52 protein-coding genes, 1 pseudogene and 1 riboswitch (2 of these 54 running past the window's edge) are annotated in these 57,671 nt (G+C 38.5%); of the genes and pseudogenes, 17 read left to right on the plus strand and 36 right to left on the minus strand.

Going from position 1 to position 57,671, the window contains the following annotated elements; translation table 11 throughout:
* The 6 genes in view from AABM38_RS22315 to AABM38_RS22340 are tightly spaced (at most 36 nt apart) and all read right to left on the minus strand, a layout consistent with a single transcriptional unit that may run on beyond the window.
* Nucleotides 1-287, minus strand: partial view of a TRAP transporter permease gene (locus tag AABM38_RS22315; protein ID WP_423408348.1) — the beginning only. 1,699 nt of this gene lie to the left of the window's left edge; only the first 287 of its 1,986 coding nucleotides appear in the window; the start codon lies at nt 285-287; the stop codon falls past the left edge of the window.
* Nucleotides 288-323: 36 nt separating this feature from the next.
* Nucleotides 324-1,325, minus strand: a complete 1,002-nt coding sequence (locus AABM38_RS22320; protein ID WP_423408349.1) for a TAXI family TRAP transporter solute-binding subunit — start codon at nt 1,323-1,325, stop codon at nt 324-326.
* A 10-nt stretch (nt 1,326-1,335) separates the two neighbouring features.
* Nucleotides 1,336-1,992: a 3-oxoacid CoA-transferase subunit B gene (locus AABM38_RS22325; RefSeq protein ID WP_423408350.1), complete on the minus strand. Its 657-nt coding sequence runs from the start codon at nt 1,990-1,992 to the stop codon at nt 1,336-1,338.
* Nucleotides 1,979-2,665, minus strand: a complete 687-nt coding sequence (locus AABM38_RS22330) for a CoA transferase subunit A (protein WP_423408351.1) — start codon at nt 2,663-2,665, stop codon at nt 1,979-1,981. The genes AABM38_RS22325 and AABM38_RS22330 overlap by 14 nt, the downstream gene beginning before the upstream one ends.
* On the minus strand, nt 2,640-4,058 hold the full coding sequence (locus tag AABM38_RS22335) for a CoA-binding protein (protein ID WP_423408352.1): 1,419 nt from the start codon (nt 4,056-4,058) through the stop codon (nt 2,640-2,642). Before AABM38_RS22335 ends, AABM38_RS22330 begins: the two co-directional genes overlap by 26 nt.
* Nucleotides 4,059-4,060: 2 nt before the next feature.
* Nucleotides 4,061-6,103, minus strand: coding sequence for a sigma 54-interacting transcriptional regulator (locus tag AABM38_RS22340; protein WP_423408353.1), 2,043 nt, complete (start codon nt 6,101-6,103; stop codon nt 4,061-4,063).
* 725 nt (nt 6,104-6,828) lie between these two features.
* On the opposite strand from AABM38_RS22340, the gene AABM38_RS22345 reads away from it, so the two are divergent.
* The 5 genes from AABM38_RS22345 to AABM38_RS22365 all read left to right on the plus strand — a co-directional run bounded on the left by AABM38_RS22345 (nt 6,829) and on the right by AABM38_RS22365 (nt 10,870).
* The gene (locus AABM38_RS22345; RefSeq protein ID WP_423408354.1) at nt 6,829-6,975 is read left to right on the plus strand and encodes a hypothetical protein; all 147 of its coding nucleotides are present in this window, start codon (nt 6,829-6,831) and stop codon (nt 6,973-6,975) included.
* A 168-nt stretch (nt 6,976-7,143) separates the two neighbouring features.
* Entirely contained in the window at nt 7,144-7,617 is a 474-nt protein-coding gene (locus AABM38_RS22350; RefSeq protein WP_423408355.1) for a hypothetical protein, read from the plus strand.
* Between the two features lie 238 nt (nt 7,618-7,855).
* Nucleotides 7,856-10,261 (plus strand): hypothetical protein, encoded by a 2,406-nt coding sequence (locus AABM38_RS22355; RefSeq protein WP_423408356.1) that lies wholly within the window; start codon nt 7,856-7,858, stop codon nt 10,259-10,261.
* Nucleotides 10,233-10,535, plus strand: a complete 303-nt coding sequence (locus tag AABM38_RS22360) for a hypothetical protein (RefSeq protein WP_423408357.1) — start codon at nt 10,233-10,235, stop codon at nt 10,533-10,535. Before AABM38_RS22355 ends, AABM38_RS22360 begins: the two co-directional genes overlap by 29 nt.
* A 17-nt stretch (nt 10,536-10,552) precedes the next feature.
* Nucleotides 10,553-10,870: a hypothetical protein gene (locus tag AABM38_RS22365; protein WP_423408358.1), complete on the plus strand. Its 318-nt coding sequence runs from the start codon at nt 10,553-10,555 to the stop codon at nt 10,868-10,870.
* A gap of 49 nt (nt 10,871-10,919) precedes the next feature.
* Here the strand turns inward: AABM38_RS22365 and argH are convergent, their stop codons facing one another.
* The 5 genes from argH to AABM38_RS22390 form a co-directional block, all read right to left on the minus strand.
* Nucleotides 10,920-12,410, minus strand: a complete 1,491-nt coding sequence (argH, locus tag AABM38_RS22370) for an argininosuccinate lyase (RefSeq protein WP_423408359.1) — start codon at nt 12,408-12,410, stop codon at nt 10,920-10,922.
* 82 nt (nt 12,411-12,492) lie between these two features.
* On the minus strand, nt 12,493-14,184 hold the full coding sequence (locus tag AABM38_RS22375) for an ABC transporter permease (RefSeq protein WP_423408360.1): 1,692 nt from the start codon (nt 14,182-14,184) through the stop codon (nt 12,493-12,495).
* Nucleotides 14,181-15,275 (minus strand): ABC transporter ATP-binding protein, encoded by a 1,095-nt coding sequence (locus AABM38_RS22380; RefSeq protein WP_423408361.1) that lies wholly within the window; start codon nt 15,273-15,275, stop codon nt 14,181-14,183. The genes AABM38_RS22375 and AABM38_RS22380 overlap by 4 nt, the downstream gene beginning before the upstream one ends.
* 12 nt (nt 15,276-15,287) lie before the next feature.
* Nucleotides 15,288-16,379 carry an extracellular solute-binding protein gene (locus AABM38_RS22385; protein WP_423408362.1) on the minus strand — a complete coding sequence of 364 codons (1,092 nt, stop codon included), beginning with the start codon at nt 16,377-16,379 and terminating at the stop codon, nt 15,288-15,290.
* 15 nt (nt 16,380-16,394) lie between these two features.
* Nucleotides 16,395-17,585, minus strand: coding sequence for an ROK family transcriptional regulator (locus AABM38_RS22390; RefSeq protein ID WP_423408363.1), 1,191 nt, complete (start codon nt 17,583-17,585; stop codon nt 16,395-16,397).
* Between the two features lie 417 nt (nt 17,586-18,002).
* Here AABM38_RS22390 and AABM38_RS22395 point away from each other — a divergent pair, with 417 nt between their 5' ends.
* Nucleotides 18,003-20,519, plus strand: coding sequence for an NEW3 domain-containing protein (locus AABM38_RS22395; RefSeq protein ID WP_423408364.1), 2,517 nt, complete (start codon nt 18,003-18,005; stop codon nt 20,517-20,519).
* A gap of 146 nt (nt 20,520-20,665) precedes the next feature.
* Here AABM38_RS22395 and AABM38_RS22400 read toward each other — a convergent pair whose 3' ends face one another.
* The 6 genes from AABM38_RS22400 to AABM38_RS22425 all read right to left on the minus strand — a co-directional run bounded on the left by AABM38_RS22400 (nt 20,666) and on the right by AABM38_RS22425 (nt 24,644).
* Nucleotides 20,666-21,727, minus strand: coding sequence for a hypothetical protein (locus AABM38_RS22400; RefSeq protein WP_335376636.1), 1,062 nt, complete (start codon nt 21,725-21,727; stop codon nt 20,666-20,668).
* 418 nt (nt 21,728-22,145) lie between these two features.
* Nucleotides 22,146-22,445 (minus strand): hypothetical protein, encoded by a 300-nt coding sequence (locus tag AABM38_RS22405; protein WP_423408365.1) that lies wholly within the window; start codon nt 22,443-22,445, stop codon nt 22,146-22,148.
* Between the two features lie 14 nt (nt 22,446-22,459).
* Nucleotides 22,460-22,855, minus strand: coding sequence for a hypothetical protein (locus tag AABM38_RS22410; RefSeq protein ID WP_423408366.1), 396 nt, complete (start codon nt 22,853-22,855; stop codon nt 22,460-22,462).
* A gap of 31 nt (nt 22,856-22,886) precedes the next feature.
* On the minus strand, nt 22,887-23,750 hold the full coding sequence (locus AABM38_RS22415) for a hypothetical protein (protein WP_423408367.1): 864 nt from the start codon (nt 23,748-23,750) through the stop codon (nt 22,887-22,889).
* A 38-nt stretch (nt 23,751-23,788) separates the two neighbouring features.
* Nucleotides 23,789-23,929 (minus strand): HNH endonuclease, encoded by a 141-nt coding sequence (locus AABM38_RS22420; RefSeq protein WP_423408368.1) that lies wholly within the window; start codon nt 23,927-23,929, stop codon nt 23,789-23,791.
* Entirely contained in the window at nt 23,862-24,644 is a 783-nt protein-coding gene (locus tag AABM38_RS22425) for an HNH endonuclease (RefSeq protein WP_423408369.1), read from the minus strand. The genes AABM38_RS22420 and AABM38_RS22425 overlap by 68 nt, the downstream gene beginning before the upstream one ends.
* A 66-nt stretch (nt 24,645-24,710) precedes the next feature.
* Nucleotides 24,711-24,801, minus strand: a riboswitch (cyclic di-GMP riboswitch).
* A gap of 478 nt (nt 24,802-25,279) precedes the next feature.
* Between AABM38_RS22425 and AABM38_RS22430 the strand changes: the two genes are divergently transcribed.
* From AABM38_RS22430 to AABM38_RS22470, 9 genes and pseudogenes are all read left to right on the plus strand, one after another.
* The gene (locus tag AABM38_RS22430) at nt 25,280-26,044 is read left to right on the plus strand and encodes a GntR family transcriptional regulator (RefSeq protein ID WP_423408370.1); all 765 of its coding nucleotides are present in this window, start codon (nt 25,280-25,282) and stop codon (nt 26,042-26,044) included.
* Nucleotides 26,044-26,475, plus strand: coding sequence for a PTS sugar transporter subunit IIA (locus AABM38_RS22435; RefSeq protein ID WP_423408371.1), 432 nt, complete (start codon nt 26,044-26,046; stop codon nt 26,473-26,475). Before AABM38_RS22430 ends, AABM38_RS22435 begins: the two co-directional genes overlap by 1 nt.
* Before the next feature lie 12 nt (nt 26,476-26,487).
* A complete protein-coding gene (locus AABM38_RS22440; RefSeq protein WP_423408372.1) occupies nt 26,488-26,775 on the plus strand; it encodes a PTS sugar transporter subunit IIB in 288 nt (95 codons plus the stop codon).
* Nucleotides 26,776-28,044, plus strand: a complete 1,269-nt coding sequence (locus AABM38_RS22445) for a PTS ascorbate transporter subunit IIC (RefSeq protein ID WP_423408373.1) — start codon at nt 26,776-26,778, stop codon at nt 28,042-28,044.
* 72 nt (nt 28,045-28,116) lie between these two features.
* Nucleotides 28,117-29,034: a phosphotriesterase family protein gene (locus tag AABM38_RS22450; protein WP_423410819.1), complete on the plus strand. Its 918-nt coding sequence runs from the start codon at nt 28,117-28,119 to the stop codon at nt 29,032-29,034.
* Between the two features lie 9 nt (nt 29,035-29,043).
* A complete protein-coding gene (locus AABM38_RS22455) occupies nt 29,044-29,667 on the plus strand; it encodes a bifunctional 4-hydroxy-2-oxoglutarate aldolase/2-dehydro-3-deoxy-phosphogluconate aldolase (protein ID WP_423408374.1) in 624 nt (207 codons plus the stop codon).
* Nucleotides 29,668-29,671: 4 nt separating this feature from the next.
* The gene (locus AABM38_RS22460) at nt 29,672-30,421 is read left to right on the plus strand and encodes a creatininase family protein (protein WP_423408375.1); all 750 of its coding nucleotides are present in this window, start codon (nt 29,672-29,674) and stop codon (nt 30,419-30,421) included.
* Nucleotides 30,422-30,906: 485 nt separating this feature from the next.
* On the plus strand, nt 30,907-31,791 hold the full coding sequence (locus AABM38_RS22465) for a LytR family transcriptional regulator (protein WP_423410820.1): 885 nt from the start codon (nt 30,907-30,909) through the stop codon (nt 31,789-31,791).
* A 239-nt stretch (nt 31,792-32,030) separates the two neighbouring features.
* Nucleotides 32,031-32,218, plus strand: a pseudogene (locus AABM38_RS22470) (transposase); the annotation flags it as partial.
* A gap of 211 nt (nt 32,219-32,429) precedes the next feature.
* On the opposite strand, the gene AABM38_RS22475 reads toward AABM38_RS22470, so the two are convergent.
* From AABM38_RS22475 to AABM38_RS22555, 17 genes are all read right to left on the minus strand, one after another.
* Nucleotides 32,430-33,557 (minus strand): acyltransferase family protein, encoded by a 1,128-nt coding sequence (locus tag AABM38_RS22475; RefSeq protein ID WP_423408376.1) that lies wholly within the window; start codon nt 33,555-33,557, stop codon nt 32,430-32,432.
* A 546-nt stretch (nt 33,558-34,103) separates the two neighbouring features.
* Nucleotides 34,104-35,093: a UDP-glucose 4-epimerase GalE gene (gene galE / locus AABM38_RS22480; RefSeq protein WP_423408377.1), complete on the minus strand. Its 990-nt coding sequence runs from the start codon at nt 35,091-35,093 to the stop codon at nt 34,104-34,106.
* 162 nt (nt 35,094-35,255) lie between these two features.
* Nucleotides 35,256-36,662 (minus strand): oligosaccharide flippase family protein, encoded by a 1,407-nt coding sequence (locus tag AABM38_RS22485; protein WP_423408378.1) that lies wholly within the window; start codon nt 36,660-36,662, stop codon nt 35,256-35,258.
* Nucleotides 36,663-36,686: 24 nt separating this feature from the next.
* Entirely contained in the window at nt 36,687-37,301 is a 615-nt protein-coding gene (locus AABM38_RS22490) for a CatB-related O-acetyltransferase (RefSeq protein ID WP_423408379.1), read from the minus strand.
* 1,135 nt (nt 37,302-38,436) lie between these two features.
* A complete protein-coding gene (locus tag AABM38_RS22495) occupies nt 38,437-39,336 on the minus strand; it encodes a glycosyltransferase family 2 protein (RefSeq protein WP_423408380.1) in 900 nt (299 codons plus the stop codon).
* Nucleotides 39,337-39,484: 148 nt separating this feature from the next.
* Nucleotides 39,485-40,951, minus strand: coding sequence for an O-antigen polysaccharide polymerase Wzy (gene wzy, locus AABM38_RS22500; RefSeq protein WP_423408381.1), 1,467 nt, complete (start codon nt 40,949-40,951; stop codon nt 39,485-39,487).
* Nucleotides 40,938-42,116, minus strand: a complete 1,179-nt coding sequence (locus tag AABM38_RS22505; RefSeq protein ID WP_423408382.1) for a glycosyltransferase family 1 protein — start codon at nt 42,114-42,116, stop codon at nt 40,938-40,940. Before AABM38_RS22505 ends, wzy begins: the two co-directional genes overlap by 14 nt.
* A gap of 80 nt (nt 42,117-42,196) precedes the next feature.
* Entirely contained in the window at nt 42,197-43,087 is an 891-nt protein-coding gene (locus AABM38_RS22510) for a glycosyltransferase family 2 protein (RefSeq protein ID WP_423408383.1), read from the minus strand.
* Between the two features lie 131 nt (nt 43,088-43,218).
* Nucleotides 43,219-44,343, minus strand: a complete 1,125-nt coding sequence (locus tag AABM38_RS22515; protein WP_423408384.1) for a glycosyltransferase family 4 protein — start codon at nt 44,341-44,343, stop codon at nt 43,219-43,221.
* Between the two features lie 72 nt (nt 44,344-44,415).
* Nucleotides 44,416-45,552 (minus strand): glycosyltransferase family 4 protein, encoded by a 1,137-nt coding sequence (locus AABM38_RS22520; protein ID WP_423408385.1) that lies wholly within the window; start codon nt 45,550-45,552, stop codon nt 44,416-44,418.
* The gene (locus tag AABM38_RS22525) at nt 45,553-46,404 is read right to left on the minus strand and encodes an NAD-dependent epimerase/dehydratase family protein (protein ID WP_423408386.1); all 852 of its coding nucleotides are present in this window, start codon (nt 46,402-46,404) and stop codon (nt 45,553-45,555) included.
* Nucleotides 46,401-47,036, minus strand: coding sequence for a sugar transferase (locus AABM38_RS22530; protein WP_423408387.1), 636 nt, complete (start codon nt 47,034-47,036; stop codon nt 46,401-46,403). The genes AABM38_RS22525 and AABM38_RS22530 overlap by 4 nt, the downstream gene beginning before the upstream one ends.
* 592 nt (nt 47,037-47,628) lie before the next feature.
* Nucleotides 47,629-48,516: a UTP--glucose-1-phosphate uridylyltransferase GalU gene (galU, locus tag AABM38_RS22535; protein ID WP_423408388.1), complete on the minus strand. Its 888-nt coding sequence runs from the start codon at nt 48,514-48,516 to the stop codon at nt 47,629-47,631.
* Nucleotides 48,517-48,802: 286 nt separating this feature from the next.
* Nucleotides 48,803-50,623 (minus strand): polysaccharide biosynthesis protein, encoded by a 1,821-nt coding sequence (locus AABM38_RS22540; protein ID WP_423408389.1) that lies wholly within the window; start codon nt 50,621-50,623, stop codon nt 48,803-48,805.
* A gap of 294 nt (nt 50,624-50,917) precedes the next feature.
* Entirely contained in the window at nt 50,918-51,682 is a 765-nt protein-coding gene (locus AABM38_RS22545; protein ID WP_423408390.1) for a tyrosine-protein phosphatase, read from the minus strand.
* 109 nt (nt 51,683-51,791) lie between these two features.
* Nucleotides 51,792-52,463, minus strand: a complete 672-nt coding sequence (locus AABM38_RS22550; protein WP_423410821.1) for a CpsD/CapB family tyrosine-protein kinase — start codon at nt 52,461-52,463, stop codon at nt 51,792-51,794.
* A gap of 22 nt (nt 52,464-52,485) precedes the next feature.
* A complete protein-coding gene (locus AABM38_RS22555) occupies nt 52,486-53,235 on the minus strand; it encodes a YveK family protein (RefSeq protein WP_423408391.1) in 750 nt (249 codons plus the stop codon).
* Nucleotides 53,236-53,463: 228 nt separating this feature from the next.
* Here AABM38_RS22555 and AABM38_RS22560 point away from each other — a divergent pair, with 228 nt between their 5' ends.
* Nucleotides 53,464-54,264: an SGNH/GDSL hydrolase family protein gene (locus tag AABM38_RS22560; RefSeq protein ID WP_423408392.1), complete on the plus strand. Its 801-nt coding sequence runs from the start codon at nt 53,464-53,466 to the stop codon at nt 54,262-54,264.
* 90 nt (nt 54,265-54,354) lie between these two features.
* Here the strand turns inward: AABM38_RS22560 and AABM38_RS22565 are convergent, their stop codons facing one another.
* Nucleotides 54,355-56,433, minus strand: coding sequence for an S-layer homology domain-containing protein (locus AABM38_RS22565; RefSeq protein ID WP_423408393.1), 2,079 nt, complete (start codon nt 56,431-56,433; stop codon nt 54,355-54,357).
* Between the two features lie 223 nt (nt 56,434-56,656).
* Between AABM38_RS22565 and AABM38_RS22570 the strand changes: the two genes are divergently transcribed.
* A complete protein-coding gene (locus tag AABM38_RS22570) occupies nt 56,657-57,511 on the plus strand; it encodes a hypothetical protein (protein WP_423408394.1) in 855 nt (284 codons plus the stop codon).
* A gap of 69 nt (nt 57,512-57,580) precedes the next feature.
* Here AABM38_RS22570 and AABM38_RS22575 read toward each other — a convergent pair whose 3' ends face one another.
* On the minus strand, nt 57,581-57,671 hold the end of the coding sequence (locus AABM38_RS22575; RefSeq protein WP_423408395.1) for a hypothetical protein. Its footprint extends 275 nt past the window's final position; only the last 91 of its 366 coding nucleotides appear in the window; its start codon lies beyond the right edge, outside the window; it ends in the stop codon at nt 57,581-57,583.

Here is a 57,671-nt window from a genome sequence, read left to right on the forward strand (position 1 = left end):
TACCAAGGGATGCTTTCACTTTTCACTGCTTTTTTGGATGGCTTATATATAGCAAAGGTTAAAACAAGCGCAAAAGCCAGATGAGCAGACCGCTGTAATATCGACTCAAAGACTCCAAAGAAAGCCGTATATAAATGGAACAGTGACATTAATACAGCAACAATCGAGATGATTTTTGCAGCTGCGCCCTTTAAAAAGCGCAGCTTGCTATTAAGATTTCCATCTTCATCGTATTCACTTACAATTTTTGAGGCTTCCAGGTCTATCAAATCTTTCTTAGTCATCATTTCACCTTCTCTTTTATGGGATATTGTGAGTCGAACTTATTTAAGCGCTCCAACTTCCTTGTAATATTTCTCAGCTCCTGGATGAAGCTTCCCTACGTTATTTTTCACTGAATATTCTGCATTAAAGTCTTTCATAATTGGAGATAAGGTTGTCCAGGTGTCTTTTTCTTCAACCATCATCTTTGTAAGCTTATAAACTGTTTCTTCGTCCATTAAATCGTCGTTAACCAGTAGAACAGTGTAACCGGCAACAGTATTTACATCCTCTTTTACATTTGAATAAGTTCCGCCTTCAATCGTATATTCAAGGTAGCCTTCGTTTTTCTCATGAAGCCCTTTAATTGTGTCATCATCTAAGGGAATCAAACGGATACCAAGTGTTGTATCAAGTTCCTGGAATGTGGAAACCGGTGCTGACACCATTCCCACTATTGCGTCGATATGACCGTCACGAAGGAGATCTGCACCATCAGCTGTACCGATATACTCTATTCCTCCAAGGTCATCATAAGTCATGCCGTTCAAATCCAAAATATCAATGAAAGCAAGCTCACCGCTGTAACCTTTAATTCCCGGGCTCACTTTCTTGCCTTTTAAATCTTTAACAGACTTGATATCAGAATCCTCGCGTACAACAATTTGGAACACATTTGGATATAGTGTTGCAATCGTGCTGACATTATTAACTTTTTCTTTGAACGAATTTGTTCCGTTCAATGCCTCTGGTACCGTTTGTCCATTACTGAACCCAAGCGCGAAAGTGCCCTGGCTTAGACCTAAAAGATTGGAAACAGACCCACCCTCTACTACTGTCACTGATGAATCAGGAAATACTTCCTTCATTTTTTCGCCCATGGCTCCGGACAGTGTATACCAGAATCCGCCAACTGTGGCTGATCCAAACGCCATATCTTTAGGAGCTCCGTTTGCTTCCGGCTTTGTTTTTTCACTCTCTCTGCTTCCTGCTTCATCCGAAGAACAAGCTGCTAAAACCACCAACATAAATGCCATCAAAACTGCCAAGAACTTCTTCATCATTAAATCCCCCTTAATTTGCTTTTATTTTTGTTTTTTCTAACAAGGAAAAGTGAGCATCCGTCATTTCTCTCAATTCCTCAACAGAGACATCGGAGAGAATTTCGACAAGATACATTTTCCCTTCAATAAACCTGAATACAGCATGCTCGGTTACAATCATGTCAGCCTTTCTTACTCCGCTGCTGGGAAATGAAAGTTTTTTAACAATTTTCGGGCTCCCGTCTTTTGATAAATGCATGGAAGCAATGATCATGCGCTTAGCTCCTGCAACTAAATCCATGGCTCCGCCTACTCCAAGAATCGTTTCACCGGGTACCGCCCAGTTGGCAACTTCCCCGGTTTCATCCACCTGCAAAGCTCCGAGGACAGCAGTATCAATATGCCCGCCGCGTATCATCAAGAAGGAATCCGAGCTGTCAAAGAGGGAAGCACCGATGTCCATGGAAATGGGTTTTTTACTCGCGCTGATCAAATCCATATCAATGTCTTCATCAGCTGGTGTCGGCCCCATTCCCAAAAGGCCATTTTCAGATTGAAGGTAAACTTTTTTATCACCAAGATAATCTGGAATTATAGTCGGAATGCCGACTCCCAAATTGACAGCTTCATCCTCTTTTAATTCCTGCGCTACCCTCTTGGCGATTGTTATTCTGTCAGACTGACTCAACGTATCTCCCTCCTTTTTTCACATAACGGTTTATGACTATGAAATTGACGTATAGATGCGGCGTAACCACTTCTTCAGGAGCAAAAGCTCCTGCTTCTACAATTTCGTCCACCTCAGCAATCACAATTTTTGCTGCCGTTGCCATAACAGGGTTGAAATTCCTTGCCGTCTTGTCATAAATTAAGTTCCCAAGGGTATCAGTCTTAAGCGCCTTGATAATCGCCACATCCCCTTTGATGGCTTTTTCAAAGATGTAAGTCTCGCCATCAATTACCTTTTCTTCTTTGCCTTCAGCAAGTTTGGTTCCCACACCAGTTTTTGTATAGAATCCGCCGATGCCTGCGCCGCCGCAGCGAATGGCTTCTGCTAATGTGCCCTGAGGGATTAATTCAATTTCCAACTCCCCCTTGGACCAAGCCTTAACAGCATCGCGATTCGTCGTGAAATAAGATCCTTTTGCTTTTTTTAATTTCCCCTCCAGCAAGAGCTTTCCTAATCCCTTGCCCTCTTCGCCTAGGTTATTGCTAATGACTGTAAGGTCCCGTTTATCTGAAACAGACAATTCATCAATGAGAGTCAACGGTGTGCCCGAAAGCCCGAATCCTCCAACCAGCAAAGTGTCGCCACTGTTAATATGCTTGAGAGCATCAGCTGGATTTAATAATTTTTTCATTTAAACCCTCCTTTTGTTTTTGACAAGCAGAATACTTCAAATAGGCAGAAAGTGACTTAATTGCCGTACTTTCATGGAAAAAATATGGTTTTTTTGTTTCTTTTAATATGTCAATGGCTAGTTCGTTCTGATATCCTTGAGACATAAATATAGGGATAAATCGACAATTGCTTTCATTCATTAATTTTTTAATTTGTCCTGAGAGAATTTCATTTTGATAGTCTACTTGAAAAGGGAAAGGGACAATAATATTATCAAAATCTCCTGATTCATATAGAACTTCCAAACAAGAAGTCAATTTGGATAGGTCATCATAGACAATCGTGGTCAAATCTAACGGATTCATAAATGACTTGTTAATACCTGTAATGTCGATGATTTGCTGCTGAAGTTCTATTGACAAAGGGTGCAGCGGAATTCCGTATTTATCGCATAAATCAGCCAAGTAAATGGATGTCGCTCCTGCCCATGAAAAAATAACAGTGCGTTCTCCTTTTGCTTTTTTGTATGCATCGAACAGCCAGGAAATTGCTACGACTTCGTCGATGCTTTCAGCTTTTAATAACCCTGGATGGTTAACCATATCCCATGGAATTGCATAGCCATTATTTCTTCCGAGATGATGCTTTATTGCTATCCTGGAAATCTCTGAATGTCCGATCGGAAGCAGAATAACTGGCTTCTGCTTGATATAGGCTTGATGCAGAAGACGGAAAAAACGTTCCTCTTCTGAAATGGATTCAATGATTAATAGAATGGTTTCTGTTGAAGTATCATCTATCAAGAACTCAAAGCAATCATTCATATTGATGTCCATCTCGTTGCCAGGAGAAAGCCAATAAGAAAACCCAAGTCCTTTTTCATTTGCATCAAGTACAGCTCTGCCTATACTGCCTCCGTGACTAATCAGCCCAACAGATCCTTTCCGGAAATATTTGGGCTCGAAACGTGGTGAAAAAGAGATTCCCCAATTTCCGATAAAGTGATAGAAACCCGGTGAGTTTGGACCATAAACTGTTATATTAGTCCCTCTTATAATTTCTTTTAACTCTTCTTCTCTGGTAATTCCATCCGGACCGCTTTCAGAAAAACCTGAGCTAATAATAATTACACTTTTCACTTGTTTTTTTACGCACTCTTTTAATATTTTCGGGGTATGTAAGTAGGGAACGATTACACATACCAGGTCAATCTCTTCTTCAATTTCCAACACACTCGGATAACATGGAATTCCTGATATACTTTTATAGTTGGGATTAACCAGGAAGATCTCTCCGGAAAAGTTTGATTTTTGAAGATTAACCATTACACGCCCGGCATTTTGATGGAATCTCTCTGAAGCACCTACGATGGCTATATTTTGAGGGGATACAATTGGCTGCAATGTTCTCATGATTAAGCTTCCCCCTTCATTTTTTTTACCTTCCTAACAATGGTAGAAGGATTTACTTCAAGCACTCTTGCAATGCCCCGGTATGATTTTTCTGTTAGAGATGCCTTGTGGATAAGCTCCCTTTCAAGTTCTTCAACCGCATCTTTAAGAGGCAAAACTGTATTTACAACAATAGCTTTATGGTCAGTCGCTTTTTGCTCATTAGGTTTGCTGAACAAAGAAAGCACATCCTGCTCATCAACTTCCTTGCTTACTGATGTTACATAGATTCTCTCAATTATGTTTACCAGTTCCCGAACGTTTCCAGGCCATTGATAATTGGTGAGAACTTGTATCGCTTTTTTGCTAAACTGGAGGCTCTTTCCATATTTTGCAGCAAACATGTTTGCATACGTATCAATAAGCAGCGGAATATCCTCGGCTCTCCTCCTTAGAGGAGGAATTGAAATTGGAATAACATTTAGTCTATAAAATAAATCCTCCCGAAAGTTTCCTTCACTAACTAATTCCAGCAAATCTCTGTTAGTAGCCGCAATAACCCGGACATCGATCTTTGTTGGTGTTGTGGAACCAACCCGGGTTATTTCCATTTCCTGCAGCACTCGCAAAAGCTTAACTTGGAGGTGACTCGGTATTTCCCCAATCTCGTCCAAGAAGAGAGTTCCTGTATTTGCTTGTTCAAACAAACCGGCCTTTCCCTTCCTTAAAGCTCCAGTAAAAGCGCCTCCTTCATAACCAAATAGTTCTGATTCCATTAGTGTTTCCGGTATGGCACCACAGTTTACCTTTATAAACGGCTTTTTTGACCTTGGACTGGATTGTTGAATCAGCCTGGAAATTTCTTCTTTCCCTACTCCGGACTCTCCTGTTAAAAGCACAGTTACATCTACTTTAGCCACCTGTTCAATAGTTTTTAACAGCCTCTTCATCTCTGAAGATTGAGCTATGAAAGAATCAGATTTACCTAGAGGATTCAAATTTGCCAAAATAGATTTCGTTTTTTCGAGTTCATTTCTTAGTGAATCAAGTTCGGTCATATCTTTAACATTGATGACTATTCTTTCAATCTGATTTTTGCTATTTTTAATAGGATTTGCGGTAATAAATAAAGAGTTATTATTGTCCTTGCTTTTTCCCATCACGTTATGCGGCTTGCCTTTCACTTCTGCCTGATGAATTACATCTTTGATCTCTTCAGGAGCATCACAATTTGCTTTTTGATCAAGATTAAACAGCTGACGGAAACTTTGATTGCTTTTAAGAATGGTACCTCTTCCATCCGTAATGCAAATACCGTCTGTTGTCTTATCCAAAATGGTTTCCTGTTCTTTTACAAGCTGCTTTACCGATTCCAATTCATCGGACACGAATTCAATTTCTGAAATATCCTGAAATACTCCTACCGCACCTACAAGTTTCTTGCCATCATAAAGAGGCGTCCGATGAGTTAAGTACTTTCTTTTCCCCACTTGATATTTTTCTGTGTGCCCTTTGCCCGTACGGATCACATTCAATAATCCACTTGGTGTTACAACATCGGTCAAAAACTTCCCAATCGCCTTCTCTTTCTTTGTCATAGCCATTTTTTCTGCCGGAGGATTCATCGAAGTAATTCTCCCCTCCAGGTCAATGGAAAGGATGCCATTATGAGCAGAATTAAAAATTGCATCAAGGCGGCTAAGTTTAACAAGTGAAGCTTTGGCACAGGCGTCCAGATACTCTTCTTTTGTCAGGAATCCAGTAACCTGTCCATTCTTGTTGAGGACCGGGTATATCTCCTGATCTTCAACTACTATATTTTGTAATTCATCAGATTCATTAAGAAAGCATAAGGTTGTCTGACAAATATCAGACAGGACTTTTCTGTCTTCCAATAAACCGGTTAAGAGGTCGCGCTCTGAAAAATAACCTGCCAATTCATCTCTTATGTTATATACCAGCCCACCTTTCATTTGGTTTTCAATCAACCCTTGAGCAACACGTGTGATGTAATCGTTTTCAAAATACTTAATAGAAGTACGAGTCATCGCTTCTTTTACTAACAATTCTCCCGCTCCCTCTGAGTGATTCACTCATAAATTTATAATGCAAGAAGTGTGCCAATTTTAAAAATTGTAATAAAATGCTGATATTTCAAACATTTTGTAATATTTAAACTATATATTCAATAGAAACTTGTTGCAATACCGCAACAAGTGTTGCTTTTATGCAATTTAGTAGATAGTTTTCCTATTTGGAGAATTTTTTTCAAAAAAAATACGACAATTTCCTGATAGAGGTTTAAATAGCGTTGCTCTACTGCAACATCATGTGGGATTGTAAAAGGAAATTTGGAAAATTAAAAGAGGAGAAGCACAGGGATGCGCGCCCTGTGCTTCTAGCTTATCAGTCAATATTTCTTCTAAAGGTAATTTCACCGCTTCCTCCAACGCTTCATCCGCTGTATGCATGTATTACCCTTGAAATCATTCAAGTAATTAAGCTGACATAACAATATGATTGGTTGAACAGGGCAGCCTTTCTGTTCAAAGATATACTGTCTTTCAATTATGACTCTACTTTTTTGGTGGCTTGAACACCGTCCACATTTCCATAACATAAGTTCACAAATTAGCCACAAACTCTCCCTGACTACCCTGTCCTTTTTGCCCTTTCCTACTTATATAGACAGTGAAAGGGTGGTGCATGTTAAATGTCGATTAAATCGGGTGGCATTGATAATTTTGAGGAGTATTCACAGTTTGCTTCATTGGGGTAATTCAACAATCATATGGAAATGTGGATGGCGGATAAGAAGCATTATTTCACGAAGGGTGAGCTGATCGGTTTGAAGCGGCTGGCTCGTTTTGCTGCGAAGATTTCTGGAGTCGCCAATGCGAAAATTGGAACCGTGCTCAAGGCAATCTATGAGGAATAGGGTGAAATCGGCATGATTTCCCGTTCTACTTTTAAAAGAATGATTATCAAAACAAGCAAGATTGGGATTTTCTCAGTCTATGAAACTGAGCGTAAAAACGGCTCCCAGTCCAGCAACTTATATGTATTCAATCGCTTTCCCATGAACGAACTATAGTACGAGGAAAAATTGACCCACCATAATAAAACTATCATTCCTTCTAAAACTAACATTAAAAAGAACAATAAACGTGAAACATTGCCTGTTCAAAGTGAACCTCTTGAAAATGATGCTATTTCAGTAACAACAACTCAGAAATCTGTCAGCATGAAAACCGCTGCACCTAATAAAGCACCCGAAGACCATCTATTTGTAAGCGACCGCATACCAAAGCCTTTCACGGAACTAGTAAAATACTTCTTCCCAACAGCGAAGGCAATCGAAGAATTCTGGAGAATGGCGATGATCTCTGCATATCGACATAACTACGAAAACGAAGTTGAAATTCTATTATCGGTGTCGCTCGATTCATTCAAGCAGCTCGTTCGTAATCTGAAGGCTTCTGCCACGGTAAAAAATCCATTTGCCTACTATACTGGGATTTTGAACAAGAAATTTCAGGAGGTTTATTTCGGTGAGCTATTTGAAATGGAATCTGAGTGAAACTGATTTTATTGCTGAAAATGAAGCACTATAAAAAAGCAGAGAAGACTGAAATTTCCCTCTCTACTCAATAAGGAATTATGGGCAACGCTGCGTTGTCATATATCCTTTAACTCATATAATCTTAATTTTTAAAAATGGAACACGAGAACCGTCCCCATGTTCTTCCTTTAAATTCCTTTTTGTTTGCCGATATTTAGATTGAGTGTCTATTTTACTATCTAGAGGTGTTGTCTTAATGGTGGAGAGTGCGGTTGTTAGGTTGCTTAATCACGGGGAGTCTGTTATTCGTACTGGTTGGGTTTTTGAGATTCCGAATAAGTCTATTGTTGGTTCACATTCCCTTCATTTTACGAATAAGGGGAGGGTCTTTGCTTATGATTCGGGCGGTATGTTCGGGTCTGAGAAAGTGGTGCAATATGATGCGTCCCACCCGTATCAAAAGTTGGAGGTGAATCTGGATGGCTCGCAGGCAGTAATAAAGCCAGGCAGCGGAACCACTCTATCTTTTAACGAGTATTTGGCATTTGGGGAGTTTCTTGAGTTCTATGAAAAGTTCGATCACAAAACTTCTTTTACATATTCAGGCAATAAAAATTGCATTGTAAAACATAAAGATAGGTTTTTATCAGGTATATGCGCATTTGAACAAAGTGAACTTAAATTAAATGACAATTTACTGATCTCTTTTTCAAATGTGAAAGCCTTTGAACTTGATGAATCAAAGGGAATCGTATTATTGAAAGGCTTGTTCTTTTTTGAAGGTGAGACAGTTGATGAACTCGAAGTATTTTTTACAGAGAGGAGTCACTACATTGTTCTTACATCTAACCTTGAAAAAACGGACAGTATCTTTAGCTCCCTACCAGTTAACTCAAAGCTGGCATCAGTCCATGTAACAGAACAGGATGCGGAAGGATTCTCTATCAGCTCCCCCGCTATCCTTGCATACAATAATGGCGAATATATGCTCTCAAATGAAATTTCTGGTAATACCAAGACTTTCAATCCAAACGAGGATTTATTTTTCTTTGACTGCAAATATAATAAACTACTGGTTATTTCTGAAAAAGCCCATTTGATTTCTTTTAGACTGAGCGCGTTGGTCTCTGCCGACGGTACCGATACGATTCTTGGAACTGACCAAGTCAAGCATGACAGCGGAGTGCTTCATAATTCAATCGGTACAATCAATGGTCTGTTTTCTGGTGAAGAGTTTACCAATGAGACGATTAGCCTTTTTTATAATGATAATAACTTTCATTTTTTCAGCGAACACTCTTTGGCGGTTACAGAAGGCATCCCACTTGGCGGAGCGGATACGTTTTCCCTTGAGGATCAGTATTTTATTGTATTCAAGGATTCCATCATGGTCCTGAATGAATTGGCGGAAGCAACCATTTTACATGATTTGTTTGCAGACAGCTTTGAAAAAGAATTCACGTACCAAAATATCGGTTTCTTTGATGATAGGACTCCTTTTATCCTGAAGAATGATGAATCAGGGGTTTATTTTTTCCAGGATGGTGAAGTTCAAATTAAAATTCCTTCAGACCAAATCACGAATGTTGCAGTGATTGAACAATCTGATGAGACCATTTTTTCAAAGGTTTTGTTCCTATTTAAAGAGGAACAGAAGGATGTTGAACTTGAAGTTCTCCTCCCGGCGATACATGTAAAAGAAATCCTTTATCATTCTTTTATGAAAAAGAAGTTGCCTCAGCTTGCGGACATCCTGCCAAAGCAATTGTTTACCAGCTGGGGCCGCCAGGTGAATGACTTGATTCTTTATCATTATTTAGGACAATTATTTGCGATTAAATCAGGAATCGACCAAATACAAAAAGAGGAAACCGAAAAAGAAGTGAAGAATGTAAAACTAATCAACCTTCTTTACTATGGATTGCAGTCGCAAAAGCAAATGATGGACAAGGCCTCTATTTATCTTCCGGCCATGCTGGAAAGAGAGCAGGATGCACTTTTTCAAAAGATTGACGGTTTCCATGACCCATCGCCTTTTAAATTCATGCAACGCCAGCTCGTTGGATCGAGTTCGCATATGTCACGCCATATTGCCGAAGTACAGAGCGCTTTAAATGCGGTCTCATTCGCTATCATCCCTAAAAAAGAAATGGAGAATTTTGCGAGGAATCGGGCATTGAGAAACGGCGGGCTGGCCTTCGCAGCCGCAGCAATTGTGTCGCTGCCATTGGGGATTTTCATGGGTGCGAATGCTATTTTTTCTTTCTTCGATTCTAAGAAACAAGAGCAAATCCGAAAGGAAAATGAAAATCTAAAGCTGGATTTTTATGTTGATAAAGCATTGGATGCATTCGATCACTTCATGGAGACGATGATGCCCTACTATCTTTCTGAGGTAAATGAGCAGTTGTTCGCGTCCTTTAAGCAGGTCGCTGCAGCATATGAGCCGTACCTAGAAAACAGGATTGTCAACGAAGCTCTTTTATCCCGGTTGGCGGAAATCCATGCCTTTAAGCAAATGCCAATAGATGAAACGGTTGTAACAAAAAAGAGCGAGTTGGTCGAGGAAGTTCATCAGAACCTATTGATGGCCAACCTGCCAATTCAACAATTCCAAAATGAGGTGAGTATCAATGTTCAAAAACCCCTTCAAATCAAATGATCCATTGTTGGATGACTTGAAAGCTGGTGCCTCTGCAACTGAAGGAAACGAAGCGGAAGAAAACCTATTCGACAAGGATGTTGTTACAAGTGATCCTGGCCTGCATTTTGTTAATCCGCATCATGTGCAAGGCTACACCCGTTCTGATGGAACAGTCGTCGATGATTACTGGCGAGATGGAGACGGGGACACTTCAGATGACCTTACTGTTGATGAAGGCGGCGGTTACGACCAAACGAACCCAGATGGAGATTTAACGAATAACCTTGGATAAAGGAGACAGATGCACCTATGTTTAATAATCCATTTCGTCCAGCAGGCTGGAAGCAAACCGATCCATTCATAGACATGGACCATGATCACATTCCGGATTCCCTTGATTTCCATGTAGATTTAGACGGGAACAACATAGCAGATCAGCGAGATTCCTTCTTTGATATCAATCACAATCACGTGCCTGATCGGTATGAACATACACTGGATCTGGACCAAAACAACATCCCTGACAGCAATGATCCTTTTTTTGACATGGACCACGACAACATTCCCGACACAACAGATCCACACGTCGACCTCGATGGAAATGGCATTAATGATGGAATAGCATGACCATGTTCCTTCAGCACTTTAAAGCGGTGGGGGTCTGACCCCCACCGCTTTAAAGTGTGAAACTGATTAGCTTTTCTCTCTTCTCGTCCAATGTCTGAACAACACTTGTATACGCCTCTAAATCCCACTCCAACTGTTCTTTCCGCACTCCTATCATCCGCGCAACTTCTTTAGGGCTCGGTCCTCCCTGCAAACTGCGGATCTCGATAAAGTACTCCGGCGAGATAATCTTCTGCCACTCGGCCTCCGATAACCGCACTTCCACAAATCCTTGAATGACCGTATTAATGGCTTCAACATCCCACTCATACAATTCCTTGCTTTCCTTCACCGTCTGCTTGGAAATGTAACTAGCAATAGAATGGGCCTTCCTGAATGGAACTCCATAATCACGCGCCAATGTATCTGCCAGCTCAGTAATCGTGATACTGGATTTCTTCGCCATTTCCTTTGTATGCTCACCATTCACCTTCAAAGTAGCAATAACCGCATACATCAGCTTCCAAACCCTATTGGCATTATTAAACGCACGATACAAATGCGGCTGCAGGTCATCTTCAGTATCAACAATATCCCCAAATGGTGTATTGTGCACCATATTGAAAGCGGCCAACGCATCTCCGTAGGCACTGCTAGCAATGGAACGAGAATGCTCGATAGAAACCGGGTTTCGCTTCTGCGGCATGATACTGCTGCATTGCACGTATGGATCGGCAACATAAAACGAACCAAATTCGCGTGTAACATGTAACAAAAAGTCTTGGATCCATCTGCCTGTATTAACCATACTTGTCATCAATGCAGAAGCAGTCTCCAGCAGGTAATCAGCGCCACCAATTGAATCATAGGAATTCTCTACAACCCGATCAAATCCCAGCAGCTCGCAAGTACGATCCCGACTGATCGGAAAGCCTGTTGTCGTCAATGCAGCAGCCCCCAACGAGGACTGGTTGACCGTCCGGTAAGCCGACCACAACCTGCCGATATCCCGGCTCAACACATCACAAATTGCCAGTAAATAATGCCCCAAGGTCGTCGGCTGGGCTGGCTGTGTGTGGGTGTATCCTGTAATAATCGTGTCCTTATGCTGTTCTGCTTGGTCAAGCAGCACCTCACTCAATTGATAGGCACTGCCTAACAGATTGACAAGATGCTCTCTCAAAACTAATCGATACATGGCCACACCCATGTCATTCCGGCTTCGGCCGATATGGATTTTACCAGCCAACTCGGCACCAATTTCCTCGCCAATCTTGGCTTCCATCATGAAAAACAAATCCTCAAATTGCGGCTGGTAGCTCAAAATGCCAATATCAGTCGACGCGACCTTATTGATTCCTTCAAGCATCACTTTCGCTTCAGCTTTTTCAATGATTCCCTGCTCTGCCAGCATGATCACATGCGCCCGGTGGATATCAAACATGACATGGAACAAGTAGTCCCGCTGGTCGTTGAATACAGGCTTCAGCAGCTCTTCGACATAGGTCTTCCCCGGGAATGCCGCCCCTTCATTCTTGATAAACTCTTCTAGCTTGTTCATAGTTTCATCTCCGATTTCTGGCAATGACCATGCCGGTTTTCTTCTATATAATATTGGCAGCTCTGCCTCATCATCTTCTGCCTTAAGACAGCGAATTCTCCGCCTTCACCCCAAAGAACTTATTCGAAATCAGCAGCACAACGGCAATCAAGGTAATCTGAATCATCCCATAAGCAGCCGCCTGCCCCATATTGAACATCCTTAGCTGGTTCATGATCTCAATGGAGATTGGCCGGTTCGACAAAGTATACAAAAGAACGGAGGTAGGGAATTCCCCAACCGATTCCACGAATGCCAGCAAGGTTCCCGACAGGACACCTGGCATGATAATCGGTAAAATAACCTTCCTGAATGTATAGAACCACTTCGCTCCCAGGCTCCTAGAAGCTTCCTCAATCGAATCATCCAGCTGCTCCAAAACCGCATTCGTTGAACGTACCACCAACGGAATATGCCGGATAAAATAAGCCAGAGGAAGAATCCAGAACGTCCCGACCAAAATATTCCCGAAGGAGAAAATATTCGGTTCATTAAAAGCAAAGATCAAGTTCATCCCGATAACGGTCGCTGGCAGTGCCCATGGAATCATCACGAGAATGTCGACAAAACTTTTACCAACAAACTTTCTCTTTACCAGTACATAGGAAGCCAGCACACCAAACACTAGGTTCCCGGCCGTCGCAATGACCGACAAAATCAAACTGTTCTTCAACGGTTTAAAAATATCCGGATCCTGTAAAAGCAATCGATAATTTTCAAAGTTAAACACCGAAGGATACGTCTGCCATGTCCACGTACCATCAGGGACCAAAGACAGCAGCAGGATCGTAAAATGAGGCAGCAGCAAAATGATTACGCCAACGATTCCAACCACAACCATCGTCCATTTCAACACCGGATTGTTCACCTCACTGCGATGGGCCCCAATCCCTTTCGTGGCCATCCGGTAATCCTTCCGGTTCTGGTACCAGCGCATGAATAACAAGAACGCGATGGAAACGATCGATAGAATGACAGATTGAGTCGCGGCAACCTCCATATCTCCATTAATTTTGGAAAAATAGATTTGCAGACTCAGTACGCGGTATCCACCCGCCAACAAGAACGGTGCACTGAACGAGGCCATCGAAATCATGAATACCAATAACGATGCCGCCACAATCGCAGGCGTCAATAGCGGAAATGTCACCTTAAAGAACACCTGGAACCGGCTAGCACCCAGATTATAGGCTGACTCCTCAAGCGAAGGGTCGATTTTATTGATTGCAGACGATACCGTCATGTAAAAATACACATACATCGTATAGGCGTGGACAATCAGGATGCCTGAAATCCCGCCAATTTTAAAAGGAACTTCCTTAAGCCCTAACAAATCCTTGATCGCATTTGGGACAAGGCCTGTTTCCCCGTACAAAAACATGAAGGCCATAACCCCTACCAGCGAAGGAAGAACAATCGGCATGATCGCAGCTGTCGAGAAAAAGCTTCTTCCCGGGAAGTCATATCGGTTAAAAATAAACGCAAGCGGTATCCCGATCGCTGCACTGGCAAGCACACTCAGCACCGAAATATAAACCGAATTCCACAATGCTTGTAAATTCGTCTTCGATTCCTGAGTGAAAAAGTCCTGATAGTTTCCGAGACCAATTCCTCCATCCAGCCGCAAGCTCTCCAGAATCGTTCGCAGCGAAGGATACAGGACATAAGCAATCAGCACGAGCAAGACAGGAATCAGCAGATAAAATGTCAGCCGGTTATCACGATTCTTCATCATGACGCATCACCGCTCAGCACCGGGATGAGCCTGATTTGATCGGCAGGCAGCTCGACCCACACATCCGCTCCAGGCTTCAGGTTGGCAGACACATGGTTCAGCACATTCACCTCAAGCAGCAATCCGTTCACGCGAACCCGCACATTGATGATCGTCCCGAAAAACTGGACGTCCTCGACCTTTCCAGCAAACACATTGTGTCGGTCTGCCTTCTCAGCCAAAATCTTCACGGATTCTGGACGAATTGAAAGCGCCAGCTCCCCATCTCCATGCTCCCTGTTAAAATTGAATGGCGTATTATGTACAACAAATTGATCCTCACCAGCCGAAACGTTCACACGCTCCTCGTCCAATCCATCCACTTTTACAGGCAAAAGATTTATCTCTCCTATAAAACTAGCAACAAAGTCATTCGCTGGTTCATTATAAATCTCAGAAGGTGTTCCGACCTGGTGGCAGACGCCAAAATTGAACACAGCGATACGGTCGCTCATCGACAATGCTTCTGCCTGATCATGGGTAACGTAAATCGTCGTAATCTTGTATTCCTTCTGCAGCCGGAGAATTTCGGCGCGCATTTCATCCCGAAGCTTCGCATCCAGGTTGCTCAACGGTTCATCGAGCAAAAGGATTTCCGGTTCGATCACCAATGCCCTTGCCAGTGCCACGCGCTGCTGCTGACCTCCACTCAACTGACTCACCTGACGATCCGCGTATTGTTCGAGCCTGACTTTGCGAAGCACATCCTGGACCCGCGCTTTCAACTCACCAGAGGCGATTTTTCGCACTCTCAATCCAAAGGCTACATTTTCGAATACCGTCATATGAGGAAAAAGGGCATAGTTTTGGAAAACCATGCCCGTATTTCTTTTTTCAGGAGGTACACGCGTCATATCTTTATCGCCAAATCGCACTACACCCTTGGTCGGATAATAGAATCCCGCGATCATCCTCAGGGTCGTTGTCTTGCCGCATCCGCTTGGACCGAGGAAGGTGAAGAACTCGCCATCCTTGATTTCCAGGTTCAGATGATCCACTGCAATGACTTTTCCGAAGGCTTTTTGGACATTTTCTATGTTAATCGACGCCATACCGCACACTTCCTATTCTTTGATTTCTTTGTCTCCGCTCTTAATGTTTTCATCCCAATGCTTCATCCATGCATCGCTGTTATCCTGGAACACTTTCCAGTCGATATCCATTGCTTTGATTTCTGTGTCGGTGATCCACTTAGGCAGATCCTTCACATCATCGCGAGTCGGGATACGGTAGTATTTTTCAGCTAAAAGCTTTGCCGCTTCCGGTGTGTTAACGAACTCATAGAATGCTTCCGCAGCTTTCGGGTGCTTGCCATCCTTGACTAAAGCGATCCCTTCCGTCAATACTGGCGTTCCGCTTTCTGGAACGATGAATTCAAATGGATAGTTCTTGTTTTCCTTCAGCATAACAACATCTGGCATCGCCCAGACAGATACAGAGCCTTCGCCCTTGGCAACCTTGTTGTACATCATTTCCGGGTTCGCAGAGTATTCCTTCGTATTCGCATCTAATTTTTCCAGCCATTCGTAACCTTTAGCTGTATCCTGGGAATCTTTAAAATCACGGTAAATCATCGCTGAGAAAATCGTTCTCATTGTTCCGGAAGCGAGTGGATAACGGATAATGATTTCATCCTTCCACTTCGGATCAAGCAGTTCATCCCAATCCTTCGGTGCTTCTTCCTTAGAAAGCTCCTTGCTGTTGTACATGATAACTTCTGGTGTCTGGCTTGTTCCTGACCAGTTCCAGTCTTTTTCATGGAAGCCGTCAGCCAGGGCACTGGAATACGAAGGCTCATAAGGCTTCAAAAGGCCTTCATCCTTCGCCTGGTCAAACATCACAGAAGGAGCGCCCCACCAAACGTCAGCCTGAGGATTGTTCTTTTCGGAACGGACGCGGTCAAGGACTTCCTGGGAACCCATATCCAGCCACTCAACATCGACATCATATTTCTCTTCAAACTGCTTCTCGAATTCTGATAAAATATCTTTTCCATGCGGAGAATAAATGACCACTTTTTCTTCTAGCTTCTCTTTGGATCCTTTGTCTCCGGACGCTGGCTTGCTTGTGCCTTCATCAGAGCTGCACGCAGCGAGCATGAGCGATGCAGACAAAGTCAATGCCGTAATAATCGAAACCTTTTTCTTGTGTTTCACAAAAATTCCCCCTCATTAATGGTATTTAATCAAACTTTCGTGCTCCCTCATGAACAGTGACACTGCACCTAAGACCCCTGCATTGTCACCCAGTTGGGACGTCTTCAGCTGGACTGAACTAGGAAGGTATTGGTTTACGATTTCCTGCAGCTTCGGCAGGATGAATTCCGATGATTTTAAAACACCACCTCCTAAAATGACAACCTCTGGATTTAGCAAACTAGCAGCATTCACGATGCCATAGGCCAAATGCTCGATTGCTTCTTCTAACACCTTAAGCGCAAGCGGATCGCCGGTCTTCGCCAGCTTAAAGGCCATTTCCCCCGGCAGTTCTGATGCAAGTGCCTGCTTATGCAGAGGATGGTCCGGCTCCTGCTGGATGCATTTCGTCAGCCGGTCTCCGATCGATTTCCCTCCAGCAACGCTTTCAAGATAGCCATATCGATGAAAAATCGGCCGGAATTCATTTTTCATATCATTTTTGTCTGTCACCATATAGCCCATTTCACCGGCAGCGCTTGATGCTCCGCGATATAATTGATTGTTGATGATAATCCCGCTTCCAATTCCCGTTCCGACGGCGATGAACAGGACGTTTTGCTTGTCTTTCGCATTTCCGAGCCATTGCTCTCCAAGTGCCGCGACATTGACATCATTGTCGACATGGACCGGGAATGGAATGTAACGCTGTGCTTCGGTCAGGAAAGGGTAGCGGACCCAGTTCAAGCTTGGAGCTTCCATGACCATTCCGCTCTTCGTTTCTGTGATCCCTGGCACCCCTGCGCCCATGCCTAAAATCTTTCCGGAATCGAGGCCTTCCTTTTTGATCATGCATTCAATCTCTTTCGCAATCTGCTTCAGCAAACCTGTCTCAAGATGTTGGCAGGTGCTGAAACTGCTGCTCGCCACGATGTTTCCATTCAAATCGCAGATCACCGTCTTTACCTTTGTTCCGCCTATGTCCGTTCCAATGATGTACGCTGCTTTTTCATTGAAGCACAGCTGGATCGGCCTTCTCCCGCCCTGTGAAGTCGACTCGCCAATCCCTTTTTCAAAAATCCATTTTTCCTGGATCAATTCATCTACCAACAAAGAGACTGTCGGCTTGCTAATATTCATTTTCACCGCTATTTCTGCTCTCGAGATCGGTGAATTTTCCTGAATGCATTGAAGCACTCGCTTCTTGTTGAGCGTTTTTACTTGCATGGTCGTTCCACTTACATTCATAACATCACGGCCTTAATCTTTTTGGTTAGTAAGTTTTACTAATTAACTAAAAATATATAATAATTTGTAATCGTTTACAACTACTAAGTTCAGAAAATTTAAAAACTAATTATAATTAGGTATATTGGCTGTTTTTGGTATTTATGCAGGTGTAGATATTAAATTAGTAAGTAAAATATCCAATTAGTGCCATTTTACCACATGTAATAGTATAAAAATACCATTTTTAATTTTCTGACAACTTATTAATTTACAATATTATCTAACTGTGATTATCTTTAACTAGGGGTTATGTCTGTCGTTAGTTAGACAGATTAACTAACCAAACAAATACATAAAGAGGAAGGAGTGCGGGATATTTTTTACCGAAAACCAAAAATGAAAGGGGTTACAAACATGCGCAAGTATTTGATTGGTTTGCTTTCTTTCCTGCTGATCGTGTCGATGGTGCCTTTAAGCGGATCAGCTGTGGAGACGCAGAAACACGATGTTGAACTTTGGAATGCCGTTAAGCCTCTTGAAACGACTGTTACCTTTTTGAATACCGGTGCCCATCCGGATGATGAACGAAGCGACTTTTTAGCTTACCTTTCCAGAGGGCTTGGCGTTACGACAGCCAGCTTGATCGCGAACCGCGGTGAAGGCGGACAGAACGAAATTGGCAATGAGCTCGGCAACGCGCTTGGGATCATCCGCTCACGTGAAATGATCGAAGCCGCAAAAATCACCGGCGTTACTGCCTATCACTTAAGCGAAACGACCTCCGACGAAATTTATGATTTCGGATTCTCCAAAAGCCCTGAAGAAACATTGTCTAAATGGGGAGAAGACGAGACATATGAACGCTTGATCCGTTTTATCCGTACGTACCAGCCGGATATCGTCATGCCTTCTTTCAAGAATGACCCATCACAGCACGGCCACCACCGCACCATGGCCATCCTCACTGAACGCGCCTTTGAAGATGCAGCAGATCCGACTATCTATCCTGAACAGTTAAAAGAAGGATTATCTGTCTGGAAAATGAAGAAGTTCTACTTCCCTGCTACATCAAAAGATACAGCAACCACATCGATTGAAATCGGCATGTACGATCCGATTTATGAAATGAGCTACCCTCAGCTTGGCGAACAATCCCGCTATATGCACAAAAGCCAGGGAATGGGAAGTGATATCCCAGTTGCCCCTCGCCAGGCGAATCTTGAATTAGCGCACACTACCGTAGACACACATGGCAGCGATGACCTATTTGCAGGCGTACCATATGACCTTGCAGAATGGGCACAGGTACTGCCGAAGAAAGCCAATGACCTTAAGGGCCAATACACAAAACTGCAGGGAAAATTAGATTCTATTGTCGCTGCCTATCCTGACCGCAATGCGGTTTTCACACAAACACAAAAGGCATTAAAGGATGTCCGCAATCTACAAAAGAAAACTGAAACCGCTAAGCTGGATAAGGAGCTAAAATTAGACCTGCTTCATAAGCTGGGACTGAAGGAACAGCAGTTGCAGACAGCAAGCTTTGTTTCTTCGAGCCTTGATGTAAAAGCAGAAGCTGCATCGAACATCCTGACAAAAGGCCAGGAGACAACTGTTACCGTAACTCTTAAGAACAATGGCAGCCAGGAATTGGAGCATACCCAGGTTTCTTTGACCGCTCCAAAAGGCTGGAAGATTACTGCGAACAAAAAGGAAAAAGCCCTCTCACCAGGGGAGACTGCCCAGCTTACTTTTAATGTAAAAGTTCCTGAAAATGCCGAATTCTATCACGCGTACAAGGAACCGGCTTTGCAGGCAGTCGTTTCTTATAAGAATAAAGGAACGGCAACTGTCCAAACTCAGAAACTGGAAGGAACCATCGCTGTCCTACCAGATGCAGCGGTCAAGCTGAATCCTGAGGATATCATCGTGAATACCGCCAATGTGCAAAAAGAAATTCCGGTAATGGCTAAAGTCAAAAACTATTACAATGGCAAAACGAAGGCGTCCGTTTCCTTAAAAGTGCCTGCAGGCTGGAAAGTCGAGCCGAAATCAGCAGCTGTTGATTTTGCAAGCCAGCTCGAGGAAAAAGAAGTCACTTTCACCCTTTCACCGCCTGCGGATATTAAGTCAGGAGATTTCAATATTGATTCAGAAGTATCCGTGAACGGGAAAACGTTCAGTTCAACAATCCAGGAAATCAGCTATGACCATATCGGCACCTTCTATTATCAATATCCAGCACAGGTCCATGGCGTCGCCTTCGAACTATTGAAGAACGACAACTTAAAAGTCGGCTATATCGACAGCGGCTTTGATATGGTAGCAGATTACCTATCAAATGCAGGCTTGAACATCACCAAGCTGACAGACAATGATATCGCGACGGGCGACTTGAGCCAGTACGACACGATCGTCGTCGGCATTCGCGCCTACCTATCACGAGCCGATTTGCTGCAAAACAATGCACGCCTGCTAAAATACGTGGAAGATGGCGGGCACCTAGTCGTTCAGTACCACAAGCCAAGCGGCGACAACTGGAACAAAGACACATCAGCACCATACCCATTAACGATCGGCAACGTCTCCATCAAATGGCGCGTAACCGATGAAAACGCAAAAGTTAACGTCCTAAAACCAGAGTCCCCTCTCTTCAACTATCCGAACAAAATCACAGACAGCGACTGGGATAACTGGGTACAAGAAAGAGGACTATACTACCCAATGGCTTGGGCACCAGAGTATGAAACCTTCGTCAGCATGGCGGACCCGAACGAAGCCCCATTCGACGGTGGCATCTTGATGGCTAAGTACGGCAAGGGAACGTATCTTTATACGAACCTTGTATTTTATCGACAGATTCAGAGTCAGGTACCTGGTGGGTATAGGATCTTCACCAATCTAATCAGCTACGGTTCAGAAAACGAATAAATAAAAAAGTGCCTGGTTTCCACTGCATTAAGCAATGGAAGCAAGGCACTTTTTTTGAAGAAACACGGGGACCGTCACTGTTCCTCAAAGTAATAATCCTACGAAGCGTGACACCATAAACCTCCACGCTTCCCACTTATATATTTTTATCCCTGTTTTAATACATAGTCTTTATAATGATATATCTTACTGTATTTAAACAATTCATTTTCAATTTGTATATTATTTTCTGGAATATCAAAAAACCTCTTTAAAAAAGCAAATAAGTGTTCTTCTTTAATAGGTAATTTTTCTTCTAATTCAAATAATGAAAATGAGTAATTATTCAAAAGAAAATATTGTAAGTTTTCATGAAAAAGTTGCAATAATTCCTTTGCCCATACTGTATTCTTAACAATCAAGGGAGATTCACCTTCATTTAATACTAGAGCTTCTAAAACAGCCATTTTTGAATAAATTGAAGGCATAATATCTATTGAAGTGTTGTAACTTGGATCTTCTATAAAAAACTCTATAGGAGCCATAGAATCGTTGTTGAAGAATACATTGATTCCTAAGCCATTGAATCTACTATTCTTTACTTGTCTATCAGGACTTCTATATGTATGATTAATACTTGATTTTACTTCTGCTAGACCTATGACATTTAAGAATTTATCAATTATGATAAAGTCAGGAGACGGTGCCCTATTAGATGTCCCAACTTTTAAGATTCCATGTTCTTGTACATTATCAATCTGAGCCAACAATAACCTTACTAAACCTTCTCCATATCCCCCTGATATTTTCCCTTTTTTTTCTGGTAAAATTCTGCTAACCAATCTTTTGTTTGTAAAGAGTACTCCATTTTCCACAACTAGGGGATGCTGATTTAGTATATTTATATAGGGATGAACTTCTCCAGTAGCCATAATTTCATTAAGCAACCCAAAGTAATCACTTAATAGAAAAACTAAGTTATTATGTATCTCTAGATATCTACTTCTATCATAACTCGTAGCCCTTAACCTAAAGTACGTCCTGTTTGCAAGTTTATATGCATCATTAAGATAACTATTAATATCAAGATGTGTTAAGTTAGAATTTAATGAACTAAGATTCTTCTTAACCATTTGATGTAATTTGCTACCCGCTGTAAATGTTTGATGTGATATTGCTGATGCAATAGTAAAATCCATAGTTTTTGCAGGGCTGCTCAGACTAGACATATAAATCTTCTCACCTCATCTTAATTATTTCGAAAGGACGCGAAACTCGGAGACGGTTCTTCTGCTTGACAAAATAACATAGTAATATTCAATATTTTTTTGGTATCCTCCTATTCTACTTTAGTTTAGCAGTCACATATGTATTGAAAAAAATTGAAAAGAGCTCAGTTTCTAGTTCACTTTATTTCGAGTACAGAATGGGACATTAGAACCGTCTGTTTCGGATCTTTTTCTCTCTTCAAGTTTGCCAATTCCACCAGAGTTATTTAATAACTAAATGTAATAAGCCTTAAGAAAAAAAAGCTTAATGACGAATTCCCGCAAAACTTCTCGTCTTTTATTTCGACTCCCGAACGTGACACTAGAACCTTCCCGGTGTCTGCGCTATTTGGAACGCAAGAACCGTCCCCATGTTCCACTAAATACTGTTCATTTCCAACATTAACTTTTGAATAGCTTCTTGATCGTCATTTTTAATGGCTTCTTCTAGTTGCCCGTTTAATAATTGCAGCTGGTTGTTTTGTTGTTTGTTTTGCATTTCTTGATTGAACTTGTCTTTGTCGGCTTGCAGGATGGTGTATATTTGTTGTTCTTTGGCCAGGATGGCTGCTCGTTCTGCTTCTTCCTGTTTTATTGTTGCGTTCAGTTCTTCTGCTGCTTGTTTTAATGTTTCTTTGATGATTTGTTCAGCTTGTTCCCATTCTTCTTTTGAGGACATGATTTTCACTCCTATTAGTCAATATAACTCTTTATAGGCTGAAGGCCCTCAAGTTTTACATCCTGCATTTTGTTATCCAGTCCATCTAGCGGGTTTTTGTTATAGACATTCATCATTAAATTAGATGCAAGCGTCACAAGCTGCATATTATTTTCCTGCAGTCCCTTTTCAAGTACCTTATCTGCAGAGCTATACAATCGTTCACGTTCTGCGAAACTTTTTTCCATGAACTTTTCAAACTTGTCTCTTTCCAGCTCAATCTTAAGGGTGATGGCATTGAGGCATGAAATCAGGCGTTGCCTTTCGGTTTCTTCCACTTCTTTTGCCTTCAAGTAACTTGTCGCCGAATTAATCGTTTCTGTTACAACTGATGCGATATCCAATGGGCTAAAAACATTCTTTACACTCATTATGACTTCCCCTTTTTATTTGAAGTTTCCACTATAATTGTCGGACTAATTGCTCTAACTGTTTAGTCAGTTCCTGATATTGAGTAGTAATGACAGCCTCGTCCTGAAGAAACTGTGTCGTAAGAGTTTTTTCCAGCATCCTGATGATTTCGATCGCTTGCTCTGCATCCTGGACGTCCGATTCATCGGTAAAATCTGAAGCTAATAATTCTTCCGTATGCTTCATTTTTTCTTTAAGAGGACGATACAAGCGTTCAATCAGCGAACGTTCTTCGTAGATGCTTTGTTCAACAAAGGTCAAGTTCGTTTTCAATACTCTTAGTCTTCCACACTCTAATTCCAGCTTTGCCTTTATTTTTTTCGCTTCCTGCAAATAGGAATCTGCCTGTTTCACACGTGTTCTTTGCTGGATTAAATCCATGCCAATAACCCCGCCGACAAGTCCTACACCCAATGTACCGATCACCGCAGCGGCTGCAGGCATGAAGGGATTGCTATCCTCAGTATGTGAGGAATAAAAATCCTTCCTTCTTAAATGATAGTCTGTTATATATTTCTCCACCGTTGCTCCGTATTGACTTTTAATCTCTTCATACAATTTCTTTTTATAGACGTAATGATCGTCAATCAACGTTTCAACACAAAGTATTTCTGTGTGAACATCATCAAACAACCCATCATACTTCCTTTGTGCCTTATACAGGATCTCTCCTGCCTCACTATTTTTTTCATAAGATGTTTTATAATCGCTGTTGCCTTTAATCACCATTTCTTTAAAGCCGTCCGTCATCAATTCGGTAAACTCTTTTCTTCCATCACTTAGAATCTGCCCTAATTCTTTTCCTGAATCTGTGAAGATTTTACCTACTTCGAAAACATTCCTAAAGAAACCCATCACACTGCCCCTTTTGGCTCAATTTTGCTTTTTCTAACTTATCTATACTCACTCCCGCCACCCCAAAGTTCACGGCCTCCGGTATGTCCCACGCTTGCATGTGTTTCCCGGTCAACTAATTGCAGGACTCCTGGCTCTTCCATTGTGATGCCAAGTGTATCCTTCTGGATTATCTCCATTGGACAAAGATTCAATGTCAGCTTCGTTCAAGCCTAGCTCTTCAGCTAATTCTGGATCTCCTTGAATATCCTCATATAACTCATAGTTTGCATATGTAAAATGGATATAATCGCTTCTCAGATACATGTCTTCCTCTATTTCCACTTCATATTCACTATCGAAAACTGGGAAGGAATCAGTAACGGTTTCTCCATTAGGTAGTTCAATCGTTTTGGTCTCGAATGGTATATCTTCACCTGATAAATCGGAACCTGTCTCCTCCGCATCAGCAATATCGACTCCATCTATAATATCAACAACTCCTACAGCCAATGCTCCTATGGCAACCGTTTTAGCGATGGATATGGCTCCTTTTTTAACACGGTCATGATCTCCATCGATAAAACCGCCAATGACTTCACCGCCATTATGGACCGTGTGTTTAGCAGTTTGGTAGACTCCCTTCGCAGTCCTTCCGACAGCACTTCCGATATCATTCAAGCCCTGATCACGCTGCGCGGGATTGTCATTGATGATTCCCGCAACCGTCCCAACAGCTCCATCAGCAGCTTGTCCAACTGTAGTTCCAGCGAACTCCGAGGCTTTTCTGACTCCTTTTCCGATGTCCTCGATCACATCTGATCCAGTTAACTCCCCAATAACCTGGATTGGTCCTCCAACTACCATCCCAGCGGTTTTGCCCGCATATTTACCAAACGTCTTAAGAAAGCTCATGCCATTAACCCCTCCCGGATAATAAAAAAACTATGACAAAAAGCCATAGTAAGAGGTTCTCTAAACTATGGAAACCTGACGATCATAGCACACCTCAGCATGCCTTAGACTCACGGCTTTGCGTCCTCCCCTTTCGAGAAGTTTGCCTTTTTCATAGTATTTGATTTGGAATTATTTACATATCAAGTATATAGGTCTTTGGCACCGTGTGTAAAGTACCTACTAAATCTCGTAGAAATTTAAAATACATAGAATTTAAAAGGAATTATTATTCAGTAAAATGGAATATAATTTCCCGTGTTGTATAAATAAAGGAAAAAAACACGATGAGCAGGTAATAACCCACTCATCGTCCTTTTTTCCGTAAAACTTCTGAATGTCTACTATAAGAACCGGGCCATTTTCTCTCAGGGTACATCCCCGCGCTTCCACCAAAAAAGGAACACGAGTAGAACACAGGGACGGTTCCCGCGTTCCTAAAAGGAACAAGAGAACCGTCCCCATGTTCTTCTAAAAGGTTATAATCTTTGTCTGAATAAAAAAAATAATTGACACAATTCATTATAATGTTAATATTTAATTAACTAATTATCATATAATACATCATAATCTTTAAAAAGAAGGTGATAATCATTTTGCGGTTAGATAAAAACCTAAAGATGCCTCTTTATAAGCAATTAAAGGATGCTCTTATGGAGTATATTGAGGAAAACTTAAAGGAAGGCGACGCTCTTCCGATTGAGTCAGAAATTGAGAAACTATTTGGTGTCAGTCGTATTACCGTCAGAAAAACAATTGAGGAACTTGTCAATGAAGGTGTAGTCACGAAGACTCAAGGAAGGGGAACCTTCGTACAGTCGAAAAACATCGTCCAAAAAGCTGGTAATATCACTAGTTGGACTGAGGAAATGCGTGTAAAAGGGAAACATACTGAAACTAAAAATATGATGATTTATGAAATTGAGCCATCGAAGAAAATAGCTGCAGAGTTGCAGCTGGCCAAAGGAGAAAAGGTTATTTGCCTGAAGCGTTTGCGTTGTGCAGACGGAGAACCTATTTCAATCCTGATTAACTACTTCCGCTCAAAATTCACACCTGGTTTCATGGAAAATGGTCTGATGAAGGAATCTCTTTATGAAGTACTTGAGGAAGATTACGGTATCCATCTCGAACAAGCACATGAAAGAATCAAGGCTAGACTGTCCACCGATTTAGAAGCATTGGAATTAGGAATCTCTCCGGATTCAGCTATCCTTCATATCACCCGGGTTTCCTATTTACCTGATGGAACCCCATTCGAGATGGTTGAAATGGCTAACAGATCTGATCGTTATGAATATGATATTGATTTAGTTGGCAGAAACAAATTAAAGACATTTAACACGGAAGGAGAGTCCTGATGCTGACCATAAACAAAAACCTCATCCAATTAGACGTTGAGGCAGCAACCGCTGAAGAAGCCATTCGTGCAGCAGGTAAACTATTGGCTGATGAAAACAAAGTGGAGGAGCGCTATATCGATGCAATGGTAAAAGGCTTCGAGGATGTAGGTCCTTATATTGTTTTAGCTCCTTCCATTGCGATCCCTCACGCCAGACCGGAGCATGGCGTCCTTGAACAAGGCTTTTCCCTGGTGCGCCTGAAGAACCCGGTAGCATTCGGCCACCCAACAAATGATCCTGTTCAATTAGTTTGCGCTATTTGCGGCACTGACGCCACCAGCCATATAGGCATGCTGCAAACAATTGCAGCTGTATTAGGGAACAAAGAGAAACTGGAAGTGATATTAACATCCAATAATGAAGAAGAAATTTTATCAATTTTAAACTAAGGAGTGGGGAAAATGAGAATTGTGACTGTATGCGGAATGGGCTTTGGAACATCACTAATGCTGTTGATGGAGGTTCAGGCAATCGCCAAGAAACATGGGTATGATGTTGATGGTGAAGCTGTAGATTTGGGTTCAGCCAAGGGTAAAGCCTGTGACTTTATGGTCACCTCCAGTGAAATTGCATCTGAGTTAAGCAGTGAATCTGTTGAAGTAGTCTCCATTAATAATCTATTAGATAAGGAAGAAATAGAGCAAAAGGTCATGCCCGTTATTGAAAAAATTGCTAAAGGGGTGAAATAGATGCTGGATTTCATTGTATCTATTTTAAGTAACCCTGCCATTATCCTCGCCCTTATTGCCGCTTTAGGATTAATAGCTCTGAAAAAGTCTACCTCCGATGTCATTAAAGGTACCTTAAAAACAATCTTTGGTTTCTTAATTCTTCAGCAAGGTGCCGGAATTATTGTAAACGCTTTAATACCTTTCAGTACGATGTTTACCGAAGCATTTGGACTAAAGGGTATTGTAGCCGAAGATAATGCTCTCGTTGCAGCAGTACAACAAGTTTTAGGAAAAGAAACAGCCCTAATTCTTGTATTCTCATTCCTAATCAATCTAGTAATTGCAAGATTGACTAAATGGAAGTATATCTTCCTTACTGGCCATATGATGTTCTCATTCGCAGGTACAATGGCGATCGTTTTCCATCAAATGGGATTATCATCAACTATGACCGTCATCCTTGGCTCAATTATACAAGGTATCTCAATGGTATTATTCCCTGCCATATCTCAGCCATTTGTCCGTAAAATAACTGGAAATGATCATGTTGCCTTCGGTTTCTGGGGCAGCTCATGGATCAGCTTGTCTGGATGGGTAGGCGGAAAATTAGGGAACAAAGAAAAGTCTTCTGAAGATGTAAAAGTTCCTAAGTCACTCGATTTCTTAAAAGATATGAGTGTATTAATGGGTATTGTCATGATCGTCATCTATGTTGTTACTTCGCTCTTTGTAGATCCAGCAAAAATGGCGGAAATAGCTGGCGGGCAGAACGCGATTCAGTTCTCTATCATGTCCGCACTAACATTTGTTGTTGGTATTTTAGTATTACTTCAAGGTGTCCGTATGTTTTTAGGAGAAATAGTCCCTGCTTTTAAAGGGGTAGGTGAAAAGATTGTTCCTGGAGCTAAGCCTGCGTTAGATGTCCCAATCTTCTATTCATTCGCACCAATCGCAGTAACACTAGGCTTCTTGGCTGCATTGATTGGCAGCTTATTGGTAACAGCTATTTCTAGCATATTGCCAGTCGTCGTTTTACCTTCTGTTATTGGTCTATTCTTCATGGGCGGGGCAGCAGGAGTATTCGGAAATGCAACTGGCGGCAGACGCGGAGCCATTATTAGTGGATTCTTCTTAGGCGTCAGCTGGACATTGCTAATTGCCCTTGCCTACCCTCTTGTGGATGTTACAAAATATGGCGTTGAAGGATTATGGTTTGCTTCTCCGGATGCAATCATCGTGGTGATCCTTATTCGTCTGGTTGGCATGCTGTTCGGAATTCAAATTTAATTTTAATGCCCGTAGAGGAAAGAGCGAAAATTCTTTCCTCTCACTATTTAAATAATATAATCAGGAGTGATGATAATGGGTAAAGTTCGTACCGTTTTAGGAGATATTGATGCAAAAGATTTAGGTTTCACATACAGCCATGAACACTTATGGGCAAACCCACCGGCTAGCCAAAAGGATCGAGATTTAGAATTAACAGACTATGAAGCTAGTGTAAGTGAACTTTGGAGATTTAAACGCGCAGGTGGAAATGCGCTTGTAGATGCTACAACAATGGATTACGGACGGGATGCCAAGCACCTTATCAGAATGGCCGAAGAAACTGGTGTAAATCTCGTCATGACAACCGGATTCAACAAACATATCTACTTTCCAAGGTGGGTACAAGCATTAGAAATTGAAGAAATTACACAAAAACTAGTCAGGGACGTTACAGTAGGTATGGACGGCACTTCTGCAAAAGCTGGCTTCTTAAAATCAGGTTCTTGGGATCAGCTCATCCACCCTCTTGAGGAAAAAGTGACTCGGGCAATGGCACGGGCGCAGCTTGAGACTGGCGCACCCGTTTGGCTCCATACCGAAGCTGGAACTATGGGGGAAGAAATGCTCGACATCCTTGAGGAAGAAAACGTAGACTTATCAAAAGTAGCTGTAGGCCACAGTGACCGAAATGCAGACCCCTACTACCACCTTGGACTAGCTAAGCGCGGAGCATATGTACAATTTGATGGCGCCAGTAAAATTAAATACTATCCTGACAGCGTGCGAGTAGAACTGATCAAGAATATGATTGAAAATGGTTTTGTTGACCAGCTATTAGTTTCAGCCGATATGGGCAGAAAGAGTTATCTACATGCTTATGGCGGAGGCCCTGGCTTTGAGTACATTATTAAAAAGTTCATTCCTCGCCTATTGAACGAAGGCGTCAGCCAGGAAGATATCGATACGATTTTTATCAAAAACCCTGCTCGCTGGCTTGGCCAGTTTTAAGAAGGTGAAATGATGAATATAAAAAAAGGAACCATTGTCGCAATTATTCGCGGAGTAGAGCCAGCAGATGTAGTCGATATCCTGAAGGCATTGCTTGAAGGTGGCATAAACTGGGTCGAAGTATCCCTAAGCGAAGAGGAAAAAGGACTGGAATGCATTAGAATTCTAAATGAAACTTTTGGTGATCGAATTCATCTAGGAGTTGGAACAGTCACTTCCATCGGCAAGGCGAAAAAGGCTATAGAAGCTGGTGCCCGTTACATCATTACTCCAGGATGGGATAAAGAGCTAGCGAAAGAAATCCAAAAATTAAATGTAGAAATTCTCCCGGGTGTGTTTACACCAGGGGAGATCATGCAGGCACTGAACCTTGGCATTGAAGTTGTCAAACTTTTTCCGTCCAGCAATCTTGGCACTGACTATATTAAAAACTTAAAAGGACCATTCCCTCACCTTAACATTATGGCAGTTGGCGGAGTTTCTTTGGAAAATATCCGGGATTATTACAAAGCTGGCTGTACATCATTCGGAATTGGCAGTGACCTTGTCCCCCGAGGAGCAACAAAAGAGGATAGAGAGAAAATCAAAAACAATGCTCAAAAATACGTAGAGATGTTAAATACTGAGGTGTAACACCATGGGAAAAGCTAAAGAACTGATCACTATGACAAGAGACGAAGTGGAGGCAGCAATTAAAGAATTTCCTGTAGCGATTTTACCTATGGGAGCAACTGAGCAGCATGGCCATCATCTTCCTCTTGGAGTTGACATCTTCCTTGCAGAAGGGGTTTCCAGAAAACTCTCAGAGAAGACCGGCGCCTTGCTGCTACCCACCCAACCCTTCGGATATTCCTGGGTTTGGAGAGACATTCCGGGAACTGTTTCACTACAGCAGCACCATGTTGAAGCAGTGATTAAGGATGTCGCGCATAGTGTTGCACGCTACGGAATCAAAATGCTCGTTCTCGTTAATGGCCACGATGCCAATAATGCCAGCATGAAATATGCAACCCGCGAATTAGCTGATGAACTAGACATTCCGGTCGTTTATCTATTCTATCCTAACCTGAATAAAGTCATGGAAGATATTTGTGACACCCCTACTTGGCACGGCATGGTACATGCTTGTGAATTTGAAACTTCATTAATGCTGGCCCTTAAACCCGAACTAGTTGAAATGTCTAAAGCGGTGAAGGAATATCCCGAAAAGCCTAGACTGTACGGGAAATCATCAATTTCATTAGGAGATTTAAGTAAAAGCGGAGTTTACGGCGATGCAACACAAGCCACTAAAGAAAAGGGAGAAAAGATGCTGGACCTATTTGTTACCGATATGGAACAAATTCTTTTAGAAGCCTATGAAGAAGTTAAAAATGAAGGCTTATAGGGCGGGTGCTGGCACCTCTTCCTTTGTAATTCTGTAGGATTTAATTACTAGTTACGTCAATATCTCATATTAAAACCCTAGCTACCATCAGCTAGGGTTTTTTCTTCTTTTCATACTATCCAAACAAAATTTTTCCGCGTGGTTTCCTATCGTAAAGTACAGGCCTAGGTGGCAGGAGGCTACAGAATCTTCACCAATCTAATTAGGTACGGATCGGAATTTAATTAAACGACAAAGCCAGATTCTCACTATTTTTCATTTTTGAGAATCTGACTTTTTTAAATGCGTTTAAGTTTACCTTCTTATCCGCTATTTAATAAAAAATGAAACATTAGAACCGTCCCACGTTCCATTTTGGATAAAAAATACATTCTCTATTAACTAAAAATTTGTTAAGATAGTGAATAGTGCAAAAACCTTTTTATTAGGAAGGAACAAAACGATGCGATCTGAAAAAAGAAAAAAAGCCTACGTGGCTTAAAGTTATAGGAATAGTGATTCTTCTATTAGTAATTGGTGTAGGAGCTTCTGCATTTACGGTATATAACTCTTTAACTAGTGCTGTGGATACGATGCACCAGCCGATTAAACGGGATAAATCGGAGAAGCGTCAAGACCCTGTTACTTTGGATAAGAAGCAGCCATTTTCCGTATTGATGATGGGTGTAGATAAACGTAAAGGTGACAGCGGCCGTTCTGACACATTAATCGTGCTTACTGTTAACCCTAATACAAAAACAACGAAAATGTTGAGCATCCCGCGTGATACAAGGACTGAAATCATCGGTAAAGGGAAAGAAGATAAAATCAACCATGCCTATGCTTTTGGCGGAGTCGAAATGGCAATGGCTACGGTTGAAAATTTCCTGGATATTCCGATCGACTATTATATGCAAATCAATATGGAAAGCTTTCAGGATATTGTCAACGCTGTAGGTGGAGTAACCGTAAACAATGATCTTGATTTTACAGAAGGGGGATTTCATTTTCCTAAAGGAGAAATCCTGCTAGACGGGGAGAAGGCTTTAAGCTATGCACGTATGCGGCATGAAGATTCACGGGGCGACTTTGGACGACAATTAAGACAGCGCCAAATCATTCAAGCAGTGATTAAAGAAGGTGCAAGCTTCTCGTCCCTAACAAAATTCGATGAAATTTTTAAAGCTTTAGGACAAAATGTTAAAACAAATATGACATTTAATGAAATGGTAGATATCCAGAAGAATTATAAGGACGCTGGCAAAAGCATTCAGCAAATGGAAGTCAGCGGAAGCGGGACTAAGATTGATGGAATCTACTACTATATGGTACCCGATGAAGAAAAGAATAAATTAAATCAAGCTTTAAAAGAACAGCTAGAATTAAAATAATCTTTGATATTTGCCACTCCTATTTTAATTTAGGAGTGGTCTTTTAAAGAATTTCACACTTTTGATCGAACTATTTAATAACTTAACATTATGTTAGAAAGTAAAATGACTGAAAAGTGATTAAGCAAAGCTTAAAGGGCCTCTGTCGCTGACAACAATTTTTAGGTTTCCCCTCTTCCACGCTTCACACCTCTTATTTCCCCTCCCGAATGAGATATGAGAACCGTCCATGTGTCTCCAGCCAGGAACAAAAAACGGACGAGTTCAAAGAAAATATAAGAAAAGGTCTTATCAGGAATGGAAGAACGGGGAAATGAAAAACTTCCACGGGTTAGGTCGTTCAAGGGGGTACGGTCTAAAAAGCATGACCTTACAAGCAAAATTAACTGCTTTAGCAGTAAACTTCAAGATGATATCGAAAATACTTATCCTATAAAAACACCTGTTTTACTCACCTAGTTTACATTTATTTCAAATGAGAAACTAAGTATCTCCATTTTCTTGAAATAGCTTAGAAATGGATATTTTTTTTTAAAAAACAGGACACTTTTTCAGTGATCTCGAAACGTCCCTGTGTCCCATAAAAAGTAACCTCAGAAGGAAAGTGCTTTTGACACAATTGTGTCCAATAGCGTCGTCTACCTAAAATGGTTATAAGAATATTTAGTAACTTTCTTATTGCTAAATTTAACTTTTCTTCCTAGTTTTGCTGATGGTAACTCGATATATTTACGGCATAAAAAAGCAAACAATAAAGTTAATGGCAACGCTATAGAAAAAATCCCCCAAGTAGGTAACACTCCACTCAATAAATAAAAAGAACTAAAAATTACTGGTATGTGCACTAAGTATAAGCTGTAAGATAGTTCACCCAGTATTACTAACACCCTATGAGAAAGTACAATTGAAAACCCCTTAGAAGATAATGCTAACAGGATAAACAAGGAAGCTCCAACTGTAATTCCCCATTCTGCACCAATTATATTGGTAGGAAGTGCACTAAGCAAATGAGAGTAGGTGTACATAATAAATGCTCCGATAAGAAGTAACACCCGTTTATTTTTGCCCAAACTTCTTAAACTAGCAGTTAAAGAATCCTTCTGCTTTGCTAATAAAACTCCTATAATGAACATTGCTGTGTAATGGACCGTATCAAAATACCCATTTCTATATCCGTTAACCGTCTCTAAACTTAATATATGGCTAACACCTAATACTCCTGATAACACGAAACAAAGTCCCATACTCCACTTCCAATTGACCTTAATTACAAATATCACAATTAGTGGAAAAAAGAAAGAGATTCTCATCTCATGGACTAAAGACCATATTACAGTATTATACTCTGAGGTAGGAAAATTACCTATTAATAAAACATGCTCTAATACTGTTTTAACTGTTAATTTTTCATCCCACATTGTTCCAAACATGATACTTAATCCTTCTGCTGTCTTATCATGAAAAAAAGCATAACAAACAAACGTAAAAGAGATTGCTGCTAAATAAGGAATATATATTCTAAACATCCTTTTAACAATAAATTCGCCGTAGTTGAACTCCTTATTCCCACTTAAAATTGGGAGAGATAAAACAAAACCACTTAATATAAAAAAGAAAATTACAGCTTCGTGCCCCGCCCAAAAGAAGTGTAATGGAGTAATGTTAAGCGACTGAGGTATGATTGTTAATATCCCTATACAATGAGTTATAATAACCGTTAACGCTGCTATACCCCTTAGTGAATCCAATTCTTTAATCCTGTTCAAAAATAACAACCACCTTAAAAATTAATAGTTAACGGATTTAATTTTAATAACTATACTATAGAGAATTGTTTATTTATTACAATTCAGTTTGTCAGTATAGGTTAGATTGAACTAATGAAAAATATTTATATGAAATCCTTCAGCTTTTAATGCAAACAATTGAATTTGAGTATTCCTACAGTTAGTTAGAAATTTTAATAAAACAAAGTTAGTTGCCTTCCTAAAGAATACCAAACTTCTTCTACAACAGTACTCCCTTTTGTTACATCAAAGGCGTTGTGAAAGTCTATTAAAACAGCGATATTGGTATTATTTGGCTGCCATTCTACCTATCAGTTAGTAAAAATTTCAGTTCTCATTATAAATGATATATGGCATTTTCAGTTATACCGAAAATTATTTAGTTAATTTCTGTTGCGATTGCGGTAAATGACGTTTTATTTTTATTGATAACTCGAAGTTTGCCGCAACTTGGATTAAAAATAATTTAGTCCAACATAAATAAGCCCACCAAACTATTAGGCCTAGCGGGTAAATTTCCAGTCTTTATAAATTTTTTTCAAAGCGCCAAGCATCCCTGCACATTTCAATAAGATCTCGTTTTACTGTCCAGCCTAGTTCCCTATTTGCTTTTGAAGCATCGGCAAAGCATGAAGCGATATCCCCAGGTCTCCGGTCCACGATGTCAAAAGGGATTTCAATATCATTAGCTTCTTCAAAAGCTTTCAATAATTCTAGTACACTAGTACCTTTTCCAGTTCCTAGGTTATAAGTATGAACACCTTCATTTAAATTTTCTAATGCCGCAACATGCCCATCAGCGAGATCCACTACATGAATATAATCTCGAACTCCTGTACCATCCAGAGTTGGGTAGTCATTTCCAAACACACGTAATTTCTCAAGTTTACCTTTTGCAACTTGAGTTACATAGGGCATAATATTATTTGGAATTCCATTAGGTGCTTCACCGATTAATCCACTCTCATGAGCTCCTACTGGGTTAAAATACCGAAGGATTGATACAGAGAAAGCAGGATTTGCATTAGCTATATCCGTTAAAATCCGTTCACTCATGACCTTTGTTTCACCATATGGATTAGTAGTTGGTAGTAGATCCATTGTCTCTTTAAATGGTACCTTATTATCTCCGTACACTGTTGCTGATGAGCTAAAGACAAAACGCTCAACTCCGTACAATAAACAAACCTTCGCTAATAACATTGTACTTACTAAATTATTCATATAGTACATCAATGGCTTCTCTACTGACTCTCCCACTGCTTTCCAACCAGCAAAATGTATAACGCCATCAATCAGATGTCTTGAAAAAATTTCATTAAGAGCAACTTCGTCTGTTACATCCACTTTATAAAAAATAACATCTTTATTTGAAATATGCTGTACGTAATCAACAACTTGTTCTTTACTATTGCTTAAATTATCAGCAATAATGACAGAATGTCCTGCTTCTAACAGTGCTACGCATGTATGCGAACCAATATAACCAGCGCCACCTGTTACGAGTATATTCACTAAACCTTCATTCCTTCCTTATTCAATACTATATCTTTAGATAAACTTTCCTAAAGGTAACTTAACAACTTAGCTTTTTACGAAATAGAAACTTAATATATACCTTTTATATCAAGGAGTTATAAGGTCTAAAGTAAAATTAAAGTTTTCTAAGATCATTTGTTAGTTTTTCAATTTATTAAAAAGCATACTTAAAAGCGGTTTTATTAAATTTCGCAGTGAAAAAGCTAAGATACAGATTAATAATGTTGAATATAATAATAACCCAATTGTTGTCTCTACGTTAAAGAATATATACATAACAATAGATAAAAAGATTAAATAATATGCGAATTGTATTAATGGAAAATTAATATGAATAACCTTTCTAACCATATATGCTCTTATAAAGGATAAAGCTACAAATGCCAAACAAAGCGCGCCAATAGCTCCTTGAATTCCAAGTAACGGAGTCAGCGTCCATAAAAGTATAATATTTATGACGGCTCCAAATACTGTTGTAGTAAGGATATACTTTGTGTTTTTTTCAGTCATAAAAATAGTACCTAAGAAACCTGCAAATGAATTAAATGCAATTCCTATTAAAGTAAGCGGTACTAGCAATAGTGCATCTTGATAATCACTGTGGATTAAATGAGGGAAAATTATTTTAATAATTAACATTAAAATTGCACTACCAAATACTATTACCTTCAAAATATACTTCATACTTAGTTCATATTTTTGAAATCTATCATTTTCTTTTGCCATTAAATAGACCATTTCATTCCATGCAAATTGAAAAATAGATACTATTAAAGAAATTAATGAACCGAACCTATTTGCCACTGCATACAAACCATTTGCAGCATTACCTAACTCTTGTGCTATCACTATTCTTGTATAACCACTTAAAAGCCAATAAGAAATAGACGCAAGACATAAGGGTATTGAAAATTTCACCATTTCTAATTGGAGTTTTTTATTCAATCTATTTAAGCGGAATTTTGCTATTGGGTGTATATTTAACTCAATGAGTATTACTTGTAATAAAGCTCCTGCTATAAATGAAATATATAGGGATTCAACACCTAAATTGAAATAAACTATTAATATAAAATTTAAAATTGCATTTAATAAAGTATTTAATATTCCTGTCATAACAAACAATGTATTTTTCAAAAAAACTCTAGCAATAAAAGTATATTGATAGTTTATAGCCACCATTAATCCATAGAAAAAAATCAGTAAATCCAATTCAAAATGTATTATTTTATATGCAATCACAAACATAAATGTATATAATAAAAAACCAATAATCAATACTACAAAAGAGTTAGAAATAACATCATACTTTTCTTTATTGTTGTGCTTATCAAAAGAATACCGAAACATACCGTCCCATATTTGAAAAAAAGCGATTGGTGCAAAAAAACTTAATAGTGTCACAACTAAGTCAAATGTACCAAAATCTTTTGGAACTAACTCACTTGTATATAAGGGCAACAAAAAAAAGACGATTAATTTAGAAAGTACGTTACCTATAAAATACGTACCAGAGGTTTTTAAAAACCTTGTAATATTACCCATTAAAACCACCACTACTATATTTATTTACGTAATTGAATTATTTGAATTTCTTAAATAGTCAATGTTATTTATTATTTTTTCTTTATTCCAATCCCAAAATTTAACCTTCTCTAAATTTTCAATCTCCTCTGGACAAAACCTATATTTTATATGTTTCGCAGGTACACCACCTACAATTTCATATGGTTTAACATCTTTAGTCACAATCGAGCCAGCTCCTACAACTGCTCCATTTCCTATTGTAATCCCTTCCTTGATTACAACATTTAAACTTATTAATACATCATTTCCAATGTATACTTTTTTTCGCTCTAAATTATTATTCTCTTGTACAAATCCATACGATTTATTATATGTAAAAGGATGTGTTGTCCTATAATTGAGGGGATGTTCAAATGGCGAAATAAATACACCCGATGATATAGAACAAAACTTTCCAATCTCACAATTCTCCACATATGAATTTGTATTTATATAACTATAATCTCCTATTTTAACATTACTTTCTATATAGGTACCTTTTCCAACACCTACATCAATACCGTAAATAGCATTTAAATTTGCATATTCACTACCTATTCTGGTCTGGTTACGTTTATTGTAAAGTGTATATCGAATAGTTCTTATAAGGCTTTTCATTTTTATTAAGAGCCCCTTTTCCAGATTTTCTAATAGCTATACTGGTAGATCCTTTAATAAACCATACTCAAATTATTAGTTATAATATAAAAGAATTAATTAGTGACTAAGCTATACAAAAAAAATTTACATTCTTACCCACAGTTGTGATTCTTACGATAATTCGGTTATGTCCAAAATAAATATTTTTCTGGCATAGTAAAGCATGAAAATGAGTTATATGCTCATTCCATAGCGTTCACCTGATTAACAAGATTAAAACTATTCAGGGTTCTTCCGGTTGTATAAAAGCGTTGTGCATTGATGTTATCAGCTTAAAAAGTTGGCAGCGCTGGCCAGCAAATTTAAATGTGTCTACGGACATCAGAGTTATTCTTCCATTACCCTAACTTGAGTGCAGCCTTTTATTCATACAACTGGCACGCTAATTCCAATGAGATACTTCACCAACATTTCTTTTTTCGGAAAATATTATCATGATAATAATTGTGGCCTTTGAGCCGGTTAATCTATAATACCTACCTGCAACTTGAATGGTATCTATAGAAATGATCCCATAATCCTCAAAAAAGAAAAAAGACTGAATCAATTAGGTATACAAGTGATAATCTGGTGTTAAAACAGTATGAAGATGGAACAGGCAATTCACTGAGCTTATGAAACATGAGAAATAATTAGGAAATTCATTGATGGCTGAAAGAACAATTGCAGAGCAAGCAGTATAGCTTCTGCATTTAGTCAGTGCGCAATCGAAAGATTTTAACCGCTATAAAAATTATATTGCATATTATTGGAAGAACACTTGTACCTTTTCTAGAATTGATTGCTTTTTTCAGTTATAATTCTGATATTGTGTGGAATTGTATAAATATGCGATATGTTTTACTATTTAATTGTAAGAACAACGTTTTTTTGTAAAAACATCAAGATTAAATCATTATAAGAATCAAGGTTCTTCTATTGCGTCTGGAAGGAAACCAAAGTCGCAAAACTAATCTAATGTCATTTTGAAAATGACAGTGTATATTCCTTCATTTTGTTTACTTTGTTTTGGGGTTTACAATATTACTTATGATAGTCTCGAATATTGTATATTGAAGATAGTGCTAATTTATGGAATCCATATTCTTCCTCTTCATTTCCTTCTTAAATTATTGTACTTGCTGAAATATAAAATGATAGCAGCAGGTACTGCAGCAACTGTTAAAACTTTCCTAGGCGATTGTTTAATATATTCATGACTTCCAGCAATCCAACAACAATTAACATATCGCACTGCATTCTTATACCTTTCTATAAAGCTATGACTTATTTTCATTCGATTTCTAAAATATAGAGAAAAACCTTTAGGATTCTTTATCAAAAGTTTCTTATCATTAGCTGTATATCCGTCTAATAAATAGTCACCATAATAGATTATTTCATTAAGTAAAAGCCATTTATACTTGCTATCTAACTGATCGTATAAATAACCTTCAGTGATAAATTTTTCACCATTAATTTTTGGAAAAGGATAATTTTTTATTATTTCTGTTTTGAAAACCATTAATTTATCACCTTGTACGCCTAAGCGATTGTACAAATCATAGACTGTGCATGTAACTATATTTGAAGGTAGTGTTGTTCCTATTACTTGCCCCTTTGAGTCCGCTTTACAAGCAATAATACCAGCAAATTCTTTATTTGATTTTTCCGGCCAAAATTCTAGAAGACATTCGACAGCATTATGGGAGAGAAAATCATCAGAATCTAGACATAAAAACAAGTCAGTATTTGACATTTCCACCCCTGAATTGAACGCAATATGTTTACCTTGGTTGGGCTGCCGGTGATACCTAATTCTAATTAAATTATCTGAAATCCACCTATCTACTAACCTTTGTGTTTCATCAGTAGATCCATCATCAACAATTATCCAAATAAATTTATTTGATGTTTGATTAAGTAGACTCTCATAACACTTTACTAATGTATGAGCCCTATTATAGGTTGGTGTAAAAATAGTAATCTTGATAATATTCCCTCCCTTGAGCAATTATAAAGATTGCTATTTTGCAGTACGGTACAAATTAAACAGCAAAACGATAGTAGTTAACACGGAAATACCACAAAAGGTTTCTAGATTATACTTTTGAGGAAGATAAAACTACATTACCAAGTTGAAATCATATCAGAAAGTTGCATTATTCACAATTTTCCTTTTTTAAAGAATTAGCTAATATTTTTATTAATAAATATGGAATTATTGAATAGAACACAATATTTCTAATTAATAATAGTGTATCTCCCCTACCTGCAGTTATAAAGAAATATAACATGACGGCGATAAATACATTTTCAACTAGAAAAAAAGCACCTTTTTTTCTTTGTGGATTTAGTATTTTAGAAAAAATATAACCTAATACAAACATAAAGGGGGCTCCTCCCCAGCTAAAATTAAGATATGACTCAGCTAGAAGGGAAAAACCTGGCCCATAATTCATGCCTAAAGTTAACATCAGCCAGTTTGCGAGAGAAATCCTCGGTACAATCCAATCTACAAGAAAACTCGGGAAAATAGCTAGAAGGGATGATAGGTAGGTTTGCCCATATTTATTATTAATTTTTTCAGGTACTAGATTCATTATTTCTATTAATGGAAACATTGAACCTCCCATCTCACCTATAGAATTAAATATAGGGTTTTTATCAGATATTATTTCTTTTGAAGCAGTAATAAATCCATTAACCCCCCTATTTACATCACCTCTCACCTCGCCTATAACAGTGAATAGAGTGAGCAACAAAATAGCACCCATTAGTAAAAAAACAGTCTTTTTCCCTTTAAAAGCACTTATTTCAGTATGCCATAGTAAAACAAAACTGATCAGTAAAGCGGCTGCTTCAGTTCTAATACCAATTAGAAAAGAAAGAAATACCGCTAATAACAGTATTGATGTTAATATCTTTCTTACCATAATGTTATTTTTGTAAATAAACACAAGCAAGAATATGCCTGGGATAAAAAACATTTTTAATGTTGCAAAAATATTACCAAAAAATGTCGTCTGTTGACCAATTGATGAGGAGTCGTATTTGTAAAGAGCCATGTACCCAGAATTAAGAGAAATAATTAGTCTTGAAACGATATCTTGGAAATAAAAAAGAACAGAACCCAAAAATAATCCCCAAGCAACTAACTTTATAGCCTTAATAAGATTTGGATTATAAACATGACTAACTTTATCATCAATTAAATTACTATGTTTACAAGCTATTAAAGCGCCTAAATGTAAAAATGCTAGACCTATTAGAGTATAATAATGAGAATATAATAATGTCCTATTGTCATATAAACTATATAAATTAAATGGTTCATACGTAATCCCTAGAGAAAATAAAAAAGCTTGCCCAAAAGAGAATGAAAAAAATGATAACAAAAATAGGATATATGCAGAAATTAATTTTCTTGTTAATTTTACCCAAGTGAATAAGGAATAAATTATTAAAGAATTTCCTAACCAAGCTAAGTAAAATAAATTATTTTCATTTGGGGTTTTAATTAAGTAGTACCCAATTAGTAAAACCAATATGGTAAACATAAAATACCAAAATATTAATAAAGTTTTTGTTCCATTACTCATATAATTGTTCTGATTAAAACTCTTCAAATCTTGTCCTCCGCAAATTATATAAGTCTACATAGATATTAGAATTACTCTTAACATCATATTTATGAACCTTAAAAGCTTGTTTTATGCTAAAAATATCTACTTCTTGCTCTTTTTTATTATAATTTAAAATTTCTCTTACCCATTGCTCAGGGTCATTTAAATCTAAAAATTTCACTATTCCTATTCCTAAGTCAGCTTCTTTTGTAATTTGTTTGGAAACTATACATGACCTACCAGCTGCCTGAGCCTCAATTAGCGCTAAAGGTAATCCCTCGTAAAGCGAAGGCATAATAAAAAGATCAAATACATTTAATAGTTTTGGAATATCACTTCGCATTCCAAGAAATTCTACATATTGACTTAAGCCTTTTTCTTTAACTTCTGAAGCAAGTTTTTCCTTTAACTCCCCATCTCCAACAAAAAAAATCTTGAAATCAATTTCTAAGTCAGCAAGTTCTCTAGCAATTAATAATGAGAAATGATGATTTTTCACTTCTTTTAGATTACCTACTTGACCAATAATTAATGTTTCATTCCCAATATCTAAATCATTTTTCAAGGAATCTATTTCACTTGTCGAAATAGATAAGTAATCTTCTAAATTCACTGCATTTGGAATTACTATCCCTTTTTTCGAGAAATTCTCTCCAAATAAATATTGACCAGCCTCTAATCCACAGGCAACTAGCGAAGTTGAGTTTCTTAAAATGAGTGATTTCATCAAATCTTGATATAATCTTCTAGTTCTTGAATCTTTTAAAGTATCACGGGTACTGTGTGCATGAGCAATCCGTATTTCTATTCCAGCAATCTTTGCAGCTTTAACTACCCATCCAATATTAAACAAAGTGTGGGCATGTATAGCTTGATAAGGACCATTATTTTTTATTATTCTTACTAAATTATTTATAAATTTCCACGGGAAAATAGGATTAAACGGTTTTAAATAGTAAATTCCCCCTCCTAATTTTTGTATGTCCTCATCAAAGTCACATTTGTTTGAATTAGTAATTGAAATAAAATCAAATTGTACTTTGTCATGGTCAATATTTCGATAAATATTCATTATCATAGTTTCAGCACCGCCACGGTTCATTCCACCGGTTACATGCAATACTTTTTTTTGAAAATCACTCTTTTTAATAGAATTTTTTTGTTTCATCAGGTCAAACCTCATTTTTTACTAAAATTAAACCTTCTTGCTATACTACAATCCTGATTCATTCACAGACTAACATTCATCTAATCTTTAAACACAGTTGTTTTCTTAGTATTCATAATATATAAATATAGTAAAAATCCAAACGGTATTGATAATATAGTAATAATTTTTGCCGGAGATTCTTTAATGAAATTTCTATTTTTGGATATAAAACTACTAGAAACATAGTGAATAGCATTTCTGAATTTCACTTTAAAAGGTCCAGGCATTTTAAGTACCTGCTTACGGAAGTATGCAAAGCCCTTAGGATTTTTTCGATATTGAATGATTATGTTTTTTGTCCCACCATCAGGCAAATATTCTACATAACATAGTATTTCGTTTAAAACTAACATCTTATACTTCTCATCTAATGGATAATATTTACAGTCAAGAGGTACATATTTTTCGCCATTGAATAAAGGCAGTGGATTATCCTTAAGAATTTCACTTCGAAAAACCAATTTATAATCACAATTAAGTCTGAAATTCTGTCTTATATCATAAGTTGTTGTTTCATTATCCTCTAATATTTTGCTTATTAATTGCCCATTAGGATAAGCATCTAGCCCAATCATCCCGCTATATTTTGAAGAACCATGTAAATTCCAAAATGTTATTACTTTTTCCACTGCATCATCTGCTAGATAATCATCTGAATCACAGCACATACTTAATTCTGTATTAATTAAAGAATAAGCAGTATTATGTGCTCCATGCATTCCTTGGTTTTCTTGTCTATCATAGATTATAGGCACAATTCCCTCTTCAATCCATTTCTCCACAAGCTCTTTTGTATTATCAGTTGATCCATCATCAACTATTAACCAAATAAAATCTTTACTCGTTTGTCTTAACAGACTTTCATAACATTTCCCAAGTGTATAAGCTCTATTATAAGATGGGGTAAATACAGTAAGGGTGTAATTCAAGATATTCTCATTCTCCTTTTGTAAAAATCATTTGTAATATTTCTAATATTAATTATTACTTAATTTCTATAGTTATAGTAAAAGGATATTAAGTCTATAACTAAAAATATTATGATTTTCTAGTTCGATTTCTAAATTGATTTATACAATTTTATAAGCCGTCTTTCCATCTCATGCCATATATAATTCTTTTCGTATAATTGTTTCATTTTAATTGAAATTTCCGGCCAATCAGTTTTACGCTTTATTATATTTTCTATAGCTTTTTCAAGACTGATTGCATTATATTCTATTACCTCACCAATGGCATTTTTAGAGACTATTTCGTCCATACCAGTATTTTTAACCATAATAATTGGCTTACCTAGCATTAAAGCTTCATAGAATTTATTCGGAGCCGCAAAATAATGATTTGGTATCTTTGGATCATATATTGCAGTAACTATATCACAGCTGTTTTCCAACTCTAAAGTCTTTGAGTATTCTAGTTTACCATAATAAATAATATTACTATGTTTCGATGACAATTCATGAAAATACTCATGCAAACTACCAAATCCACCTATATGCAACTCTAAACCAGGATTATTAATAATTACTTCTGCTAACTCTTTTAGTAGTCTTCCCTCTGACAGAATACCGATATAGGCTATCTTTACTTTTTCCCTATTTAAAGCTAGCGAACTCATCTTAAAACAGGGAAATGAAGGCGAATTATGAATTATAGCTAACCTTCTAGGACTTGTACCATTAATTTGTTCCTTTCTTTTTTCAGAACATATTATTACACCTTCTGCAGAATTAATTAATTTATGATCTCTACTTTCGATAAAATTTCTTAGTATTTTAGGGACATTAAATGCATCAACATAGTAATCAAATATATCGTATATAATTTTCTTTTTTAAAATCTTTACTAAGTATCCTGATACAAAAGCAGTATCAAAATCACAAGCATGAATTACATCGTACTTTTCTCTATTTTTTAACAACCATTGAATTAAACGAAATTGAAATAAAATCAGAGGTCCGATATTCCCTTTAATTCCAACTCCATACTTAGCAGGAATGCCAAAACGATATATTGCTGCTCTACCATTTTTCAAATCTAAATATGACATATTAACATTATATTTTTCACTTCTATCCCATGCTACCACCGATACCTCATGTCCAGCCTTTATTAGACTATTTGCTTCTTTTTCTACACGTGGATCTGGTTGAACTGGATTAGACCTTAAAAATACTATTCTCACTCTACCACCAACTATTTTTACTTTATGTTAATTTTTATTCAAAAGGCGATTCAAATAACAATAACGCTAACATTATTCTACATATTTAGAATAAACTCTTTTCATTTCACCGATTACTTTACTCAGTGAATAGGCTTTAACGTTATTTAAACTGGTTTGTCCAAAAAGGTACCTTGTATTCTTTGAAAAGAAAAGCTTTTCAACTGCATGCGCAAAACTTTCTACATCATTAATTCCTACAACATAGCCATTTTCACCGTCTATTACTAAATCTCGATTTCCCCTACAATCTGTTACTACAAGAGGTAACCCAGTAGCCATAGCCTCCATAACGTTAACCGGAAGCCCTTCTTGCCTTGATGAGGAAACAGCAACATCCGCAATCAACATAAGATTAGAAACATCTTTCCTAAAACCTAAAAACTTGACTTTTTCTTTTATTCCTAATTGGATCACTTGCTGTTTGTATTGCTCTAGAAGCTCCCCTTCACCAACAAGTAAAAGTTTTATATTCGGTATATTATTTGATAAATGTAAAACTGCATTTATTAGTAAATCTTGATGTTTTCTATAACTAAGCTCTCCTGCGTATATTAATATAAAATCCTCTTCCAAAAAACCATAATTCCTACGAATTTTTATTTTATTTTCTAATGTTTGAGGTGTGAATTTATTAAAATCAATTCCGACCCCATTTACTATATTTATGTTTTCTGTTTTAAACTTACTCTTAGCAATTTGGTAATCTTCTTTATTAATTGTAATTAAACAATCAGTATATTTTGATAGCCATTTTTCAATAGGATAAAATATCAACCAATTTCTAAGAGGGGCCCCCTTAAAGAAATGAAATCCGTGTGCTGTATAGAGAACTTTCGTTCCATTTCTTCGAGATGACTTAGCAGCCAACCTTGTAAGTACGCCTCCCATGGGTGTATGACAATGGATTAAATCATAATTGTTGCTTTCTATAATTTTTTTTAGTTGCTTGTATATATTTAAATTCTCTATTTTAAAAGGTGAACGTTCAAAAGGGAGATCATAGTACTTATCACAAAAAGGTATAGAGAGGTCATTTACGTCATCAAAATCATTCCTGGCACATACATGGGTCTCGTATCCATTTTCTTTAAACCATTGTAAATAAGGAAGATGAAACACATTTATGTGTTTCTTCACTACTGTTGCTACAAACAAAACTTTCTTCATTTAATTCTGCTCCGTTACTTTTATAGATTTAGTAAAATCAATTACATAATAATCATCTTTGTAGGTAGATATACCTTTGTCGTATACCAAATCGCCAAAAACCTTAGTCACTGTAGCCATTCTTCTAAGAAGATAGTAAATAATAGGATTAATTAATTTGGTTTCCCAAATCTTCTTCCCATGGGCTTTCGCAATCAGGTTAACCATATTACTCGTTTTTACAAAATCTTTATTCTGAGGGAAAAATACTCCACTATCGAAGTTATCAATTAATAATCTTACAAACTCACATAAGTTATTAATGAAAATCATACTGCGCTTATTTTCTATATCAGGAAAAACAGGTGCCTTTAATGCAAATTTTGCTAATTTAGTATAATTACCTTTACACCCTTTTCCATAAATCATTGGCGGGCGAAGAATTGCTACTTTAAAAAGGTTTTCTTCTAAAGTTGAAATTAATTCCTCTGCCTGGAGCTTAGATTTCCCATAATTACTTTTAGGTTGAATAGGAGAATTTTTATCAATCACTCCACTTTCAATTCCATAAACACTCATTGAACTCAGAAATATGAACTGCTTTACGCCTTCAACCTTTGCCTTTTGAGCAACTCCATAGGCTAAATCGCGGTTCACTTTGTAATATAGGTCAGCATTTTCTTTAGTTTCCTTTATATGTGCTATTCCAGCCACATGGAAAACTACATCATACTCCCTAAAGTCTTTATCCTTCCAAGAATCATCTCTTAAACTAATAGATTCTAACGAATAACTATCTGGGGAATTTTCAAGCCACTTTTCTAGACTTTTTCCTACATAGCTATTTTTTCCAGTTATAAGTATTTTTTTCATCTAGAAATGCTCTCCTTAGTACTCGGTACTTCCTTCCTTCCCAATGTTCCAGTCCCACCTTCAACAACTCCGTTGCTCTTAGCAACACTTATAATGGTCCAAAAGAAACACTTAACATCCATCCAAAGGCTAATCTTCTCAACATACTCCCCATCCAACTTTGACTTAACTTCAATAGGAAGCTCATCTCTTCCATTAATCTGTGCCCAACCTGTTAAACCAGGTGGAACTTCATTAGCACCGTACTTGTCACGTTCAGCAATTAAATCATACTGATTCCAAAGTGCTGGTCTAGGACCAATAATACTCATCTGACCTACAAAGATGTTCCATATCTGAGGTAGCTCATCAATTGAAGTCTTTCTTAGAAACTTACCCACCTTTGTGATATACTGTTCTGGATTACCTAATAAATGAGTTGGAGTGTCCTTGGGCGTATCTATTCTCATAGTGCGGAACTTCAAGATATTGAAATGTGTCTTGTTGATTCCAACACGTTTTTGCTTAAATAGAACTGGGCCTCGTGAATCGAGCTTAATAGCAATAATTAGAATTAAAAAAATCGGTGATAAAACTATTAGTCCTATTAAAGATAGCATAATATCAATCAGTCTTTTTCCCTTCATATACATCCAGCTACACTCCTTAAAATTTGTTCTTTAGTAGATTAGGACTTAATTAGAACCTCTAACCAACTACTAAACCACTAAAATTGCATCTACTTCTTATACCCACGTCGTAATATCTATTCAATCTATAATACAAATACTAAATAGATATTCACTGTATTATTACTCCAAAACCAATTCCTATTTATTATATATATATACCATTGGATCATTCTACAATTCTCACTAAAAACGCTCAAAAGCCTTATCCCACAAGGGTTTTAGCACTCAATATAAATACGATACTCATCTCCTTAAATGGAATCAACCAATTTTTATAATATTCCCACTTAATAGGTCTCTTAAATCACCGTTTCCATATTCTATATTTCCTTTTTATCTTATACATAGTAACCCTAAGAGCATTATGCCCGTAGTTAATTTCCATCATATATTGTCTATTAAATCGATGTTTCATTCAGCGTATTACCGTTATCATTTCGATCATAAAACCCACCACTTTGAAATAACTCTATTTTTTTATCAAGTAATTTCTAAGGAGTAAATACCAACAAAAGACCCAAGTCCATAAATATAATCCGAACTTGGGTTCTCTTCAATCACACTTAACTTTCGCTTTTTCCATAACCTCATCCAGATATGCCAGCAACTCTGCTCTCAAACTTTCATCCTGCAAAGCAAACTCCACAGTCGTCTTCACAAACCCAATCTTCTCCCCAACATCATATCGCTTACCCTCAAAATCATAAGCAAATACACGCTGAATCTGATTCAACTTCTGAATGGCATCTGTCAACTGAATCTCCCCGCCAGCTCCAGTCTCCATCTCATCCAAAAACATAAAAATCTCAGGAGTAAGAATATACCTTCCCATGATTGCAAGGTTGGAAGGAGCTGTTCCAGGCGCAGGCTTCTCAACAAAATTCTCCACCTGATACCTTCTTCCTCTTTGAACAGAAGGTTCAACAACCCCATACCGATGGGTCTCCTCATCCGCCACCGTTTGCACACCAATAACAGAAGAATTTGTCTGCTCATACTGATCAATTAGCTGGCGCAAGCAAGGTGTATCACTTTGCACAATATCGTCACCTAGTAAAACCGCGAAAGGCTCATCACCAATGAAGTTCCTAGCACACCAAACCGCATGCCCAAGGCCCTTAGGTTCCTTCTGGCGAATATAATGAATATCCGCAAGATTAGTAGAATAGCGTACCTTTTCAAGGATATCCAGCTTACCCTTTTCCATCAGGTTCTGTTCCAATTCATGAGCAAAATCAAAATGATCTTCAATCGCACGTTTCCCTTTACCAGTAACAATGATAATATCCTCAATACCAGATGCAATAGCCTCTTCAACTATGTATTGAATAGTCGGTTTATCAACAATCGGCAACATTTCCTTTGGCATCGCCTTAGTCGCAGGCAAGAACCTCGTACCTAACCCCGCCGCAGGAATAATCGCTTTCCGCACCTTCTTCAATTAAAACTCCTCCTTACCAAAATAAAGCTTCAAAACCGAAGGTTTTGTTAAAAAAGCAGCTCCAAATAATAAATAAACCACTATGAAAACTGAAATGTTTTCGCAGACATACCCATACAACAAAGAAAACCGAAATGTTTTCAATAAACAATCCACACTCATCTATCAAGGATAATACTTCAATCCCAGAAAACCGAAAGGTTTTCGCAAAAAAAATATCCCTCAATCAAAAGAACCAAGTTCCATCTATTATATATACTGTTTATATAGTGGCTTTTCACCGTCATCACTTCGCCACCAAATAAACTCGATTTTTTCGTCTGTTGGCAAGATTAATCACATACTCCTTCAACTGAGCAGCATTAAAATTCTCGAATCGTTCAAGAAGGAATTGAATCTCTTCTTCCTGCTCCAACACAGCCTGCCCAATAAATATCTTTGGAAAAATCGGCTCAGGATGAATCTCGTTTTCATTAAGCAATTCCTCAAACATCTTCTCCCCAGGTCGAAGACCAGAGAATCGAATCTCAATATCCTCAGTAGTATATCCCGAAAGGGTTATGAGATTTTTAGCAAGATCAACAATCTTAACCGGCTCCCCCATATCAAGCACGAAGATTTCTCCCCCTCGCCCTAATGAGCCTGCCTGAATCACAAGCCGAGAAGCTTCCGGAATCGTCATAAAATACCTAGTCATATCCGGATGAGTAACTGTAACCGGCCCTCCAGCCTGAATCTGCTTCTTAAACAGCGGAATAACACTTCCACGGCTTCCAAGCACATTCCCAAATCGCACAGCAACAAACTTTGTCTGACTGTGCTGCGCAAGCGATTGTATGATCATTTCCGCAATCCGCTTTGTTGACCCCATTACGTTAGTAGGATTAACAGCCTTGTCCGTAGACACAAGCACAAAAGTCCCAACACCAAATGTGTCAGCTGCTTCTGCTACGTTCTTCGTACCAAAAACGTTATTCTTTACAGCTTCACGTGGATTGTATTCCATCAACGGAACATGCTTATGCGCAGCTGCATGATAAACAAGATCTGGTGTGTACTCTTCCATGACTTCAAACACTCTGTCACGGTCCTGGACGTCCCCAATCACCGGGATGATCTCAATCTCTTGTCCATATTTATTACGCAATTCCATGTCAATTGTATAAATACTGTTTTCTCCATGCCCTACTAGTACTAATTTTGCCGGTTTGAACGGGCAAATCTGGCGGCAGATTTCGGATCCAATTGATCCACCTGCACCGGTTACGAGAACAGTTTTACCAGAAACATATTCTGAAATCCCTTCAATATCGAGCTTAATCGGATCTCGACCCAACAAGTCCTCTACCTCAACATCACGGAACTGGCTGACTGGTGTCTTTCCGAGCATGACGTCTTCTATTTTTGGCATGATTTGCGGTTTAATCTTAGTTTTTGAACATTCTTCAAAAATTCGTGTCAATTGCTTCTTGTTTAATGAAGGAATCGCAATGACGATTTTATCGATATTGTATTTTTCTACTGCGGCTGCGATATCCATGCTTGTTCCTGCTACTGGAATACCGAGGATATGCAGCTTGTATTTATTTGGATTATCATCAATAAATGCTGTTGGCATCAAGCCTAAGTCGCGGTTGTTTTTCAGCTGTCTTGCGACTAGTGTACCTGCTTGTCCGGCTCCGATGATCAATACTTGCGTCATATTTTTATCAGCTTTGATGAAACGGTCGCGGGTGATCCGCCACCAGAAGCGGCTTCCGCCGATCAGCAGGATCAAAAGCGTCCATGTGCTGAAAAGAACCCTGCCATATACGCTATAGTCCATCATGTATTGGAACAAAGTAACCATCAGCATTGAAATCGTCACTGATTTTGTAATACTGATCAGTTCTCCTACGCTTGCATATTCCCACGCTTTGTTATAAAGCAAGAACATGGAAGCGAACAAATGATGACATAACAGAAGAACCATTGCCGTCATGAAAATATTTGTGTTAGAAAAGGTTTCAATGCTTGGATGGAGTGGTATGTAACTAATGAAGACTGCAGCGAAAACTATGACAGAATCAAGACCCGCCAATAATAATAAACGTTTATGATAGCTCATCCTTATCCCCCTACTATACTCTTTACCTTGCTAAAGTCCTGTGGCAAAATAAATATCTAATAAAAGTACACGTGTCTTCACATGTATTTTCATTAGATATCTATTTGTTGTGTTAAATTTTAATAAAATTGGGCATCTAACCCGCCCTCACACCATGCTATCGACAACTTTCGTGTCTAAGGCCTGCTTTTCTAGCATCCCACAGCATGATCGAGTGCCTCCAGGGGTAACGGGTAGGAGGCATAGCCGGTCAGTTTTGTTCTGACAAAGATATATGTTGATTCTAGTTGTGTTTTAGAAGAGTCCAAGAAATTTTTTCTTTTTCACATGCTGCGGAACTTCCCTTAATACGTTACTTCCTTCTAGAAGCAATTCAGCGTTTTCTTTAAAAAGATAAGTCATATCAACACCATAGCGGTTGTGAATGTGATCATAAGCATTTTCTAAATGAAAAGATCGGCTTGTTAAATTATGAGCATCCGAAGCAATAAAATGAACAAGGTTTGCTTCAATAAGTTGCTCAGAAAAGCTCTTCACTTTTTTACCGAACTTCCCATTAACGCTGGAAGCTGTGACCTGTGAAAGTGCACCCTTTTTAATAAATTGATATAAAAGGTCCGGCTTTTCTACCATTTCCTGGTTACGTTCAGGATGGACTATAATTGGAATCAAGCCTTTAAGCTGAATATCAAATAATAACTTTTCTGTATATCGAGGTACATATCCTGACGGCAGTTCAATAAACAGGTATTGAGTGTCATTTAATGTTTGAATTTCTTCATTCTCAAGGCCTTCCAATATTTCACCGTGGATTGCTGGTTCTTGACCAGGAAGTATTGTTAGAGGAATACTTTCTTCTTTAAGGCGTTCGTTTAATAGTGCTGTTTTTTCAAGTATTATTGCCCTTGTATTTTCATATCGGCCATTCATATGGTGGGGAGTAGCAATGATCGTATGAATTCCTTCTTTAACAGCCGCCTTTGCCAGTGCGACAGAATCCTCCATTGTTTTTGCTCCATCATCAATCCCTGATAAAATATGACAATGTATATCAATCATCGCTAACACTCCTTTCCATTATTCTGGAATTTTCATAGGTCTTTTACCATATTAACATGTCAAAAAAATACGGTAAAGGGTGTAAAATGTCATGTTTTGTCGAATCGTGTTATTTTTGTCCGTAATAATAATAGTAATTGGATTCGGTAAGTTTTTTGTTATTCAATACCGCTCCCAGAAGTTTTCCTTGGGACGCGATCAACATATCTCTCGCCTTGGCTGCTTCTTCTATTTCTGTCTTGCCACTTGATACTACTAGTATCACGCCATCACACTTATTTGATAATATTTGTGCATCCGCGACCGCCAATACAGGCGGAGTATCAAAAATGACATGTTCAAACTGTTCCATAGCATGCTTCAAGAATGTATCCATAGATACAGAGCTTAAAAGTTCAGCTGGATTCGGAGGTATCGGGCCACTTGATAGTATTGATAATCCAGAAATACTAGATTCTACATATGCCTCTTCTAGTGGTCGCTGCTTTGTTAAAACACTTGTCAATCCAAATGTATTTGTCAGGTTAAATGTATAATGGACAGTTGGTTTTCTTAGATCCGCATCTACCAGCAACACTTTTCTTCCTTGCTGTGCGAACGTTACTGCTAGATTCGCAGCTGTTGTAGACTTGCCATCTCCAGGTCCCGCAGATGTTACCATGAGTGTACTTAACTCTTTATCCACAGATGCAAATTGGATATTTGTACGGATTGTTCTGTATTGCTCAGTAATAGGTGACTTTGGATCTAAAGCAGATACAAGCTTCCGACGATTATCCATAGTCATTTTTTTATTCTCTTTTTTAAGAACCAACAGACTCACCTCTTACTCTAGCTTTTCTTTCATTTCGGCTGCTTCCTCTATTTTGGATGTGTGAATCGTCAATCCTTGCAATCACACCAAGAAGTGGAAGTCCAAGTGTTTTTTCAATATCCTGCTCATCTTTAATTGTTGTATCAAAGTATTCTAATAAAAACGCTAGACCTACTCCAGCCATTAATCCTACTACCAAGCCGATAGCGATATTTAATAATGGTTTCGGCTTAATCGGAGACTGTTGATCAACTACTGTTGCTTTCGCCAAAATGCTTACGTTATCTACTTTCATGATATTTGCAATTTCTCTAGTGAAAACCTCAGCCGTTTTATTTGCTATTTTAGCAGCTTGGTTTGCATCGGGATCTTGGACCGAAATATTTACCACTTGAGAATTCTGTTCACTTTGGACAGTTATCTTTCCATTCAACTCAACAGCTGTCATGTCTAAACCTAATTCTTCATTAACTAGGTCCAAAATGGCTGGACTTTTAATAATGACATTATATGTGTTAATTAATTGCAGGTTAGTCTGGACTTCATTATAGTTGTACATGCTTTGTTCATTCTTCGATTGGTTGACTAATAACTGCGTAGACGCTTGATAAATAGGGGTTAGAAGAAAGAAACTAATCACACCACTAACAGTGACTGCAAGTAGCGTAATAATTACTATTAAACTCATTCTTTTCTTTAGTGTTTGTAACAATTCTTTTAAACTAATTGTCTCCTCCATTATGCTCCTCCAGTTTATGTTAAAAATTCCTTATAAATAATACCATATTTTATTGAATAATTTGTTGTTAATTGTCATAATTTTAATATTGATGTAATTTAGTTGCTTACTTGAAACATTTTAACGCTTTATCCAATTAAATGAAAGCCATATTTTGTAACTGGAAAAATTTATTAGTTTTGTTTTACAATTGATTGGGATATAAAACAAATTTGGAGGATTATTAATATGAAAGCTTTTTTCACTACCCTGCTAGCCATTGTATGTATGGGTGTTCTATTGTGGGGTAATATTCATTGGACACAAAAAACAACTGTTACAGCGAAAAAAAATGAGAGTCCGGTAGTTACTGAAACGGAGAAAAATAAAGAAGTAAAAAAAGAAGATACGGAGGCTCCTTCTAATTCTTTGGTAGAGTTTACGAAGAATTGGCCTATACAAGGCGTTGAAGGATTTCAAAAGTCGTTAGAAGATAAACGACCTTATAAGATATTAATGATTGGTTCTAAAGCCCTCGGTGAGGAACAATCAGGTTGGGCAGCTTTAACGAAAGAAAAATTGTTGGAAACATATGATGAAAAGTATATGAATGTTGATATACAAGTGTTTGATGAAACATCTCGTGACTTTGTAAACAATGACGGAGCTGAAACTATAATAGATGGACAGGCCGATATGGTTTTATTTGAACCTTTTACATTAATGGATAATGGAGAAGTCTCTATAGAGGATTCACTTAATAATATTCAAACAGTGATGGACGAAACGCTGGAAGCCAATCCAGAGACTGTGTTCATTCTGATGCCTCCACATCCCATTTACAACGCAACTTTTTATCCTAAACAAGTAGAAGCTTTAAAGGGATATGCAGAAGACAACAAGATAGCATACCTGGATCATTGGGAAGCATGGCCAGACTTTAAAACAGAAGAAGTGAAAGAATATATTACTTCTGACAATAGCCAGCCTAATGAACAAGGACATGAGCTGTGGAGTAAGTTTATGACGGGTTATTTAATTAGCAAATAGTGTTACAGGCATCTTCCTTTGGATGGTGCCTGTTTCTATGTATTAAGTAACATAAAGTCCCGCAGTGATGAACTGCGGGACTTTTTTGTATTAATTATTGAAAGTGTCGTCTAATAGTTTTGCAGATACTAGGAAATTAGCAAGAATTGCAGCCATTTCATTTCTTTGAGTGTAGCCGTTCGGGTTGAATGTTCCGTTGCCTTTACCTTTTACGATTCCTGCCTGGTAAACAGCTTCAACTCCTGATTTAGCCCATGAGCCAACTTGTTTTGCATCTTTGAAGTCTTTTAATGATTTAGACTTGTCTAATTGGTTGAAGTCATAGTTCACGAATGAGATTTTCATTGCGCGCTCGATCATGGCTGCTGCTTGTGCACGAGTGATTTTTTCGTTAGGAGCGAATGTGCCATCGCCCTTGCCCTGGATCACTCCGTATTTAACTGCTGCAGTCAGTTCACCATTTTTAACAAACCATTCGATTCCTTGTACGTCCTTAAAGCTTCCATCGTATTTTTGAGTCGGAAGACCAAGTGCACGCACTAAAAGGACAGCAAATTCTGCACGGGTCATGTGCTTGCCTGGCTCGTATTCACCTGTTGCTTTTCCAAAAACGATATACTTTGAAGCAAGTGTTTCGATATATTCCTTCGCCCAGCCGCTCTTTACATCTTTGAACGTTTTGCTGTTTTCGACGATTGTGTATTCTGAGTTTGTCAATGATTTTACAGTCGCTGTTTTGCCATTGAATAAAGTCGGGATCGCTGCGAATGTTCCATCTGAATTTACTCTTACTGCTACCGATTTTTCTTTGTTAAAGTTTGCGTCACCGACGATTTCACGTTCAACATAAGTTGAGAATTTAGAAATTGCCTCTTTCTTGTTACCAGCTACCGCTTCGATTGTGAAGTCGATAACGTCGGAAGCAAGCTTAACTCCTTTAACATTTGTGTTGACAACGTTTACGTATATATTGATTTTAAGGTTATCTGCTGTTGTACCAAGCTTTGCAGCAAGATCGGCAATTTTGATTTCCGATACTGGTAGTTTGTAAGAAGCTTCAGCAGTCGTGATTTCAACAACAGCTTTTGCATTTTTCTTTGCTGCTTCTGTGAACAATGCAGCAGGTACTTCTGCTTTAGCCTTTTCGCCAGCTGCAGGTGTTTGAAGAACCACTTCAACTGTGTTCTTTTCTGCAGAGATTAATGCAACGATTTCAGCTACCTTCTCGGGAACAATTTTCGTAATTACCTCCACCATTCCAGATGGGTTCTTTTCCCTTACCACTTCAGCAGCTTTTTCAGGAAGACTAATAACGTTTGGATCAGGTGTACCAGGTGTTACTGGTGGAATTGTTCCGCCTCCACCACCGCCTACTGGAGGTGTTGACCCGCTGTTAGGGTTGCCGGCTTTAAGCGCTGCAAGAAGAAATGCATCTTGGAAAGTTTTAAGATCAGTAGATTTGATGAGATTTTTCTCTACTAATTTCTCGTTAATACGATTCTTCATTCCTAGCAGTCCATCAAGGTTTGTTCCCATTTTAGAATAAAGATCGGTATTCAATTTTGCATAGGCAGGATTGGACGCGATTACATCATCTCTAATCTCTTTTACAACCGATTCAAGTGTCCCATCACCTAACGCTTTTAGGAGCTTATCCTCATATTTTTCGCTCCACACCATTTTCTCCGTATCAATTAATAATTGAAGGATTAAATCGATTGAATTAGGACCCATTACCTTTTCGATCGCTTGGCCAGAAGCAGATGCTTTAAATGCCGTATATTTGGTCGCTAGATTCGTAGCATTTGAATCATAAACGAATGTTGCGATATCTTTTACAACTGCTTCAGCTTTTACAGAAGTGTTTACAGCCGTAAGACTAGCTTGCATTTTGTTTTTAACAGGCGCGGTTAATACATAAGTCCAGTCATCGGAAGTAAATGTAAAATTATCCTTCAACGCGGCTGCTACTGTATTGAACAGTTCCTTTTCTCCAAGGTTGCTATAAATAAGAGTCACACGGTCAACTGCTGTATCTACTGTCGATACTTCTGCAGCATGTGCTGTCGAAGTTTGTAGTAATAAGCCTGTAGATGCAAGTGGTGCGAATGCGATTGATGCTGCGATAATCGCTTTGATTGTCTTGTTGCTAAATGGATACTTCTTCACTTTTAACTCACTCCAGTATGATTTTTCTCTTAAAATCTAGTTTTTAACTAGTTTCTATGTAGATAGGTCTATAGTACTTCATTAATTTACCAAAAACAATGCTTTATTTAGAATATGTCGAAAATTGGAATTTTCTATATTTTAGAATTAGCTCCTTTTTACGACATTTTTATGGTAATATTTATATGTTTTTATGGATACGGGAAGGGAGAAACACCAACTGATGAAAAAAACATTAAAAATGGCGATTTTCACTGTTCTGGTACTGCTTGTAGGCGGTGCAGGAGTTTTATACTATTACTTGAATGTGAAGGAATACGACGTAGCAGATAAAAAGGTAGAGGAAATTACGAAAAAGGACTACCAGATTGACCTTCCTGATCTTGATGGTGCTGTAACTGGGGAGGATGGAAGCAGCGAGGTTCATACAGATAGGAATGCTGCGACTGCTGATCCTGATACGGACAGTGATGAACCAGGTAAAGGTGAGTCTGCTGAGGGTGCTAAAGAGGACACTAAAGTGGCGGATACAACTGGAGATGCTGAGTCGAAAGGTGATGCTGCGGTTGCTTCTGGTCATGGTTCTTCAACGGAGGCAGCGAGTAAGAAAACTTCTACCAAAAGTGACCGTTCGAAATCATCAGCTGGTACCCAATCTTCAAATAATGGTTCGGAAAATAAAGAAGATGGTAACCCAGATCGCAATACCTACAATAAGCCCGTAATAACAGCCGAAACCATCAAAGCAGCGTACCGCCCAGCCTTTGAATCGTTACAGTCACAGGCGAATGCAAAGGTTGATGCGCTTGTAAATACGGCTTTTAGTGAATACCAGTCTAAGAAACAAAGCGGCGAGTCTGTATCTATTACATACTTCTTCCAAAAGTACACTTCAGCCGGCAAGGAAATCGAGAGCAATACAGACGAAACCTTCAATTATATCTACGGAGCCCTTGTAAATGACCTAGAAAACCGAGGCTTCAGCAGTTCCGAAGCAAACGAATTTAAAACACAATACGAAAACGCCAAATCCGCTCGCGAATCAGCACTGATTAGCAAAGCGAAGTCAGCGTTATAAACGTGAACGTGGGGACGGTTCTCATGTTCCATCGTGGAACACGATGGAACGCGAGAACCGTCCCTTTGTTCATTTCCATATATAGATTATGGCTGCTGCTAAAACGATCTCTAGTGCGCCGAACATCATGATATCGTTCCAGACTGGATAGGCTGTTACC

Origin of the sequence: Heyndrickxia sp. MSNUG (genome assembly GCF_049532715.1) — a bacterium.
Lineage (GTDB): Bacteria > Bacillota > Bacilli > Bacillales > Cytobacillaceae > Mesobacillus.

Bases quoted from the DNA above. Each gene is read 5' to 3' on its own strand.
- AABM38_RS22420 (WP_423408368.1), bottom strand. From the start codon at position 23,929: ATGGAGATAATCCAGAAGGATACACTTGGCATCACAATGGAAGAGCCA.
- AABM38_RS22330 (WP_423408351.1), bottom strand. From the start codon at position 2,665: ATGAAAAAATTATTAAATCCAGCTGATGCTCTCAAGCATATTAACAGT.
- AABM38_RS22360 (WP_423408357.1), top strand. From the start codon at position 10,233: ATGTTCAAAAACCCCTTCAAATCAAATGATCCATTGTTGGATGACTTG.
- AABM38_RS22400 (WP_335376636.1), bottom strand. From the start codon at position 21,727: ATGTCTAGTCTGAGCAGCCCTGCAAAAACTATGGATTTTACTATTGCA.
- AABM38_RS22540 (WP_423408389.1), bottom strand. From the start codon at position 50,623: ATGAGCTATCATAAACGTTTATTATTATTGGCGGGTCTTGATTCTGTC.
- AABM38_RS22335 (WP_423408352.1), bottom strand. From the start codon at position 4,058: ATGAGAACATTGCAGCCAATTGTATCCCCTCAAAATATAGCCATCGTA.
- AABM38_RS22485 (WP_423408378.1), bottom strand. From the start codon at position 36,662: ATGGGTAATATTACAAGGTTTTTAAAAACCTCTGGTACGTATTTTATA.
- AABM38_RS22525 (WP_423408386.1), bottom strand. From the start codon at position 46,404: ATGAAAAAAATACTTATAACTGGAAAAAATAGCTATGTAGGAAAAAGT.
- AABM38_RS22435 (WP_423408371.1), top strand. From the start codon at position 26,044: ATGCTGACCATAAACAAAAACCTCATCCAATTAGACGTTGAGGCAGCA.
- AABM38_RS22505 (WP_423408382.1), bottom strand. From the start codon at position 42,116: ATGAAACAAAAAAATTCTATTAAAAAGAGTGATTTTCAAAAAAAAGTA.
- AABM38_RS22345 (WP_423408354.1), top strand. From the start codon at position 6,829: ATGGAAATGTGGATGGCGGATAAGAAGCATTATTTCACGAAGGGTGAG.
- AABM38_RS22355 (WP_423408356.1), top strand. From the start codon at position 7,856: ATGGTGGAGAGTGCGGTTGTTAGGTTGCTTAATCACGGGGAGTCTGTT.
- AABM38_RS22440 (WP_423408372.1), top strand. From the start codon at position 26,488: ATGAGAATTGTGACTGTATGCGGAATGGGCTTTGGAACATCACTAATG.
- AABM38_RS22530 (WP_423408387.1), bottom strand. From the start codon at position 47,036: ATGTATATGAAGGGAAAAAGACTGATTGATATTATGCTATCTTTAATA.
- AABM38_RS22555 (WP_423408391.1), bottom strand. From the start codon at position 53,235: ATGGAGGAGACAATTAGTTTAAAAGAATTGTTACAAACACTAAAGAAA.
- AABM38_RS22375 (WP_423408360.1), bottom strand. From the start codon at position 14,184: ATGATGAAGAATCGTGATAACCGGCTGACATTTTATCTGCTGATTCCT.
- AABM38_RS22405 (WP_423408365.1), bottom strand. From the start codon at position 22,445: ATGTCCTCAAAAGAAGAATGGGAACAAGCTGAACAAATCATCAAAGAA.
- AABM38_RS22425 (WP_423408369.1), bottom strand. From the start codon at position 24,644: ATGAGCTTTCTTAAGACGTTTGGTAAATATGCGGGCAAAACCGCTGGG.
- AABM38_RS22490 (WP_423408379.1), bottom strand. From the start codon at position 37,301: ATGAAAAGCCTTATAAGAACTATTCGATATACACTTTACAATAAACGT.
- AABM38_RS22520 (WP_423408385.1), bottom strand. From the start codon at position 45,552: ATGAAGAAAGTTTTGTTTGTAGCAACAGTAGTGAAGAAACACATAAAT.
- AABM38_RS22570 (WP_423408394.1), top strand. From the start codon at position 56,657: ATGAAAAAAACATTAAAAATGGCGATTTTCACTGTTCTGGTACTGCTT.
- AABM38_RS22380 (WP_423408361.1), bottom strand. From the start codon at position 15,275: ATGGCGTCGATTAACATAGAAAATGTCCAAAAAGCCTTCGGAAAAGTC.
- argH (WP_423408359.1), bottom strand. From the start codon at position 12,410: ATGAACAAGCTAGAAGAGTTTATCAAGAATGAAGGGGCGGCATTCCCG.
- AABM38_RS22550 (WP_423410821.1), bottom strand. From the start codon at position 52,463: ATGGATAATCGTCGGAAGCTTGTATCTGCTTTAGATCCAAAGTCACCT.
- AABM38_RS22390 (WP_423408363.1), bottom strand. From the start codon at position 17,585: ATGCAAGTAAAAACGCTCAACAAGAAGCGAGTGCTTCAATGCATTCAG.
- AABM38_RS22410 (WP_423408366.1), bottom strand. From the start codon at position 22,855: ATGAGTGTAAAGAATGTTTTTAGCCCATTGGATATCGCATCAGTTGTA.
- AABM38_RS22460 (WP_423408375.1), top strand. From the start codon at position 29,672: ATGGGAAAAGCTAAAGAACTGATCACTATGACAAGAGACGAAGTGGAG.
- AABM38_RS22395 (WP_423408364.1), top strand. From the start codon at position 18,003: ATGCGCAAGTATTTGATTGGTTTGCTTTCTTTCCTGCTGATCGTGTCG.
- AABM38_RS22365 (WP_423408358.1), top strand. From the start codon at position 10,553: ATGTTTAATAATCCATTTCGTCCAGCAGGCTGGAAGCAAACCGATCCA.
- AABM38_RS22415 (WP_423408367.1), bottom strand. From the start codon at position 23,750: ATGGGTTTCTTTAGGAATGTTTTCGAAGTAGGTAAAATCTTCACAGAT.
- AABM38_RS22560 (WP_423408392.1), top strand. From the start codon at position 53,464: ATGAAAGCTTTTTTCACTACCCTGCTAGCCATTGTATGTATGGGTGTT.
- AABM38_RS22445 (WP_423408373.1), top strand. From the start codon at position 26,776: ATGCTGGATTTCATTGTATCTATTTTAAGTAACCCTGCCATTATCCTC.
- AABM38_RS22455 (WP_423408374.1), top strand. From the start codon at position 29,044: ATGATGAATATAAAAAAAGGAACCATTGTCGCAATTATTCGCGGAGTA.
- AABM38_RS22320 (WP_423408349.1), bottom strand. From the start codon at position 1,325: ATGATGAAGAAGTTCTTGGCAGTTTTGATGGCATTTATGTTGGTGGTT.
- AABM38_RS22545 (WP_423408390.1), bottom strand. From the start codon at position 51,682: ATGATTGATATACATTGTCATATTTTATCAGGGATTGATGATGGAGCA.